69 protein-coding genes (1 of these 69 only partly in view) are annotated in these 56,949 nt (G+C 33.5%); 34 read left to right on the forward strand and 35 right to left on the reverse strand.

What is annotated here, in order from left to right:
* Window positions 1-887, reverse strand: an 887-nt coding sequence (locus ACIQXF_RS01730) for an IS4 family transposase (protein ID WP_402778279.1), incomplete at its 3' end; no start/stop codon positions are given.
* A gap of 386 nt (window positions 888-1,273) precedes the next feature.
* Window positions 1,274-1,588: a hypothetical protein gene (locus ACIQXF_RS01735; protein WP_402778282.1), complete on the reverse strand. Its 315-nt coding sequence runs from the start codon at window positions 1,586-1,588 to the stop codon at window positions 1,274-1,276.
* Between the two features lie 444 nt (window positions 1,589-2,032).
* On the opposite strand from ACIQXF_RS01735, the gene ACIQXF_RS01740 reads away from it, so the two are divergent.
* The 6 genes from ACIQXF_RS01740 (at window position 2,033) to ACIQXF_RS01765 (ending at window position 6,999) form a co-directional block, all read left to right on the forward strand.
* Window positions 2,033-2,203, forward strand: coding sequence for a hypothetical protein (locus tag ACIQXF_RS01740; protein WP_402778285.1), 171 nt, complete (start codon window positions 2,033-2,035; stop codon window positions 2,201-2,203).
* A 225-nt stretch (window positions 2,204-2,428) separates the two neighbouring features.
* Window positions 2,429-2,608, forward strand: coding sequence for a sporulation protein Cse60 (locus tag ACIQXF_RS01745; protein WP_402778288.1), 180 nt, complete (start codon window positions 2,429-2,431; stop codon window positions 2,606-2,608).
* Window positions 2,609-3,168: 560 nt separating this feature from the next.
* A complete protein-coding gene (locus ACIQXF_RS01750; protein WP_402778291.1) occupies window positions 3,169-4,308 on the forward strand; it encodes an IS110 family RNA-guided transposase in 1,140 nt (379 codons plus the stop codon).
* A 777-nt stretch (window positions 4,309-5,085) separates the two neighbouring features.
* Entirely contained in the window at window positions 5,086-5,364 is a 279-nt protein-coding gene (locus ACIQXF_RS01755; protein ID WP_402778294.1) for a hypothetical protein, read from the forward strand.
* A gap of 109 nt (window positions 5,365-5,473) precedes the next feature.
* Entirely contained in the window at window positions 5,474-5,848 is a 375-nt protein-coding gene (locus ACIQXF_RS01760; protein ID WP_402778297.1) for a hypothetical protein, read from the forward strand.
* A gap of 455 nt (window positions 5,849-6,303) precedes the next feature.
* Complete coding sequence (locus tag ACIQXF_RS01765) at window positions 6,304-6,999, forward strand: hypothetical protein (RefSeq protein ID WP_402778300.1); 696 nt, start codon at window positions 6,304-6,306, stop codon at window positions 6,997-6,999.
* A gap of 568 nt (window positions 7,000-7,567) precedes the next feature.
* On the opposite strand, the gene ACIQXF_RS01770 is transcribed toward ACIQXF_RS01765, so the two are convergent.
* Complete coding sequence (locus tag ACIQXF_RS01770; RefSeq protein ID WP_402778303.1) at window positions 7,568-8,206, reverse strand: NAD(P)-dependent oxidoreductase; 639 nt, start codon at window positions 8,204-8,206, stop codon at window positions 7,568-7,570.
* 263 nt (window positions 8,207-8,469) lie between these two features.
* Here ACIQXF_RS01770 and ACIQXF_RS01775 point away from each other — a divergent pair, with 263 nt between their 5' ends.
* Both ACIQXF_RS01775 and ACIQXF_RS01780 read left to right on the forward strand, forming a co-directional pair.
* Window positions 8,470-8,703: a hypothetical protein gene (locus ACIQXF_RS01775; RefSeq protein WP_402778306.1), complete on the forward strand. Its 234-nt coding sequence runs from the start codon at window positions 8,470-8,472 to the stop codon at window positions 8,701-8,703.
* A gap of 204 nt (window positions 8,704-8,907) precedes the next feature.
* Complete coding sequence (locus ACIQXF_RS01780) at window positions 8,908-9,405, forward strand: GNAT family N-acetyltransferase (RefSeq protein WP_402778309.1); 498 nt, start codon at window positions 8,908-8,910, stop codon at window positions 9,403-9,405.
* Window positions 9,406-9,785: 380 nt separating this feature from the next.
* On the opposite strand, the gene ACIQXF_RS01785 is transcribed toward ACIQXF_RS01780, so the two are convergent.
* The 6 genes from ACIQXF_RS01785 to ACIQXF_RS01810 form a co-directional block, all read right to left on the reverse strand.
* Window positions 9,786-9,947, reverse strand: a complete 162-nt coding sequence (locus ACIQXF_RS01785) for a hypothetical protein (RefSeq protein ID WP_402778311.1) — start codon at window positions 9,945-9,947, stop codon at window positions 9,786-9,788.
* 211 nt (window positions 9,948-10,158) lie between these two features.
* Complete coding sequence (locus tag ACIQXF_RS01790) at window positions 10,159-10,443, reverse strand: hypothetical protein (protein WP_402778314.1); 285 nt, start codon at window positions 10,441-10,443, stop codon at window positions 10,159-10,161.
* Window positions 10,444-10,593: 150 nt separating this feature from the next.
* A complete protein-coding gene (locus ACIQXF_RS01795) occupies window positions 10,594-10,764 on the reverse strand; it encodes a hypothetical protein (RefSeq protein ID WP_402778317.1) in 171 nt (56 codons plus the stop codon).
* A gap of 271 nt (window positions 10,765-11,035) precedes the next feature.
* Window positions 11,036-11,236 carry a hypothetical protein gene (locus ACIQXF_RS01800; RefSeq protein WP_402778319.1) on the reverse strand — a complete coding sequence of 67 codons (201 nt, stop codon included), beginning with the start codon at window positions 11,234-11,236 and terminating at the stop codon, window positions 11,036-11,038.
* 89 nt (window positions 11,237-11,325) lie between these two features.
* Window positions 11,326-12,096, reverse strand: coding sequence for a hypothetical protein (locus tag ACIQXF_RS01805; RefSeq protein WP_402778321.1), 771 nt, complete (start codon window positions 12,094-12,096; stop codon window positions 11,326-11,328).
* Between the two features lie 429 nt (window positions 12,097-12,525).
* Window positions 12,526-12,786 carry a hypothetical protein gene (locus ACIQXF_RS01810; protein WP_402778324.1) on the reverse strand — a complete coding sequence of 87 codons (261 nt, stop codon included), beginning with the start codon at window positions 12,784-12,786 and terminating at the stop codon, window positions 12,526-12,528.
* An 853-nt stretch (window positions 12,787-13,639) separates the two neighbouring features.
* Here ACIQXF_RS01810 and ACIQXF_RS01815 point away from each other — a divergent pair.
* Window positions 13,640-13,810: a hypothetical protein gene (locus tag ACIQXF_RS01815; protein WP_402778327.1), complete on the forward strand. Its 171-nt coding sequence runs from the start codon at window positions 13,640-13,642 to the stop codon at window positions 13,808-13,810.
* A gap of 271 nt (window positions 13,811-14,081) precedes the next feature.
* On the opposite strand, the gene ACIQXF_RS01820 is transcribed toward ACIQXF_RS01815, so the two are convergent.
* Both ACIQXF_RS01820 and ACIQXF_RS01825 read right to left on the reverse strand, forming a co-directional pair.
* Window positions 14,082-14,267 (reverse strand): YjcZ family sporulation protein, encoded by a 186-nt coding sequence (locus tag ACIQXF_RS01820; protein WP_402778330.1) that lies wholly within the window; start codon window positions 14,265-14,267, stop codon window positions 14,082-14,084.
* A gap of 200 nt (window positions 14,268-14,467) precedes the next feature.
* Entirely contained in the window at window positions 14,468-14,914 is a 447-nt protein-coding gene (locus tag ACIQXF_RS01825) for a DinB family protein (protein WP_402778333.1), read from the reverse strand.
* Between the two features lie 360 nt (window positions 14,915-15,274).
* On the opposite strand from ACIQXF_RS01825, the gene ACIQXF_RS01830 reads away from it, so the two are divergent.
* From ACIQXF_RS01830 to ACIQXF_RS01845, 4 genes are all read left to right on the forward strand, one after another.
* Window positions 15,275-15,739: a GNAT family N-acetyltransferase gene (locus ACIQXF_RS01830; RefSeq protein WP_402778336.1), complete on the forward strand. Its 465-nt coding sequence runs from the start codon at window positions 15,275-15,277 to the stop codon at window positions 15,737-15,739.
* 594 nt (window positions 15,740-16,333) lie between these two features.
* Complete coding sequence (locus ACIQXF_RS01835; RefSeq protein WP_402778339.1) at window positions 16,334-17,773, forward strand: MDR family MFS transporter; 1,440 nt, start codon at window positions 16,334-16,336, stop codon at window positions 17,771-17,773.
* 287 nt (window positions 17,774-18,060) lie between these two features.
* Window positions 18,061-18,198, forward strand: coding sequence for a glutaredoxin domain-containing protein (locus tag ACIQXF_RS01840; protein WP_402779059.1), 138 nt, complete (start codon window positions 18,061-18,063; stop codon window positions 18,196-18,198).
* 512 nt (window positions 18,199-18,710) lie between these two features.
* Entirely contained in the window at window positions 18,711-19,928 is a 1,218-nt protein-coding gene (locus ACIQXF_RS01845) for a TsoY family (seleno)protein (RefSeq protein ID WP_402778342.1), read from the forward strand.
* 76 nt (window positions 19,929-20,004) lie between these two features.
* Here the strand turns inward: ACIQXF_RS01845 and ACIQXF_RS01850 are convergent, their stop codons facing one another.
* Both ACIQXF_RS01850 and ACIQXF_RS01855 read right to left on the reverse strand, forming a co-directional pair.
* Window positions 20,005-20,310 carry a hypothetical protein gene (locus tag ACIQXF_RS01850; RefSeq protein WP_402778344.1) on the reverse strand — a complete coding sequence of 102 codons (306 nt, stop codon included), beginning with the start codon at window positions 20,308-20,310 and terminating at the stop codon, window positions 20,005-20,007.
* Between the two features lie 303 nt (window positions 20,311-20,613).
* On the reverse strand, window positions 20,614-20,976 hold the full coding sequence (locus tag ACIQXF_RS01855; protein WP_402778347.1) for a YhfM domain-containing protein: 363 nt from the start codon (window positions 20,974-20,976) through the stop codon (window positions 20,614-20,616).
* A gap of 507 nt (window positions 20,977-21,483) precedes the next feature.
* Between ACIQXF_RS01855 and ACIQXF_RS01860 the strand changes: the two genes are divergently transcribed.
* The 3 genes from ACIQXF_RS01860 (at window position 21,484) to ACIQXF_RS01870 (ending at window position 23,130) form a co-directional block, all read left to right on the forward strand.
* A complete protein-coding gene (locus tag ACIQXF_RS01860) occupies window positions 21,484-22,005 on the forward strand; it encodes a general stress protein (RefSeq protein ID WP_402779062.1) in 522 nt (173 codons plus the stop codon).
* 117 nt (window positions 22,006-22,122) lie between these two features.
* Window positions 22,123-22,530, forward strand: coding sequence for a hypothetical protein (locus ACIQXF_RS01865; protein WP_402778350.1), 408 nt, complete (start codon window positions 22,123-22,125; stop codon window positions 22,528-22,530).
* Window positions 22,531-22,659: 129 nt separating this feature from the next.
* The gene (locus ACIQXF_RS01870) at window positions 22,660-23,130 is read left to right on the forward strand and encodes a GNAT family N-acetyltransferase (RefSeq protein ID WP_402778353.1); all 471 of its coding nucleotides are present in this window, start codon (window positions 22,660-22,662) and stop codon (window positions 23,128-23,130) included.
* 103 nt (window positions 23,131-23,233) lie between these two features.
* Here ACIQXF_RS01870 and ACIQXF_RS01875 read toward each other — a convergent pair whose 3' ends face one another.
* From ACIQXF_RS01875 to ACIQXF_RS01900, 6 genes are all read right to left on the reverse strand, one after another.
* Window positions 23,234-24,100, reverse strand: a complete 867-nt coding sequence (locus tag ACIQXF_RS01875) for a stalk domain-containing protein (RefSeq protein WP_402778356.1) — start codon at window positions 24,098-24,100, stop codon at window positions 23,234-23,236.
* 157 nt (window positions 24,101-24,257) lie between these two features.
* Complete coding sequence (locus ACIQXF_RS01880) at window positions 24,258-24,875, reverse strand: class I SAM-dependent methyltransferase (protein WP_402778359.1); 618 nt, start codon at window positions 24,873-24,875, stop codon at window positions 24,258-24,260.
* A 127-nt stretch (window positions 24,876-25,002) separates the two neighbouring features.
* A complete protein-coding gene (locus ACIQXF_RS01885) occupies window positions 25,003-25,572 on the reverse strand; it encodes a histidine phosphatase family protein (RefSeq protein ID WP_402778361.1) in 570 nt (189 codons plus the stop codon).
* Window positions 25,573-25,725: 153 nt separating this feature from the next.
* Window positions 25,726-26,205 (reverse strand): hypothetical protein, encoded by a 480-nt coding sequence (locus ACIQXF_RS01890; protein ID WP_402778363.1) that lies wholly within the window; start codon window positions 26,203-26,205, stop codon window positions 25,726-25,728.
* A gap of 85 nt (window positions 26,206-26,290) precedes the next feature.
* Entirely contained in the window at window positions 26,291-26,692 is a 402-nt protein-coding gene (locus tag ACIQXF_RS01895; protein ID WP_402778365.1) for an NUDIX hydrolase, read from the reverse strand.
* An 86-nt stretch (window positions 26,693-26,778) separates the two neighbouring features.
* Complete coding sequence (locus tag ACIQXF_RS01900) at window positions 26,779-27,012, reverse strand: hypothetical protein (protein ID WP_402778367.1); 234 nt, start codon at window positions 27,010-27,012, stop codon at window positions 26,779-26,781.
* 205 nt (window positions 27,013-27,217) lie between these two features.
* Here ACIQXF_RS01900 and ACIQXF_RS01905 point away from each other — a divergent pair, with 205 nt between their 5' ends.
* Window positions 27,218-27,871: a hypothetical protein gene (locus ACIQXF_RS01905; protein ID WP_402778369.1), complete on the forward strand. Its 654-nt coding sequence runs from the start codon at window positions 27,218-27,220 to the stop codon at window positions 27,869-27,871.
* 274 nt (window positions 27,872-28,145) lie between these two features.
* On the opposite strand, the gene ACIQXF_RS01910 is transcribed toward ACIQXF_RS01905, so the two are convergent.
* On the reverse strand, window positions 28,146-29,273 hold the full coding sequence (locus tag ACIQXF_RS01910; RefSeq protein WP_402778371.1) for an IS4 family transposase: 1,128 nt from the start codon (window positions 29,271-29,273) through the stop codon (window positions 28,146-28,148).
* A 102-nt stretch (window positions 29,274-29,375) separates the two neighbouring features.
* Here ACIQXF_RS01910 and ACIQXF_RS01915 point away from each other — a divergent pair, with 102 nt between their 5' ends.
* Complete coding sequence (locus ACIQXF_RS01915; protein ID WP_402778374.1) at window positions 29,376-30,167, forward strand: aminoglycoside phosphotransferase family protein; 792 nt, start codon at window positions 29,376-29,378, stop codon at window positions 30,165-30,167.
* A gap of 343 nt (window positions 30,168-30,510) precedes the next feature.
* Here the strand turns inward: ACIQXF_RS01915 and ACIQXF_RS01920 are convergent, their stop codons facing one another.
* Window positions 30,511-30,939, reverse strand: a complete 429-nt coding sequence (locus tag ACIQXF_RS01920; protein WP_402778377.1) for a DUF3888 domain-containing protein — start codon at window positions 30,937-30,939, stop codon at window positions 30,511-30,513.
* Window positions 30,940-31,454: 515 nt separating this feature from the next.
* Between ACIQXF_RS01920 and ACIQXF_RS01925 the strand changes: the two genes are divergently transcribed.
* From ACIQXF_RS01925 to ACIQXF_RS01945, 5 genes are all read left to right on the forward strand, one after another.
* Window positions 31,455-31,712 (forward strand): DUF1871 family protein, encoded by a 258-nt coding sequence (locus ACIQXF_RS01925; RefSeq protein ID WP_402778380.1) that lies wholly within the window; start codon window positions 31,455-31,457, stop codon window positions 31,710-31,712.
* Window positions 31,713-31,826: 114 nt separating this feature from the next.
* Window positions 31,827-32,375, forward strand: coding sequence for a GNAT family N-acetyltransferase (locus ACIQXF_RS01930; RefSeq protein ID WP_402778382.1), 549 nt, complete (start codon window positions 31,827-31,829; stop codon window positions 32,373-32,375).
* Window positions 32,376-32,722: 347 nt separating this feature from the next.
* Window positions 32,723-33,304: a helix-turn-helix domain-containing protein gene (locus ACIQXF_RS01935; RefSeq protein WP_402778385.1), complete on the forward strand. Its 582-nt coding sequence runs from the start codon at window positions 32,723-32,725 to the stop codon at window positions 33,302-33,304.
* Window positions 33,305-33,323: 19 nt separating this feature from the next.
* On the forward strand, window positions 33,324-34,445 hold the full coding sequence (eutH, locus tag ACIQXF_RS01940; RefSeq protein ID WP_402778387.1) for an ethanolamine utilization protein EutH: 1,122 nt from the start codon (window positions 33,324-33,326) through the stop codon (window positions 34,443-34,445).
* Window positions 34,429-36,207, forward strand: coding sequence for an aminopeptidase P family protein (locus ACIQXF_RS01945; RefSeq protein ID WP_402778390.1), 1,779 nt, complete (start codon window positions 34,429-34,431; stop codon window positions 36,205-36,207). The genes eutH and ACIQXF_RS01945 overlap by 17 nt, the downstream gene beginning before the upstream one ends.
* 188 nt (window positions 36,208-36,395) lie before the next feature.
* Here ACIQXF_RS01945 and ACIQXF_RS01950 read toward each other — a convergent pair whose 3' ends face one another.
* Window positions 36,396-37,184 carry a lipid II flippase Amj family protein gene (locus ACIQXF_RS01950; RefSeq protein ID WP_402779065.1) on the reverse strand — a complete coding sequence of 263 codons (789 nt, stop codon included), beginning with the start codon at window positions 37,182-37,184 and terminating at the stop codon, window positions 36,396-36,398.
* 349 nt (window positions 37,185-37,533) lie between these two features.
* On the reverse strand, window positions 37,534-38,157 hold the full coding sequence (locus tag ACIQXF_RS01955; protein ID WP_402778393.1) for a THO complex subunit 5: 624 nt from the start codon (window positions 38,155-38,157) through the stop codon (window positions 37,534-37,536).
* 424 nt (window positions 38,158-38,581) lie between these two features.
* Here ACIQXF_RS01955 and ACIQXF_RS01960 point away from each other — a divergent pair, with 424 nt between their 5' ends.
* Entirely contained in the window at window positions 38,582-39,136 is a 555-nt protein-coding gene (locus ACIQXF_RS01960) for a hypothetical protein (protein ID WP_402778396.1), read from the forward strand.
* A 294-nt stretch (window positions 39,137-39,430) separates the two neighbouring features.
* Here ACIQXF_RS01960 and ACIQXF_RS01965 read toward each other — a convergent pair whose 3' ends face one another.
* A complete protein-coding gene (locus tag ACIQXF_RS01965; protein WP_402778399.1) occupies window positions 39,431-39,814 on the reverse strand; it encodes a RidA family protein in 384 nt (127 codons plus the stop codon).
* Window positions 39,815-39,920: 106 nt separating this feature from the next.
* Between ACIQXF_RS01965 and ACIQXF_RS01970 the strand changes: the two genes are divergently transcribed.
* From ACIQXF_RS01970 to ACIQXF_RS01990, 5 genes are all read left to right on the forward strand, one after another.
* Complete coding sequence (locus tag ACIQXF_RS01970; RefSeq protein ID WP_402779068.1) at window positions 39,921-40,259, forward strand: winged helix-turn-helix transcriptional regulator; 339 nt, start codon at window positions 39,921-39,923, stop codon at window positions 40,257-40,259.
* Window positions 40,260-40,706: 447 nt separating this feature from the next.
* A complete protein-coding gene (locus tag ACIQXF_RS01975; RefSeq protein ID WP_402778401.1) occupies window positions 40,707-41,066 on the forward strand; it encodes a VOC family protein in 360 nt (119 codons plus the stop codon).
* Window positions 41,067-41,090: 24 nt separating this feature from the next.
* Window positions 41,091-41,624 carry an NUDIX hydrolase gene (locus ACIQXF_RS01980; protein WP_402778404.1) on the forward strand — a complete coding sequence of 178 codons (534 nt, stop codon included), beginning with the start codon at window positions 41,091-41,093 and terminating at the stop codon, window positions 41,622-41,624.
* Window positions 41,625-41,650: 26 nt separating this feature from the next.
* On the forward strand, window positions 41,651-42,133 hold the full coding sequence (locus ACIQXF_RS01985) for an NUDIX hydrolase (protein WP_402778407.1): 483 nt from the start codon (window positions 41,651-41,653) through the stop codon (window positions 42,131-42,133).
* A gap of 106 nt (window positions 42,134-42,239) precedes the next feature.
* On the forward strand, window positions 42,240-42,878 hold the full coding sequence (locus ACIQXF_RS01990; RefSeq protein WP_402778410.1) for a LysE family translocator: 639 nt from the start codon (window positions 42,240-42,242) through the stop codon (window positions 42,876-42,878).
* Between the two features lie 109 nt (window positions 42,879-42,987).
* Here ACIQXF_RS01990 and ACIQXF_RS01995 read toward each other — a convergent pair whose 3' ends face one another.
* The 4 genes from ACIQXF_RS01995 to ACIQXF_RS02010 all read right to left on the reverse strand — a co-directional run bounded on the left by ACIQXF_RS01995 (window position 42,988) and on the right by ACIQXF_RS02010 (window position 46,045).
* Window positions 42,988-43,116 (reverse strand): YjcZ family sporulation protein, encoded by a 129-nt coding sequence (locus tag ACIQXF_RS01995; RefSeq protein ID WP_402778413.1) that lies wholly within the window; start codon window positions 43,114-43,116, stop codon window positions 42,988-42,990.
* A gap of 298 nt (window positions 43,117-43,414) precedes the next feature.
* A complete protein-coding gene (locus ACIQXF_RS02000) occupies window positions 43,415-44,041 on the reverse strand; it encodes an exosporium glycoprotein BclB-related protein (protein ID WP_402778416.1) in 627 nt (208 codons plus the stop codon).
* Between the two features lie 252 nt (window positions 44,042-44,293).
* Window positions 44,294-44,770, reverse strand: coding sequence for a GNAT family N-acetyltransferase (locus ACIQXF_RS02005; protein WP_402778419.1), 477 nt, complete (start codon window positions 44,768-44,770; stop codon window positions 44,294-44,296).
* A 114-nt stretch (window positions 44,771-44,884) separates the two neighbouring features.
* A complete protein-coding gene (locus ACIQXF_RS02010) occupies window positions 44,885-46,045 on the reverse strand; it encodes a YhgE/Pip domain-containing protein (protein WP_402778421.1) in 1,161 nt (386 codons plus the stop codon).
* Window positions 46,046-46,171: 126 nt separating this feature from the next.
* On the opposite strand from ACIQXF_RS02010, the gene ACIQXF_RS02015 reads away from it, so the two are divergent.
* Both ACIQXF_RS02015 and ACIQXF_RS02020 read left to right on the forward strand, forming a co-directional pair.
* A complete protein-coding gene (locus tag ACIQXF_RS02015) occupies window positions 46,172-46,828 on the forward strand; it encodes a TetR/AcrR family transcriptional regulator (protein WP_402778424.1) in 657 nt (218 codons plus the stop codon).
* A gap of 219 nt (window positions 46,829-47,047) precedes the next feature.
* Entirely contained in the window at window positions 47,048-47,485 is a 438-nt protein-coding gene (locus ACIQXF_RS02020) for a DUF4362 domain-containing protein (RefSeq protein WP_402778427.1), read from the forward strand.
* A 290-nt stretch (window positions 47,486-47,775) separates the two neighbouring features.
* Here the strand turns inward: ACIQXF_RS02020 and ACIQXF_RS02025 are convergent, their stop codons facing one another.
* The 5 genes from ACIQXF_RS02025 to ACIQXF_RS02045 form a co-directional block, all read right to left on the reverse strand.
* Window positions 47,776-48,444 (reverse strand): hypothetical protein, encoded by a 669-nt coding sequence (locus ACIQXF_RS02025; RefSeq protein WP_402778430.1) that lies wholly within the window; start codon window positions 48,442-48,444, stop codon window positions 47,776-47,778.
* Window positions 48,445-48,627: 183 nt separating this feature from the next.
* Window positions 48,628-48,723, reverse strand: a complete 96-nt coding sequence (locus ACIQXF_RS02030; RefSeq protein ID WP_402778433.1) for a YjcZ family sporulation protein — start codon at window positions 48,721-48,723, stop codon at window positions 48,628-48,630.
* A gap of 339 nt (window positions 48,724-49,062) precedes the next feature.
* Window positions 49,063-49,206, reverse strand: a complete 144-nt coding sequence (locus tag ACIQXF_RS02035) for a YjcZ family sporulation protein (RefSeq protein WP_402778436.1) — start codon at window positions 49,204-49,206, stop codon at window positions 49,063-49,065.
* A 480-nt stretch (window positions 49,207-49,686) separates the two neighbouring features.
* Window positions 49,687-49,932 carry a YkuS family protein gene (locus ACIQXF_RS02040; RefSeq protein ID WP_402778438.1) on the reverse strand — a complete coding sequence of 82 codons (246 nt, stop codon included), beginning with the start codon at window positions 49,930-49,932 and terminating at the stop codon, window positions 49,687-49,689.
* A 504-nt stretch (window positions 49,933-50,436) separates the two neighbouring features.
* Window positions 50,437-50,901: a DUF4429 domain-containing protein gene (locus ACIQXF_RS02045; protein ID WP_402778441.1), complete on the reverse strand. Its 465-nt coding sequence runs from the start codon at window positions 50,899-50,901 to the stop codon at window positions 50,437-50,439.
* Between the two features lie 433 nt (window positions 50,902-51,334).
* Between ACIQXF_RS02045 and ACIQXF_RS02050 the strand changes: the two genes are divergently transcribed.
* The gene (locus ACIQXF_RS02050; RefSeq protein WP_402778444.1) at window positions 51,335-54,418 is read left to right on the forward strand and encodes a hybrid sensor histidine kinase/response regulator; all 3,084 of its coding nucleotides are present in this window, start codon (window positions 51,335-51,337) and stop codon (window positions 54,416-54,418) included.
* Between the two features lie 756 nt (window positions 54,419-55,174).
* Here the strand turns inward: ACIQXF_RS02050 and ACIQXF_RS02055 are convergent.
* On the reverse strand, window positions 55,175-55,357 hold the full coding sequence (locus ACIQXF_RS02055; protein WP_402778447.1) for a hypothetical protein: 183 nt from the start codon (window positions 55,355-55,357) through the stop codon (window positions 55,175-55,177).
* Between the two features lie 145 nt (window positions 55,358-55,502).
* Here ACIQXF_RS02055 and ACIQXF_RS02060 point away from each other — a divergent pair, with 145 nt between their 5' ends.
* Window positions 55,503-55,979, forward strand: coding sequence for a DUF4871 domain-containing protein (locus ACIQXF_RS02060; protein WP_402778449.1), 477 nt, complete (start codon window positions 55,503-55,505; stop codon window positions 55,977-55,979).
* Window positions 55,980-56,223: 244 nt separating this feature from the next.
* Here the strand turns inward: ACIQXF_RS02060 and ACIQXF_RS02065 are convergent, their stop codons facing one another.
* On the reverse strand, window positions 56,224-56,685 hold the full coding sequence (locus ACIQXF_RS02065) for a GNAT family N-acetyltransferase (protein WP_402778452.1): 462 nt from the start codon (window positions 56,683-56,685) through the stop codon (window positions 56,224-56,226).
* Between the two features lie 132 nt (window positions 56,686-56,817).
* Between ACIQXF_RS02065 and ACIQXF_RS02070 the strand changes: the two genes are divergently transcribed.
* Window positions 56,818-56,949 carry the 5' portion of a hypothetical protein gene (locus ACIQXF_RS02070; RefSeq protein WP_402778455.1) on the forward strand. The gene runs 45 nt beyond the window's last position, so the window shows 132 of its 177 coding nt (coding positions 1-132); it begins with the start codon at window positions 56,818-56,820; its stop codon lies off the right edge, out of view.

The raw sequence follows: 56,949 nt of genomic DNA on the forward strand, positions 1-56,949 counted from the left end.
ACGTTCAAGTTTTGTTTAATCCAACGAAAAAAACTTTCAATCGCCCAACGAGACTTATACATGTTGGCAATTTCTTCTGCAGTGATATCCATTAAACTTGTCACGACATGTATTTCTTTCCCCTCATGATCCATGAATTGAACGACACGATGGCGCTTTTTCGTTTGTTTTTGTGGTGTCCCAAGTGTGCAAGTAAAATCAGCTGTCACATTGGAATCGTTGGTACGACTACCTTGGAGAGATCTTTTGCGATTTAATTGCACATTGTCTTTTAAGCGCAACACAAAATGTTGATGTTCGTTTAGGTAACGATCGACTTTATCAATAGAAAAGTAGGCACGGTCACAAACAAGGATAAACCTTTTATCTTCCAGGATTTCTCCAATGGGACCATCATGTTTTAAACCGGTTGTTTCTACGACTTTTAAGGGCATCGTGGTTTCATTAGTAAAACTAACATGTAATTTGATTCCTGAACGTTCGCCGTGATAGACAGCCCAAGGTAAACGTGTTTTGCCTACTGTAATTGTAGTTGAATCAATAGCCAACAGTGTTTTCGGCATGTTCAATTGACGACGAGCTGCACGATTGAGCTTCCCTACAATCACTTCAAAAATACGTTTGATGATACCATAATCAAGTACTTTTAAATGTTTAGAAAGCGATGAATGATTCACCGAAACAAGACCATTACTTGGACCCACATCCGCTGCGTGGCGTAAACTTTTCCACTCGTTCGTTGCAGCACCAATTAAATACGAAATGAGCGTGGGAACCGTACATTTTCGTGCTGTTTCTACATAATCGAATTCGTTTAGGATGGATTGCCATTCTGCCTCTGAAAGAAAGTTTTGAATGAGCGTAAAAATCGTGTTATTCTGGTTCAAGAGAGATTCCTCATTTCGTAATTGTTTGTGTGGTAACTAACAATTTTACATGAGAATCTCTCTTTTTATTTAATTTTTATTGGGAGAAACTAGATAATCAACACGTGTGACAATTTAAGATGTAATTTAAAAAGTGTAAAACGTTGATAAATCAATGTTGTTGAAGTATCTTGTTATTAAAAAAAGTGCAAGTAATTCAACGACATGATGGTTGTAGCGTTAGAGGCAGCTATTCTAGGAATGTTTGTAGAGAGCCTAAAATATTGAGAATAAGCGAACATTTTAAGGATAGGACGAAAATGGAAAGGAAAATTAGATTCTTTCACACAAAAGACCAGGTTCATAAAAATATGCCTGGTCTAACGTGAAAATATTAGATATATTTATTATTCTTTATTGTTAATAAATTTGTATTCATCTATTAGTTTTCTACTAGTTGCTCTATGCGACGACTCTATAGTGTCTTGCAAATGTAATGCGATTTTTATTAATACAAATGCTATAAAAAAAGCAGCAAACAATACAAAGTATGCAGTCGCTTGAGTACCGTTAATTATGTAATTATAAGCATCTCCGCCAACCCAGGCATTGCGTGATTCAAGTATCCTGGATTCAGGGTTCGAATAGAAAAATAATCTATAAAATCCCATGAAGAAAAAAATAATACTAAGTATAAGTGATGTAGTTGAGAGACCTTTCATTACAACATCTCCTTTCTATATATGTAATTAATATATCAATAATACCTATTGTTGTCACTAAAGAATAAATTTGTATGTCATTGATATTTAAAGTGAACTTATTGGATTTTAATAAAAATACTGAGTGATAAATAATAAAAATCCACATTTAAAAACACTCAGCATTACTGATGGTGAGCCAATGATGAGTAAAAAGTTTGTCCAAAATTAAGAAACAAGGTAAGTGCTGCGTATGCCTACGTTACCCCATATTGATTTACAAATAATCGAAAGGTATTGGATGCAATTTGATGATTATAAGAAGACATTGCAGATTGATTGTATGTGTCGCGCAATAAAGTGCAACGCAAACGCAATGTATTAATTGATAAAACAGCCAAGCGGTTAGCATGGGCTTTGTGTAGGAAGAATATATTAATGTAAAAGTAAAGGATAGAAAAGGAGATGTGGATTATTGGATTATTAAATATTATTATGAATGCTTTTGGGATTGGCATGATAACATTGTTTATTTATCTTTGGTTAAATGATGAAGACAAATGGAGTTTAAAGGGTATATCTTCTTACGCAGTACCTACAGCATTAGTTTATTTTGTTGTTTTTGTGCTTGTGTAGAAGATCGAAATTTCTAGTATTCAATATATTGAACTTCCTAACACAGCGAAGTTCATAAAGATCTGTAGTAAATTGATCTTGTGAAGTAATAACAAAAGTGCACGAAATGCTTAAACAAAATTTCCTTACAAAAAAAGTATGAGAGGCTACTAAATTGGTAGTCTCCTTTTGTAATGACAGTATATTACATTTGCGTTATGATATAGCTAGATAGGGGGGATTAAAGTGGCAGAAATAAGAACTAAAATTCTTGAAGCCAAGGATTCAGCTGATATAGAAGACAAAGTAAATACATACTTAGATTATTTACAAGAAGGAACATTCATTGATATAAAGTTTTCTACTGTTGTATATAGTAACAACACTAAAACATATACAGCACTTATTGTTTATAAAACTAATTAAGGCCACATCTAACAAGGTGTGGCTTTTAATTATCATTCATATTTCTTATGATGATTCCCGTGAAATAGGGAGGCGGCTGTTCAGATATTTAAATAAAACAAAAATGAAAGTTTACAGACAATAAAATACAGTATCATACACACAAGCCCTTAGATTGATGATAAGGGCCTATTGTTTTGATAGTAGTTCCCTTATTGCTTCCCGAATTTTGCTATTTTTTTAAGATAAAACGTGCCGCCTAATAAAATCAAACATCCAATAACTTTAAAACTTAGCGTTTTGAAAGTTTCATTATCGACAGTAATACACACAATCATGAGCTTCTTCTCCCAACCCTGGCATGAAAATAAGTTCCTCCTGTCCATAATGGTAGTGACACAAACAGGATGTAAGACGCGGCTTTTTTTGGTGGCTTAGACCCTGGGCATAAAACTGTTTGAGTGAATTTGGTGTTCAACCCTTTGTTAGCTCCACTTGATAGTAGGATGACTACGTACAGAAAAATGCTTATTTTCAAATTCACTCACTGTTTGTGATCTTTTTTGTTTGGAGTGATTTTTATGGAGGTATTTATTAAGAATTGTGCAGGCTTAGATGTGCATTCTGAGACAATTGTTGCTTGCGTTTTAAAAGGGAGACACGAAAACGAAGTATATCAAGAAACAGAAACTTTCCCTACGCTCACGAAAGATTTGTTTCGTCTATTGAAATGGTTAGAAAGCCATGAAGTTACACATATTGCGATGGAGAGTACGGGTGTGTATTGGAAACCTGTATTTAATATTTTGGAGGACTTTTTTGATATTACACTTGCGAATGCCCAACGAATCAAAAACGTTCCTGGCAGAAAAACAGACGTTTCAGATGCAGAATGGATTGCGAAGTTATTACGTCATGGCTTGATTGAAAAGAGTTTTGTTCCACCCGTGGAGATTCGAGAGCTCAGAGATTTAACAAGACTTCGGAAAAAGTGGATTGGCCATTTAACTTCTGAAAAGAATCGCATTCAAAAAGTATTAGAAAGTTCAAATGTCAAACTAAGTACTGTGATTTCAGATGTATTTGGCGTATCAGGGCGTAAATTACTAAATCGATTAATTGAACAAGGTTACGTAGATGAAGCCGATGTCGAAAAGAATATTCATGGAAGGTTAGCCCCTAAAAAACAATTGATTACCGATTCTTTATTTGGAACACTCAATGAACATCAAATATTTCTTATTCGCCAATCTTGGCGACACATTGAATATTTGGAGTCATTGATTTTAGAAATGGAAGAACGGATTGATCAACTATTACAAAATTATCATGAAGAACTTCAATTATTAATTACAATTCCAGGTATAAAAAAAGATACTGCTGCAGTTATCATTGCAGAAATTGGTGTAAACATGGATCAGTTTCCCACATCACAACACCTTGCTTCATGGGCAGGCGTATCTCCTGGTAATCATGAGAGTGCAGGAAAAAGAAAAAGTACGCGTTCTATTAAGGGAAATCCACACATTAAATCGGCCATGTGTGAGGCAGCTTGGGCAGTTTCAAGAAGTCGAAATCGTTGGTTAGCGAACAAATATTGGTCACTCGCAGCACGAAGAGGCAAGAAAAAAGCACTCGTTGCGATTTCGCATCGAATGCTTCGAATTATTTACTCCATGCTACTGAACAAGGAGCCATATAAAGAACCACAATTGGTTTAGTTTAACCAAAAACCAAAAGTTATAAACCAAGATACCTTCCGACAGGTACCTTTGCTTTCTCATTGGCTTTTTTCGTTATTTATAGAATGACCTAGTCCACTTAATAATATTCAAAAAACAAAGGCATTATTTATTTTCACAGAAAAAAGCTACCAACAATAATAACGATAATTCCTATAATTGAGTTAATTATCTTCATAATCATACGCACTCTCTGAACAGCCCTTCCTTTTGATGACTGAAAATTCTATTTATAAAGAATTGTAACATAGCAGAGTAATGATTGGTATAAAAATGGAAAATTGGCAACGGATGAGATTGGCAGTTACAATAACAGAGTAGAAAACTCTTAGAACGAAATTTTATTAAGAAAAATTAATTATTATAATCTAACTCAAATATTTCATTTATGATTGTTTAATCATTCTGCATTGTTAGTTGAAAAGCAACAATCTTTTGGAAAATTTTCAGTGGCAATATAACAGGGCTGTAGAACGTTCTAAAGTGAAGTTATGTATAGAAGAAACAACTAATAGGTAGCGTCCAGTACCTTTGGGTAAACGAGCGTGATATTCTTCCACAATCAATTGTGCATGGTGAACCATCGTTAGATAATTGGTTGGAATGGTAAATGGATATAGATTTCCAAATGAAAGTGGTATGAGGTATTATAAAACTGTAGGTGTAGCAGTTGAAAATTCTAACATTTTTTATTGCTATTAACTTCTAGTGTTAAAAGGAGATAAGAGATAATTAAGTGAAGGAGGTTTTATAGTCTTGAATAAAAGAAAAGTAGGGAACGTTTTAGGTATTACATCTATAGTACTTATAATAATAAGTATCATTTTTTTCTATATAGAAAGAGGACCAAGTGCTGATATATATTTTATTATCAATATTTATGGCATTTTATCTATTTTAGGTATTTTATTTGCTATATTCTCTTGGTTAATGTCTAAACGACTTATTCTTCCAATCATTGGCCTTATTGGAAATGTGGTTATCTTGGCAGTTGCTTATCTATTACTATTAGCAATGGGGATTAGTGAACCGTAAATCTTTTTTTACAGAGCCTTACTAAAACAAATAATGACAAGACTACTCCTTGATGGGTGGTCTTAATTATTGTTAATTAAAAAAGAGGCGACTTAAGGCGACCAAATAGTTGAAAGGGGTGCGAGCAATTTTAAATTCAGAGAAAGTTATAGAAAAATTTATATCTAAAAATCGTCATCGAGTAGTTGAAACTGTGAATATGTGGATACAAGAAATCGATCCTTCTCGAATCATTGGTATTACTTATCCGTATAGTTTTCCAGAAATCTTAGAAGATTTTAAGATGCAAAGACTTAAGCAAAACATAGATTTGTTTGGTGGTTGGGATATGTGTCCGATTAAGGCGTCTACATTAGATATTTTAAAGTTTCCGAATGGCGATTTAGTAGTAAATGGTTCGGGTAATCATCGAGCGGTTTTAGCAAAAGAACTAGGTTTGAAAAGTATTTCGGCAAATGTTCAAGAGGTTAGATATTTGGATTAATTGAATTAATTTAATAAATTCAATTAATCTTTCAAACAAGGTTAGTTTTTAAATACTCTTGATTTTAAAAGGATACGTAATTGCGTGTTCTTTTTATATTGCAATAAGAAAGTGGAGAAATGGATAGCTGGAGTAATTGGAATTATTGGCACGCTCATTTCTTATTCTGTGGATGGCCTAGACATAGCAGTTTTGGATTTAACGGCTTCATAGGAAAATTTATTACCTAATGTGTATTAACTGTCGTTTGTTATTCCAAGTATTGAGTACGCAGGTGATGGAGCTGCCATTTCTTTCTGTGTACTCGAATTTATAGCAATAACAGAAAACGATACTAAAAGAATAAAATCTTTTTGCATCCCTATATTTCCAAATCATAACTACTACTTTACAATGAAAGATAAAGTATATACAGAATATTATTGGAAGATTTGATTGTAATGGGGAGAAATGTAATGAAGAAGTTATTAATTTTTTTAAGTCTATTAGTTCTTCTATGTATAGGTATTTGGACGTTAGTGTATTTCCAATATAAGGAATACAGTGAAAATAATGAACGAAACCATCAGGGAAGTAAGAATGAAATTCCATCAAAGGAAGGTAACTTTGAAACGTTTATTGATGGTGAATACGTAAAGATACCAAATAAAGAGGAAGTTGTGGGACAGGAATTATATGATTATTTACATGATTTTTTATTTGAGGTAATAGATGCCAACTTTAGCACCCATGTGGGGAAAAGTATTGATGCAAGAATGTTTTATAATGAAGGGAAAATCGATTTAAATGAAGCTATTATGACACAGGATAATGCATATACAGAAGTGGGAGAAGCAATACAGAACTTTCAGGTACCTAAATTTGAAAATTCATCTCCTTTTGAAATGTCATCTTTGCAAACTATAAATAGAGAAATACAAGGGATACAGGATGCTTACGAAAGACAAATTTCTGGGCAAAAACTCTTGACGTTTGTAATTGCTAAAGAAAAAGGGGAAGATTTAATCGATCCAAATGGATATGCTTCGCTAGAAGAAGAAAGAGAAATTGCACAAAAATTAGTGGATGAATCATTAGATGAAATATTAGAGTTTGAAAAAAAGGTAGATGAGTTATGTTATGAAATTATCTATAGAATGGAAAGAAAATGATACGAAGCAAGGGTTCTATTAGAAGCGATACTTTCCACTCTAATCCATTTGTTCAATCTAAAGCAGGGCACTATAAAAATATTGTGATGAATAAAATATATAGACACCCTAATCGACCACGTGTGATTTATTCATGTGGTCGTCTTTTATTTTGCAAGACTAAACGCTCTGATTACTATCTTCTATCTTTAGATATGGAAAACTTAAATAAACCATTCATTAACATAAGCCATTAACCCGATAAATGCTCCAATTCCTGAACTTATGAATCCGATAATTACCAAAGATTCTTTTTCTGTCGATACTTTTTTCTCCAAACATAGCACCTCCTGTTGCACTTTTTAATTGACCTAAATTTCTATCTATGAAGAAAGCATAACATAACAGATTGTGAGTTGGTAGGAAAATGGTAAATGTACTTAGGATCGTTTAACAAGCCTATTGGTACTACAAAACAATGCAATCGCGGAGCATAACAAATGGACTTGCAGATATGAGGGATAATCATAAACACAAGTCCTATTCTTATTGAAATAATGCCCCGGTTAGTTGAAGTGGAAACTTTATATTAATTTGAGATAAATGGTGCTTTTTGTACATACTTTAGATTTTCAATTTGGTTAATGATAAAAGTCGCTATGTCTTGATTAGTTATTTTTGTACCTGGCATATCTGTTAAATTTTCTTTTATGCTTCCTATTTCTGTGCCATCAACTATAAATGGTAGCCTAATTAAAGTCCATTTAATTCGTTTATTATTGTTTAGAATAAGCCATTCCTTCTTCTTATCTATCATCATATTAGAGTAGATGATTTCAAACAACTTTGCCCCAACTCTATTTAAAATGCTCTTTTTATCCCCATTAATAGTTAGAGATCCACCCGTAACACTAATATAACGATCAATTTGTAAATCAGTCATTACTTCAAGTATATTTTCAGTTACACTGCTATAAATCTGTTTTTCTTTGATAGGTTGACCAAAAGTATTTATAACTATTTGACAATCTTTTAGTAGCTTTCGAATATCTTCTGAATTTTGTACATTGCCTTCTACTATCTCAACCCTGCTGTCTCTGAACGTTAACTTTTCAGGGTTTCTAACCAACATACGGACTTGATATCCTTTTTCTAACGCTCTAGCAGCAATATGACGTCCCACTTTCCCTGTCCCACCAATAATAGCAATCTTGTAAGAATTAACCATAAATGCCTCCAAATAAACATACTAATATGTATACGGTTAAAATCTTTTTTGGTTTCAATTATTTGGTTATTCGACTAATAGTGATCTAATAGAACGTGCTGTCGATCCAGGAGATGGGATGCATTACTGTCAACAAACCTCTTAAATCCAACGATATAGTATATTTTCATTTTAGATCAACATCCGAATTAAGTGTTTCCGAGGTCACTGCTGTTGAGTTAAAATGTAGAGTAAAATAAATATTTCAATATGGAGATAAACAGATGGCTATTAGATGGAAAAGTGAGGATATCATATTCGATAGCATTAACGAAGCTGATGTATGGGCCGATTCATTAGGAAACGAAATTTATGCAAGATTGTATGATGGCTATGATACACCGGATTATAAAATAGCTTATTCTTTAGCTTTTAGACTTGCTAGTATGAAAGATTTCAGAGTATATGCAGAGAACGACGGAGACAGATATAAAGTTTGGGTAAATTTTGATAATTAAAGCTGCCTAAATCCATCTCGATTGTTAGAAGGCTAACGATTGGGATGGGTTGTTTGTTTTATTCTATTTTCATAACGAAAACAAATTACTATGCTTGATATTTTAAAACAACTGATTTCATCAATGTTTATTTTTTTCTATAAAAATTGAATGAATAAATGATTAATGTTATAAATATACATATTTCATTTAGGGGGGATTAAGATGCTAAAGGATGATATAACAGAATGGATGAATGATGATGGATTTACAATCAGCACCAATAAGAGTTTTTTGGATACGGCATTAATACATAACTTCCTTTATAACGATTCTTACTGGGTAAAAGGAATTGCTAAAGAATTAGTAGAAGCATCCATTGAAAATTCTATTCTTTGTTATGGAGTTTACGAAGGTAATCCTAATGAGAGTGCTGCTAAACAGATTGGTTTTGCAAGGGTTGTGTCCGACCTTGTTAGATTTTCTTGGATAGGTGATGTTTTTATACTTCCTGAATATAGAGGGCAAGGACTGAGCAAATGGTTAATGAGTATCGTAACAGAGCATCCTAAATTAAAAGGCACAAATTTTCAACTAGCTACAAAAGATGCTCATTCTCTTTACGCACAATATGGATTTAAACCATTAGGACAAATTGAAAACAGAATGAGTAGGCCACTTGATTGGCAATTGGTATATGAGGGTTATAAATTACACAAATAACAAACGACACTTTATTCAACCATCGGAGGGGAGTGGGGGTTGTCTTAGACGTATGTGAACTTAATTTTTTGGCATAGTTAAATAAGTAATGACCGGATGGTAATTGCTATCCGGTCATTTTCAATCTGATTATTATCCTGTACGCGGTAGCAGACGATATCAACCTCAATACAATTGCCGTTGTCAGTGGGTCATTTTCTACGGTTCAATCAGATGGTTATTAGGCACTTGCAGAAAAAGAAAGACGAAATCTGTTCTATTGATCTAATCTATCATTTTTCGTAGTTGGACAATTCTCATTTTATGGTTTATATCGTTTCGCCTTGATGACAAGCATGCTCAAGTGTTTGGAGCACAGATAATGTTTGAGTAATAAACAATCATTTCTCCGAACTTTTCTTACTAAATAATAATACCGAGGAAAAAACGATGATAAAAACACCAAATGCAGTAACTATTTGATTATTTGTTACGCTAACAAGAATCGTAACTAAAATCATTGCTAAAAGAGACGAAAATAAAATTCTAGTTGTACTATTCATAGGATTTATCCTCCTTTTTCTATTTTATAAGATTTGTATCTTAAACAGTTAGTTGAAAAACCATATTAGTTAATGACAAAAGATAACGAGCTTGTGAGGACATAAGGGAAGGACTTGGGTACATGAAAATATACACGCAAGCCCTGTATTGATGGATATGTCAAAATTCATTATCGTTTCGAGAGTAGAATTATTGAAAATGGTACCCTTACTAATTCTGATTAATATGTTTTACAACTTCCCAGTTTGCTGTTCCGTCATCGTCGTCGAGTTTTTTCCATATTTGGCCATTAGTTTTGTCGTATAAATAAAGCCAACCACCATTCACGACTAATTCGTAATTTTCATTAATAACATCCCCTGAATTATTTATTGAACTAGATATATTTAAACCAGAACTATCAATAGCATCTGATATTTTAAAAGAGCCAAATACAAAACAGCCCCCAAATATAATACTTGATAGAATAATTACCATACCCTTATTTTTATCCATATAATTCCCTCTCTTCAATAACTTATTGGCAGTTCACAAATCGAGTCGATCGCGTCTAAACCGCTACTAATAGCAATCAATAATACAAGCCCTAAGATTGAGGTGTAATGGCTATTGTTTTGATTACTGAAAAGGGGATAGTAGCCATTGTTATTGTTTTAAACTTTCTTTGATTTCTTCTAATAATTTTGTTTGCATTTTTAATTGCTTAGTTGTACTAATAGCAAACCAAATTATAAAAATAATTGGAGCTATGTAAAATAACAATCCAAAAATCGAGACAAAGCTAAATAAAATATCTCCACTATTAAAACTATTCATAACACAAATCCTCCTGTCTTTTCTTAACTAAATTAAATGTTATTCATAAAGAAATCATAACATAGTAGAGTTTGAGTTGGTGGAGAAATGGAAAATATGCAAAAAGATAGATTGATCGTTTCTGCAGAGCAGAGGAATCATTTACACGGGTTGTCTGAAAAAGGCTTGTGTATATAGTACATACATGCCCTTAAATTGATATGTGATAAACAATTGTTTTGAGTGTTGAAAAGGGGATAATAGCCCTGTTAACTCAAAATAGTGTTTCTTCTCAATCCTTGCCCATTTCTATTACAATACTGTAGGAAATATTGAGTCTATCACAAACCCAAGACTCAAAAATTTTATCGATTTCCTTTTTTACTTCTTCAGTGTGCATATTCTCATCAAAACCTAATTCTTCAAAAGTAAAGGTTTCTCGTATTCTATCTTCATATTTAGTATCAACCATAAAAGTAATAGTTTTATTCATAAAAGTATCCTCCGATTCTTTAAGTAGTTGGATTTATTATTGTGAGTGCAAAACAAAAGGACTTGCCTATAGTACAAGTCCTTTTTAAATCAGTTAGTAGGAAGCGTTGGAACTTCAAATAAAAATTCATCATAAAATCCGAATTGTATATAGTGATTATTTAATTTGTATGTATAGCTTGTCAATAAACCACTATTTGGTGAGTGCATAAAGCCTGTATATTCTCCTTCTCCTAATAAAGAAATAACTTCTGAAAGTGACATGCCTTTAACAAGTTGGCTATAACCATCTAATGAAAGGTCAGGGGTGGCTATTAAACCTGCTTGGCTTGTATTTGCTAGTTTACCGTCAAAGAACATTAATGAAGGACTTGAATAGCCTACTCCATCGTATTTATAAGATTCAATTCCTTCAGATGGAGATGACATTAGGGGGTCAAGAGTTCCCTCTAGATTTGTTAAAGAAGTAACTTCTTCATATGTCATATTTGGCTGTAGTAACTTAAATAACTCCATCGTCATTTCGGAAGAATGTTCAGTAGTAGCTTTGAATTTTGTTCCATCCTTTCTTCTTGTAGCTTCTTCCATGTAGAGTTGATTAGCTGTTTCATAATCAATGTCAAAATAGTGGGCAGTTTTCTGTATTACTAATTCATCGTGTTTTTCAGTAATATAGTTGTCACCAGAGTTTGTCAGACTATCAAACTCACTTTGAGCATAGTCATATACTTCTTTACTTGTTGGGAAATCGTTCTTATTAGTGGCTTCTGCATTAGTTGGATGATCAGTTGTTTTCTCTCCATCATTATTACTACAAGCTACTAAAAATATTGATAAGAGTAGAATAAGGCTTAATCTCATGCTTTGTTCCTCCGATTTGGTTTGTTAAATTGAATAAATTGTAATTACAAACCTTATAATACAATGTATTCAAAAATTTAGTAAGTATCTACTTTTTATCGTGTTCTTTATTAAGTCTCGTAGAACAACGCTCAGACGATTCGAGAATCAGAAAGACGTACACTTGATGGCAATGGATTGCTCTCAGGTCGGTTCTCAGTTCTAAAGTATTTGCTCTAGAACTTTTTTCACAAATCATTTAACTAAAGCACATATCTATATAACAAATCCTGAATTGTAACAAATAATGAAAATAAAAAGATGACAGTTGGGTTCCTGTGAAATATAAGAGCATAACAAAAGGACTTGCAGATATGGAAAATCATACACGCAAGCCCTACTCTTATTAAACTAAAGCACTCGATAATTTTTATCTATTTCCCAATCTTCTTATATAAATTGAAACGCAAACTTTAAGCCAATAGGGATAGTTAACCAAAGCAGAGTGTTGCTCAATATAATTTTGGGATAAGAAGTATTTTCTAATTTGTTTTTAGAAACGAATCGCCACATCAATAGTACACCAATAGCCCATATTGGTAAGATTAGAAAAAATTCTGGTGTAAAAGTATTAGATTCACCTAATGCTCCTTCTGCATAAAACCAAGAAATAAATAATGCAACAACACCACTAAATGTAATATTACCCATAACTAAAATTGATTTTATGTTGAATCCCTCCCTTCTCTTTGTTTATATAAAAGACTTTATCTTCATTCAGTAGGCAAACACCTACTGAAATAGAGGAACTCATTCTTACTAACCTATCCTGAACCGTTAATTGAATAATCAGTTGTTTAGAAAAGTGTAACATATTTCCAAATGTTGATGTAAGATGAAAGTGATGACTAACAAGAAAGATTGACGGTACAGGAGGAGAAGCAATATTTTCTATTCAGATTCAACTTTGATTTAGCTTACAACAACAATCGTAACAAGGCTCATTGAAGTATTTAGCGAGTCTGTTGGCTTTGATAGTGGAGCAGAGGAATCAATTACACAGGCTGCTTGATTGGAGCTGCGTAGCCATGTGTAGGGCGACAGTTGCATTATGCACTTGATTCTATTAAATTACTTGTTTTTCTAATTTCTTAATCTTCATGTCATTAAGATGACTAAAGTTCTTGTGGCAAGGGTAGTAGCTGCGAATAAACTCATACTAACCAAATTATAACAAAAGGAGCCGCAACGTTTATAACGTTAAAGCTTTAAATAAATTTTCAAACAAGGTAGGTGCTACATATGTAAGAATGGTCGCAAGATTACCAAAGATTAGAGGATGAAATCAAATATATTGAGCATAATTTGCTTCTTTCTAAAAATGAATTGAAACGGTGATTTAGCTAAATATAAATTAATAGCTGAAAGTGGAGGAGCCATGTTTGAGGATGTATTGAAGTAATCGAATTTGAGTTAGCTCATAAGATGAACAATTTATTTAATATCAAGAAAATCATTCAAAAATGGAATGAAGTTGGGGAGGATAAGATTCAAAGATCGACGTTTGAAATATGAAGAATGGTTTCCAGAAATCAATTCAGATGTATTTAAAGACCTTAGGGAAAAAATTCTAATTCCCAACAGTAATTTTGTGCAGGACTGTCACCCAATAAAATACTTATTAAGAGAAGTTGGGATTGAACCATTTTTCTTCTCAGACTTTTTTGAGGAATAATTCTCACAATGAATTCTGATTTTAGAGGAAAGGTAGGCGTTTGTACATATAAAAAAGGGGATAACTGTGATTAGTTATCTGATCTAAATCTTTCTGCCATCTTCTTTGACTATTGTGAACATGTGCTATGGGATTCCTATTGTTCAGGCGAATACACAATCCATTTTACACGTTAGATCGAAATGGTTATAACATCAAAAGGGTCACAAAGTTAGGAGCGACCCTTTGTCATAAAAGATGTGCAAAAGGCTGATAAATTTGTATTTATTTGCTAACAGTCTTCTCTATTTATGAAGGTTGCGCCAATAATAATTAGAAGAATAAATAGAACAACGAGTAGGGCGAATGCTGAACCAGAGCCACGGTTATAGCCATCATAATAGCCACCGCAACAACCACCGTAATAACCATAGGAATAACAATTGTTAAAGTTACCCATGTTTCCATAGTATCCCATAAATAAGTCCCTCCTTTCTACATTGTATAATATGTTAGCTGTAGAGAAGGGGTGGGATATTCAACCATTCAGTTAAAGGCATAAAAAATTTATCCAATTACATTTTGTGGAATAAGACAATAAAGCTGCCGCCTGCAAAGTACAGATAGCAGCTTCAACGAGTTGTCTAGCATTTTTAATGTCCTTTAAAACTACGTCGGTCAATGATACTGGCCAGTTATATTTTCATCAATATCTATCATTAATTTTGAGAGTAGTACAATTTGCCCTGCGTGATAACCGTAATGTGCCCCGACCTGAATAAGCAGGCGGCTAATTACACTTACATCATAGGTTTCATCTTCCGAGGCGTTAACGCGATGCATCCTATTCCAATCATTAAGATCATATCGTATTATTACTTCCCTTTGTAAATCATCTTTTGACAAGTTTGATAATATAAAAGTTGATTCAGCACGTGTCATTAAAAGTAGATTTATCAATTCATCTTTGGTCATACCACCTTCAGTATTAAATTCCCCTTGAGAGCGGTTTCTAATAAAGGGTTTATTACCGATTGCACTTGCGAAATTTTGATATTCGTTTCCTGCTAGAAATGTAAGCAAAGATTGCCGACACTGTTTGTAGATATCTTCAATTTTTTCCAAATCATTTCATCATCAAGATGATTCAAACTTTTAATGATGCGTTGGAGTTGCTTATCCATGTCTTCTAGCACGTTACTTATTAGTTCCAGTATAACTTTACACCTCTTTTCTCTATATTTACTACTATTTAAAAAATATCTTATTGAACTAATCTGATCCTTCAGTTCAATAAGATATTAAACAATTTTAAAGGACTTTATTTTTAATGTTACTAAAAACCATTTCTGACAAGTTTAGTAGACTATATATTATAATACAGCAACGACGAAATAAATAAAGGACAAGGACCATTTTTAGGCACTATTGTTAGGAGTTTTGAAAAAATGTTAAGATTGGAAAATAGAATAGGAGGGAAATAAATTGATTACATTAAAACCTATGACCCAAGAGGAGTTCAAACAATATATCAGTTATGCAATTGAAGACTATGCAAACGACAAGATAGCTTCGGGAAATTGGAGTGAAGATGAAGCGCTTGACTTATCGAAGAAATCATTTGATCGACTGCTACCAGAAGATGAGAAGACGGAGAATAATCATTTATTCTCCATCTTTCACAACGATATCTTAGTTGGCATGATTTGGATTGCACAAAAAGCCCCTACAAATTCTAATGAAGGTTTTATTTATGATTTTGTGATTTTTGAACAATATCAAGGGCAGGGGTATGGTAAGAAAGCAATGAAAGAAGCTGAAGTTATTGCTAAAGAATTAGGTATGAATAAAATGGGTCTACACGTGTTTGGTCATAACAAAATTGCACGTAGCTTATATGAAAAAATGGGTTATGAAATTACCAATATAACAATGGCTAAAAAAATTTGATCATGTAACATCAAAGTCCAGGTACTCCAAGTTTTTTGGGGAGGCCAATTCATGTTGCGAAAGCATAATGGATATACTTCGAATACCGATATGATTAAATGATCGTATAGATGAAACTACTACAGTAAAAGAAGAATATTGCTCATATTAATTGTTGAGTTACAATAAAATGTATACTCGACAAACTCGACAAAAGAATTGTATACTGAATAATTAAACCGTATCTATGAAGGAACTTTAAAAAAGAACGTTCCTTTTAAAAATTAATAAGTAAATTCAAACTAGATTTGATTATAATTAATCCTGTCACAATGTATAACTTTATTTATCATAAACCTTGGTACAGTGTAGTCGTAGCTGTACCAGGGTTTGTGTTTTTTAATTACATAGAGGACGTAACAATCTAGATTTAATTTTCCGAAAGCTTTAGATTTACATAATGGAAAAACTATCAAAAATGTAGGTGGTAGGATTACCGATGCTTCGGAAGGATCATGCGAAGTGTTGTAACGGCTGTATATGGAATTAAAGGCAGAAGAAATTTAGATTACTAGACAATGTTTTTTTAATTGGATGGAAGTAAAGGGGAAAAATATGAGAAAAAAAGTTATTTTATCATTAATGTTAATGACATTTCTTTCTGCTGTAGAAGGAACCATTATTAGTACAGCAATCCCTCGTATAACGAGTGATTTGTCAGGCGTCGAACTTGTTAGTTGGGTATATGCAATTTATATGCTTGCCACAGCTGTTTCGACTCCAATATACGGGAAACTGGCTGATTTATTCGGTCGTAAAAAAGTTTTACTTATCGGAGCTACAATATTCTTAATCGGCTCTGCACTTTGCGGTGTCGTTACATCGATGGAACAGCTCATTGTCTTTCGTGCCCTTCAAGGTCTAGGTGCTGGCGCTATTATGCCAATAACAATGACAATCATTGGTGACTTATATAGCGAAGTGAAAGATCGTGCAAAAGCACAGGGGTGGATTAGTGCTGTTTGGGGCGTCTCAGGTGTTATCGGACCATTAGTTGGCGGATTTTTAGTTGATTCTCTTTCTTGGCGCTACATCTTCTTCTTAAACGTTCCATTTGGCATTATCGCTTGCTTAATGATTGTAATTTATTATAAAGAATCTATTAAGCCTGCTAAGCACCATATCGATTATCTTGGTGCTACAGTATTCTCATTAAGTACAATTGCTCTACTATACGCGTTATTAACAGGTAGCAGTAAGCAAAACTGGGGGGACATTACAATTATTGGTCTCTTAATCTTTGCAGCTGTTGCATTCATTATTTTCATATTTATTGAGAAAAAATCTCTGGAACCATTAATTCCGCTTTCGCTTTTCTCTAACCGTACATTATCTACTATAAACATACTGACTCTTATTTCTGGTGCAATGCTTATTAGTATTACAATGTATCTTCCAATTTGGAGCCAAGGTGTATTAGGAAAAAATGCGACAGAAGCGGGACTCATTTTAATGCCACTTCCTGTTATGTGGACATTTGGCACTATTTTTTCTGGTAAGTTAGTTGATAACTTAAATACGAAACAAATCATTCTACTTGGCGCTAGCATTCTTTCAGTTGCTGCCTTTTCACTATTTACATTGTCAACAGATTCACCAGCATTCCTAATTTATGTTGCAGTTGGATTATTCGGCTTAGGAATGGGGCTTATTACACCTATATACATGGTAACAATTCAAGCAGCTGTTTCATCTCATACACGCGGGACAGCAATTGGCTTAAACACATTTATTAATACGTTTAGTCAAACATTAGGTGCTGCAGTTTTTGGGGCGATTTTCAACACGATGATTCATGCACGCGGTATTAAAAACCTTGATCTTGTATCTTCTGGTGGACATGAAGCAGCAACAGTAAATATAGTAACCGAATCGCAAGAGGCATTAGCTTCAAGTGTACATTTCATTTATATGAGTACATTTATATTAGCACTTCTAACTTTAGGAATCGTTTGGTTCTTATTAAAGCCATCCACACAAACTAGTGAACAATAAAAAATAATGAATATAAAAATAAGCTGTAAAGAGATTTTTCTTTATAGCTTATTTTTATTTAAACATGAATACAGGAGAGCTATGCACTAAAAATCTATTTTAACTCCATATACAACCTTAACAAAAGTGTTTAATCCGTATAAATTTCCCTCTACCAACACGAAAAATCTCATAAAAATCTTGAAACTTTAAACCACTATGAATAATTCGGATGAAAATTAATTTATTGACATTTTTTAAATCGCTCATATAATATACGGTATGGGGTATATGGAAGTTGCGGAGAGATAGTTAAGAAATCAGTAACGGTATATACAACATTGTACTGCTTGTATTGTGTGGTATTGGAAAATTTCTTAGTGCAAAACAATGTACCTTTTAAAGGGGGAGACGTAGGGGCAAATCCGGAAATAATGGGTAGATAACAGTAAAACGGGTAAAGAATACTGTTCATTTTTTATTCAAAGGTTAACGACAGTTGTCGCCAATGAGATTAAAAAAACAAAAAGTAGGGAGTTTGGTAAAGGTGGTTAATTTGAATTGATGGCCATTTTTTAAATTGCTCACACAGTATACGGTATAGGGTATGGTGTGTGAGCGGAGAGATGCTTAAGAAAACAGTAACAGTATATACAACATTGAGCTGCTCATATTGTATGATGTAGAAAAATTTCTTAGTGTAAAACAATGTACATTTTAAAGAGGTAGATGTAGGTGCACATCCAGGAACGAAGATGCAACTTGGGGTCAATTAGGTGTTCTTCAAACAGAAGTAAAAAATCAGAGGATTCATGATTTCTGAATCCAATTATATGCTAAAAATGAATAGCACTAAGGAAAAAATTTGTAGTGGGTACTATTCGTTTTTTAGTCAAAGGTAAACGACATTTTTCACTAATGAGATTAAAAAAACAAAAAAGTAAGGAGATTGATAAAGATGATTAAGAATCTAAAAGATAAATATAGTCCGTTATACTTTCTAGCTTCTTTAGGTGCTGGTGGGATGGGTGTTTCATTCTTTATGTACTTAATGTTTTTAATTCCTCACCCAGATTTCGGTATGCCTACATTTGAACATATTTATCCGTATATTGTGGGAGATAATTTATTTGTCGCCGGCTTAGTAATTCTTGTATTACTAATAATTGTGTATTTTATTTTTAAGCATTTCCGTCTGTTACTTTGGAATATTAGTGAGTTTTATAAGTTTAAAGAGACAAATTCCTATGTACAATTACGGAATAGTAATGCTGAAGTAACATTAATGGCAATCCCTTTAACATTAGGGATGAGTATTAACGGATTATTCATTTTAGGAATTGTATTTGTTCCGAATTTAAGAAGTGTGATAGAGTATTTATTCCCGTTCGCTATTTTAGCATTCCTTGCAGTTGGTTTACTGGCGCTTAAAATTTTCGTAGGTTATTTTTCTCGTTTCATTATTAAGGGCGATTTTGATTTCATTAAAAATAATAACTTAAGTCAACTAATTGCCATCTTTGCGTTTGCTATGATTGCAGTCGGATTAGCAGCGCCAGCAGCATTGAGTGAAAATATTTATACTTCAAGTATTGCGATGTTCCTGTCCATTTTCTTTGGCATCGTTGCTGTGACATTAATTATGATTAAAACGATATTTGGATTATTTTCGATGTTCCAAAATGGAATTGCGAAAGAAACTGCGCCAAGCTTATGGATTATGATTCCGATCTTAACGCTTTTAGGCATAACGTTTGTTCGATTATTTAATGGAGTTAGTCATAACTTTTTCAGTACAAAGGCAAATCCATTCATTATTTTCTTAGTATTAGCTGCGTTCTTATCACTCCAAATTGTTTTTGGAGTTGTGGGTTATTCGGTTATGAAAAAGATTGGATATTTCAAAGATTATGTATATGGAAATGAAAAAAGTGCTGCAAGCTTCACGCTGATTTGTCCGTTTGTAGCCTTCACTGTATTAGGTATGTTCTTTATTGGTTGGGGGCTTGTACAAACAGGTATTGTTGAAAAGTATTCAATTGCTCACTTCCTCATTATGATTCCATTTATTATTAGTCAATTGAAAGGAATTGAGCTAATGTTCCGTTTAAATAATAAAATGTTTAAACGTGCAAAAGTGGAACAAGGTGTACCACAATATAGTACAGAAAAATAATGATTTAATAGAGTCAGTAGGGGAGTCATTTCCTGCTGACTTTTTTATTTGATATGTACAAGCCCCAATAAAAAAACTATAATCCTTTCTCTTGAGCCTTGTCTTTTAATGAACTTTCATTTAATGAGTTTTGTTTTTGGATTAATAAAATGACAAGCGCTTGGACAGTCATAGCAATTACCAAAAATATAAAATGTGTATTGTGATAAAACATTTTTGAAATGAAATAAAATATCGGTGCTGATGATAAATAAGAAATATATTGGTTTTTAGTTGTAAAGAAAATGATTGTTGAGATACAAGTAGTGACCAATAAAAGCTCAAATAGAATTCGGATTGAACCACTGTCTAAGAAATACTCTAATTCGTTAAAATAGGACATTATAATTTCACCATTCTTTCCTTGATTAGCCAAGATTATGACTTTACAAAAATTGTAACATAACAGCGCGTTATTTGGTAGTTAAATGGTAAATGTGTGTGAATGATACTTGCAATGCTTAATAAGTGAGAAGATCCAGGAAGATAGAGGGAACATAACAAAAACTGTAGAGTAGAGGATCATTCACACAAAGCATCTGTGAGGAAGCGTAACAAAAGGACTTGTGTGTATGTTTTTGTATCTATACCACAAGCCCGATATGTGATGGCTATTGTTTTGTCAGCTAAAGATTCAGAGTGTCTGCTATTTTAGTATTTCTTTAAGCTGTGTAAACGACTCATCTGTTAGTGTATATAATGTATGCGTGTCATTTGTATTCATTATTGATCCTCCTTGATCGTTTAACCAGAGGAAATAAGATTCTTTTTCTAATTCAAATCTATACATTGGGTCAACTACATTTACAATCCCATTAAGTTTGACAGCATTTTTAACTGCATTCCTAAATACGTCAATATCATTTGAATTCAAGGAGATTTCTTCAGTACCTTTTTTTATTGTGGAAAAGTTCTCTAATTCGTGAATCTGAACTTTATCTGCTTTTTCTTCTGAGCAGGCTATTAAAGTCATTACTGTAAAAATCATCAAAACGAGTATCTTTTTCATTGATTCGCCTCCATTACTATTACTTTTGATAAATATTTGTCGTGTAGACGATTCATATAGTTACAAAATTCATTTATCTTTTTAAATGAAAATTCTATTTGGAGAGAATGATATAACACGTAAAACTCCTGTAAATAGATATTTTTTCAACACCCTAACCCCCTCAAAATTTAGTTATGACTTTCTTTATTAAAGTTTTATCTATATAAAAACCATAGCATAGAAATTTTAGAATTGGTAGGTAAATGGTAAATGGTAAATGTATAACAAGCATTGCTTGCCTAATTTCTTACCGAAAACACCTTGTTCAGCTACTAATGTAATTCTAAGCTAATGAGTGCTTTAGTTAATAAATTGTAAAAGATCACTCCATAGCGTAAAGTTTTAATCATACAAAGTCCCAAGTCGTTTTCTCGGTTTTTTTACAGGCCTGGCACAATTCAAAATCAGGACGCATTGTTTATCTGTGCGAAAGCGAAGCGGATCGGATCGAGGGAGGTATAAAAAATTAGTAAGAAGAAATTGGAAAAGAGACTGACTTATTTATACTCAGGAGAATTAACTGCGATTATTCTGTTTATTTTTCTTAGTTATCTCGTTAATCGTGCTTATCCTAATTTGCAATTATATTCGTTGTATTCTTTTTGGGTATCATTTTTTCTTTTAGAAATTCTTTTACTGCAAGGCACTATTTATTGGCATTCAAAATTGAAGAGATTAAGAGTCGAGAATACGTCTATGACACCGATTTGGATAGTTAGACAATTGAAACGCTTAAAAAAAATTAATATTATCTTAGTCGTTGTTTCAATGATTATGTTCGTAATTGATTACGTACGATTTTATTCTTCACTACCAATAGAAGGGTTAGAAATTACGGCATTCATTTTTATTTTTGCAGTTTTAGAATTTATCAACTACTTTTACATTCAACTTTCATATGACAATATCTCTGATATAAAATATTTGTTGAAAACAAAAAAATTAAAGCAATCCTGTATAAGGAAAGATTTTCATAGAATGTTATAGACTATGAAACGTGCATTACTATTTAGATTTTTATTGAATAATCCCCTAAAAGGGAAACTAGAGGTAAGTACTAGCTAAAGCGATAAAGTAAAACATACATTAGGGGTGGGGGAATGAATGATTGATTATTTTGAAAGAATACTAAGATTTAAAGACATGGAAGTATGGGATGTGAGGTTTGGTAAAGACATTTATCGATTATTTTTAATGGATGAAAATCGTACTTCTGAAATAAAAGATCTAAACCTACCTTCCAATGCCAAGTTTTTTGAAGATGATTTACGAGGAAATTTGATTAACGTTAATGTTTATTCTAAACATCCTGTCAAAAAAGAACATATTGAGCCGATAGATCTATTTTCTAAACAACTTACAAACCATCTTGCATTAGCTCACTGTCAAGTAGTTGTTACATTTTATACAGGTATTATTGATGATATTTTTAAGACGGTATTAAGGGAGAAATATGACTTAGACTTTGACAAAATTCCTTTACATAAATTATTACATTTAAATCAAGACTAAAAGAATCATTCATTTTTTGAAAAAGATAAATACTTCATTGATGATTTTAATGCCCTTATGTTGAGTGGTGAAAAGGTAACGAAAATAAGGAAGTTAATTGAATTATACTAAAGCATAGGAGAAATAAATATGTTTACCTTTATTAAAAACGATATAAAATTTTTGGATATAGAAAAGGAAATTATGAATTCGAATAGTGAATATAATTTAATTGCCTATGATAAACAGGTTCTTGACAATGAGGATATTTTAGAAACATTCAAAGAGGCTGATGAATTACAGATTGAGAGATACTTAGTAAAAAAAGATGAAAATTATATAGCAATTTTGGATTACGGAATGTCAAGTCCCCGGCATCAAAAACCTTGGTTAAGTTTACTTGTCATACACAAAAAATATCAAGGTTTAGGGTATGCTAAAAAAATATATTTGGCGTATGAAGAATTAATGAAAAACCAACAAGTAAACTGTATTCAGATAGCGGTGCATTCCACAAATAACAATGCACTAAACTTCTGGACTTCACTTGGTTTTATTAAATTTAATGAAAGAACTTACGAAGGTAAAATAATCTTTAGTTTTGAGAAGAAATTAAATTAGTAATTCTAAAACTGGGCAACCGACCATTCTTTTATAAAATGGTCGGTTGTTTTAATTGCTTCCTGCTATTTCAAAAGCTTCTAAGCGATTTTAAAATAAAAAGTTACTTATTTTTAATACTTGCAAGTTCGGTAATAAATCCACCCCGTGTCACTACTTTGATGAGTCCAACACCTTTTGCAAATGTTAATGTTTGATAATCATAATCGACGACAACACAATTTTTAAATGTTCCTGCCTCAGTTTTAACTATTTCTGATGTTGTGGTGATTTTATTATCATACCAACCATCGTTATTCTTCCACGTGGTGCCTTGTTTGACAGGATACAACAGGTATCTTTCCCAGCCATCACCGATATCTACCCACAAACCATTACTTTCCTCTTTCCAAGTTAAGCCATTAGACCAAGCATATGCGTTACCTTGCTTTCCAACAAACTTAACCGTTGAATAGGAAGAATCGATAATATTTCCAGAAGGATCATATTCAGCGGTTTTATATGTATAAATTTTGTTCGTATCCATCAAATAACTTCTATTATTTTGAGCTAACACTTTGATTTGTTGTCCTTGGTATTTAATCAATGCAAACTGATTCACCTTATCCCAAGAAACCTCCGCACCTAAAGATTCACTCACGAATCGTACCGGAACCATTGTTTTATTGCCTATTAACTTGGCAGGTACATCTAGTGTTTTCGTAACTCCATTTACTTTTACTTTTTTCGAATTCAGAGGTAGTTCGATTTTTGTAGTTCCTTTTTCGGCCACCACCACTTTTGTTTTTGTATTCCAATTTACCGTTGCCCCAAGGCTTTCAAAAATACTTCTCAATGGTAATAACGTTCTACCCTCGACGATTACTGCACCTTCAATCGATTTAGTATTTTCTTCAGCGTGAGAAGGGATCGTTGTTACAAAAACTAATGCAATTAACAATCCAAATACTAGACTAATTATTTTCTTCATAAAGCACCTCCCATAATATTCAGATAATAAATACTAAAATATTTTTATTATCTGCAACCTATTATAATATTATTTGGATAAATAGGGTATATTATCTATATGAGATTTAGGAATTATGAAATAGTTAATTTATTTTAAATTATAAAAATGAAGATCGCTATCTTTTTGAAACTATAATCTTCCGGTACATGCCATTTATCATTATTGATGTATCTTGTTCAACTACGATATTTTTGTTATTCTTGGACAATAAATTTTCGAAGCTGCGTCCAATATCGGTTCCTAAAACACGTATAAAGGGTCTTAAAATCCGTTGTGCTATAGAAGTTTTTTTATTTTTTGGAGTAAATTTATCAAATATAATAAGATTCCCTTGAGGTTTTAAAACTCTTATCATTTCTTGAAATGTTTTATGGTCGTCAGGTACGACGGATAGTACTAAACTTGCGACAACATAATCAAAGGCTTCGTTCTCGAATTCTAAATTTTGGGCATCCATTTCTAAAAATCTAATAGTAGAATTTTTGAACTTTTTCTTTGCCTTGTTGAGCATGGCTGAAGAATAATCAATAGCAGTGATCTCTAAGTTAGAATAATTAATTAGCTCTAAATCAGCACCTGTTCCTATGCCAATAAACAAGATTTTTTGATTACTCTTGAATGATATGGATTGAAATATTTCTTTCCGAGCTTTTAAAAATAGACCGGAATTAAAAAATATATCATAAATTGGAGAACCGATTTTATAGATAAATTTATTCCAAGAATTATTCAAAGTTTTCACCTCTATTTTTTACTTATCATTGTAGAAGCTTTGAGTCATTTCGAATAACTGAATAGTATATCTGTTTTCATAATTAAATATGAGGTTGCTGTGAAATGTGAGGGGATACTTGCTTCCTTCATTCCCATATTCTTTGTACTAATTGTAGTTTTTCTCCTGAAAAAACCAACTTGTATATGTCTGGTTTTGATGTGTTTTTCCAAAAGTCAAAACCAAATTCACTATTAAAATAATTCATAATAATGGTCATAACATTTCCATGAGTGCCAATAATAATAGTCTTAGTCTCATGATTCTTTAGTAGACCTTTTATGACAGGTATAGCTCGGTTTTGGACTGCTCTGACTGATTCACCGCCCGATAAGTTAAAATCAATATCTTCATAAGATCTTTTTATTGCCTGTTGTATTTCTTCTTCTGGTAATTTATAAGCGCCTTTTAATTGTCTTTCCCTTAAATCTTCAAATAGCTTTATTTCTAGACTTTTGGTATTGGCAATTCCTTCGATTGTTTGAATTGCTCTTGTATAAGGACTTGAAACTATCAAATCAATCTTTTTATCATTCATTAAAGTCGTTACTATTTTCGCGTCAATTTCACCTTGAGTGGATAGCTTTCTTGTGCGTTCTTGACCGAAAACAAATGGGGATTCTGCGTGTCTTATCATATAGAGGGTGGTATCCATCATTCAATTCCTCCTAGCTTGCTCTTATTTTAAAATCATAACATAGTGAAATTTAATTTGGTATTTTAATGGAAAACAGAATTTAGATGCGGGAATTAAAGGAAGAGGGGATAATGTAGGCGAAAGGGACTTGTGTGAATTTTAACGCACAAGTCCCTAGATTTTCGGAAACAATTTAATACAACTGTTTTCATTCGCTTTTAACATAACTAAATCTGTCAGTGTGATGTTTTGAGGTCTCATCCTTTTAATTTGGTTGGAGTTGACCTTTTCGCCGTGCCAAATCGACCAAATTTCAACTTTATCCTCTTCTGATACGTGTTCGTGTATGTAAGTAAGCAATTGAGTTAAACAATGTTCACTCATATCTCCATGCATTTGATAAACATAAGGTCTCTGAATTTGACTTCCAACATATTGTGGCACTTTGTGGCATTTAATAATTTCTAATTGACCTATTTTAGAGTTATCTTCTACATAGATAACTGTTTCTTTTTCATGAGGCAATCGAAAATAGAATGATGATTTTGGGAAATCTTTTATTTTTTTAAATTCACACAATGGCACTTGTTGAAAGGCATTAGATCTAACTTCTTCTAGTGGATTTTTCGATGCAAGAAATCTGTATAAAGTCATTAGATATATCCCTCGCTTTTTCTACAAAGTTACTGAGGATATGGATTTATAATTACTATTTTAAGGGCGTTGCAAAGCACAGGCCCTAAGAAATTTGATTTGTCATTTGCATTAGAATTTCTTTATCTTCAGGATAATCATGCTCTATATTCTTAATCTCCTCTATGCTTTTCCAAGCGATTTCTTCAATAATGTCATCAGGGTCATGATATTGAATGGAACCACCGATGATTTCGCATAAAAAATATGCAGTTGTTACTTCATAATCTTTTATAAAGGTTTTCTTTGTATGTAGTGGTTTGTTGATGGTCACTTTATAACCCGTTTCCTCCCACACCTCACGAATACATGCTTCTTCAGGCTTTTCATTGTTTTCAATCTCACCAGAAGGAACTCCCCAGCTATTTGTACCTTTACTTCGGACCATTAAAACTTTATGATCATTAATGACAATCGCAGAAGCGCCATTCCAAATTTTATATTGCATAATGAAATCCTTTCCTTTTTTCAAAGATTCTAGCATAGAAGAGCATTATTTGAAGGACTTGTAGTGAATTTTACGCAAAAGTTCTATTATTGCTTATTTTCATTCGTTATTCTACCAAATCCCCAACCAACAAGCATTCCTGCAAATGCACCCACTACACTATACCGAAGGATAGAGACAATATAATCATACACAGGTACGTACTCTGTTGAATAGAAGCCATCAAAATCAAAAGTTATTTTGTAATCCACAAATAAAATAGATAAAGCTAAGGAAATTAAAAATCCATAAATAACCCATTTTCGAATACTTTTTTCCAAATTCTCACCTTCCCAATAATACACCTTACGTTATTCTTGAATTGTTATTTTCTTGACAAATTATAAAATATATCCATATATATTATAACATAGTAGATTTTATAGTTGATAGAAGAGTGGAAAAATCATAATTCAACAAAAATTTAATTGCAACTGAGCCATTCGTGAAGCTATGGGGAATTGAGATTTAGAGGTGAGAGATAAGATGATAAGAAATAAAGCGGCACTCATTAGTTCAATTGTTATTTTAGGTATATGTATGTATTTATACTTCCCATTTCCTAACAATGTAATGTTAGAAGCGCGTTCTACATTCATGTCGTTTCCAATCAGCGATCAAAATGGATATATTGTGCTTGGTATCATTGGCTCCGTTTTGTTTATAATCGCCATGATTCTACTTGGCAAAGGCATAAAAAAATATCACTTTCGAATAATAGTAATAGTGGTAATAGCATATGCATTTTTACCGATGCTTCTCATTACAACGTACCAAGAAACCCTAGCAAGAGGTATTATGGCGATTTCATACGATGGGAACGGTACTTGCAATTTTGAGAGTGTAAGTGAAGACTTATTAGATGGTGAATGTAACTTTGTATTACATAATCGAAGTAATGAACCTGTATCATTTGAATTAGAATTTTTAGATTCATACTTCACGGAAGAAGAGATGCAATGGGAGTCAATTATGAATTTAGCTGGTCCATATCGTATTACAATAGAAGCAAATCGTAAAAAGTCTATTCATTTAAAGGAATTACTCGATTTATCAGAAATTCCGAAACATATTGTAGGAGGAACATCGTCTTATGTTCATTTTAAATTAATTGATGGGGAGAATACACGAACTTTATAGTAGATGTTTATCTTTACCAAATAAAATCGGTTACAGTTTTTGGATATTATTTCTAAGTTAACGCTCTATTGAAATTTTTATCTAAAATGAGAGGTGTAATTTGTTAAGAAAGGATATTTCGATAGTCGATTAATTAAACAAAGGGCGTCTTTAGAAGGGGGAAGTTTGATGTTAAATCGTGTTATTGAGCAATTTGGATTGCGGGTACTATCAGTTAATGAGGTTGAAGATTCTTATAGTTCAACAGTCTATCACACGTGTTGATTAACCAAAATCATCCAGTATTTACTTGGTTCAACCTCCAATAAAAGGCGAGTATTTCTTTGATACCGATGCGCCATTCGATTGGCAGGGTATCGCAAAGAAGCTGGCGTGTAAAACCAGCGAAAGATAAGCGTTTGCAGTTGTTTTTCTTGTGTCCTTCTGTATGCAGAAATTTTAGTAACACATAGGCAATTAACGCTGAAAAAAGTTGGCTAAATACCGCATTTTTAGTCGTCCCAAATAGCACTGGCACATTTAAATTTTGTTTAATCCAGCGAAAGAATGACTCAATCGCCCAGCGTTCCTTGTACATGTCGGCGATTTCTTCGGCCGTTACATCACGGAGATTTGTGACAACGCGTACAATCGCACCTTCGTAATCGATGAACTCGACAACACGGTGGCGTTCCGTTGTTTGCTTTTGAGCAGTACCGAGTGTACAAGTGTAATCACCAACGATATTTGACCCTTCAACGGCTGCTCTTTTTAACGATTTTTTGCGATTTAATTGAATATTATCCTTTAAACGAATGACGAAATCTTGTTTCGTTGTCGCATAACGATCGACTTTATCAATGGAAAAATAAGCACGGTCCGCTACTAAAATAAATCGCTTATCTTCCAGTTCGACACCAATAGGACCATCGTGCTTTAGGCCTGTTGTTTCAACGATTTGAAGGGGCATTCCTGTTTGATTGGTGAAGCTGACATGTAGTTTAATACCTGAACGTTCACCGTGATACAGCGCCCAAGGTAAACGATTTTTTCCGACAGTAATCGTTGTTGAATCAATCACCAGTAGCTCTTTTTTTAGCTTAAGTGAGCGTCTCGCAGCTCGGTTTAATCGGCTGACAATCAGCTCAAAAATACGTTTGACGATGAGATAATTTAGTTCGCCTAAACGTTTTGAAAATGTGGAATAATCCACTGATTTCAAGCCTTGCGCTGGTGCAACATCCGCAGCGTAACGTAAACTTTTCCATTCAAATGTAGCAGCGCCAACCAAGTAGTTTAAAAGCGTTGGTACATCACATTTACGAGCCGTATCTTCAAACTGAAGCTCAGCTAGAATCCCATTGATTTCTTCCTGTGAAATAAAGTTTTGAAGTAGTGTGAAAATCGTGGTATTCTTAGCCATGAGAGATTCCTCCTCGTAAAAGTTTGTGTGGTAACTTACATTTTACATGGAATCTCTTTTTTTTATTAGATTTTAATGGTAAAAACTAGTTAATCAACAGACGTGACAGTCTATAAATGTAATTTGCTTAAAGGTGAAAATGTTTTTTTGAAAATTCCTTATACAAAATTGAAGTGTCAGCGAGAGTTAGAAGCATATGACATTTTAAAAGGACATGTTGCCATTCCCGAAATGTTGGATTATTGGTCTGGAGATGAGGAGTGTCCTGGTGCTTTTTTATTATCTGAATTAAAAGGAAAACCGTTAACATCTGAGGCTTCACCAACAGTAGCTTTTCAAGTAGGGGTGCTTCATGCCTCGATGCATACAATTCAACCGCCTGTTGAACAAGTGTTATTCGGCATACAAAATGAATTCCCCAACTGGTCTAATTTTGTCGAACAACAATTTTATAGTTTTGCTAAGGATGTCAGAGATGTTTTGGATGAACATTTATATAAACAAGCCATTGAAAATTTTGAAAACATAAAAAAACAGCTCCCTTCCCCAGATGGACCAAGCTTTGTACATATGGATTTTCGTCCAGCAAATATAATTGTTGATAATAATAAAGTTTCAGGCATGATAGATTTTGAATCTGTACGATTTGGTTCAACAGAAATCGATTTTACCAAATTGTATCGTGATTTTTTACGCTTCGATTCAGCCTTGTATCAGGCTTATCAAGAAGGCTATAACAGTATCAGACCATTAATTGATTTAGAAGTTGTTTTGCCTTTTTATCGATTTACAGATGCCTTCAATAGTATCGGGTGGTGTAAACGTCGTGGAATTGAAAAAAATGCTTTATTTCTTGAAGAAAATTTATCGACTTTAAAAAATTTCTTAAAATAAAATCAGCGCATTTATGAACTATTTGCTTTTCGAAAGTAATTGATTTATGATCTCAGCTTAGATTATGTAATGTTGTATGTTAGAAATAATGGATAATTTTAAATATACCAATTATATTTTTCAAGAGTGTGGATATTTTAAGAAAACAAATTAATGCACAATTTTCCTTTCTTTAATAATATTTAAAATGGAGAAATGATTGTGAAATATTGTTCTTATAAGAGCAGTTGCTTTTTGGCTAAAGAAGTAGAATAGTTGAAGATATTGACTAAATGAAGGTTAAGTATTAAAAAAAATCCCCGAAAATGGGGAGTGAATACAAAAAATCAAATCATACAACCATTTACTTTTTCTTTATGAAGTTTTGCAAATGTGGTGGAAGTTCAAAGGTTTCCATGTGTTTAAAATCTTTAAGCTTGATTTCACTTGGAGCAATAGAAAACGTTAGTTGGTCTCTTCCTACTGGGTTATGTGCACCCAAAACTGGAGTGACTTCAAGTGTTACTGAAAACATAAAACTTGTTCCTATTCTTTCTAAATTTAAAATTGTTATTTGATAGGGATACACCAAAGGGCTCTCGGTAAGATAATCTGAATAGTAATTAGAAACCGCCTCTTGGATATTGGGTAATAGTAGTAAATAAAACATGTCCATTACTATTTCTTCTTTAGACTCTTTAGCAGGTTGATAATAATCTGATTCAGCATAAGTTGATGTTGTTGATAGTAGAAATAACAGTAAAAAATAAGGAACTATAATAATTTTTTTCATTTTTGCACCTCCTTTTTGATGTTTATTTTGTTCGTAAAAGATTAATTTATATCAACCAAATATTTCATTTTTTCTAATTAAGCGTACGAAGGCTTTACTTCAATAAGGAGTAGAGCCTTTTTCTATTTAAACTAAAATGGAGTTCAGGTATATTTGTTTAATTAACCCTACTTTTATCCAGCGTGCTAATGAATTGTGCAATCCATACAAAAAATAAGTTATTGAAATGTTATATGTTTTCAATGGAATAGATTATGAGAATTGAAAAGACTTGTATATATTGGTATAATGATACAAAATTTTCGCAATTTGCTTAAACTAATATTTGGAATGTTTTGGCGATTGGAGGCGGAAATCATAAAGACGAAATTATTTTTTATAGGTTTAGTTTTATTATGTTATTTTCTCGCTGCTTGCAACATAAATAAACGAGATGGTACTGCAGAGTCTACAATTCGGGGCAGGATAGTACATTGAATAAATCAATAAAAACAATATATTAAAAGAGGGATAATATGAAACACTTTCAAATTGTAAAAGAAGTAATTGATGATTGGGATCCGAAGCAATTTTTACATCATACACCTGACGATGAATATAACCCAGAAATAAGGCTTATTGTAGATCTATTACCAACAGCAACTTCTGTAGAAGCATTAGCTGTTGTGATACATGAGGTTTTTGTAAAAATGTTTTCGGTTGATGAAGTATATTCGATTAATAATTGTTATCCAAGTGCGTTAAAAATTTGGAACAAAATCAATAACAGTTAATTTATAAAAAATGCATTTATAAGCTAACAGGGCAATTTAGGTTAATGAGAAGATAATTTCCCTATAAAGAATATATTATATAAGAATAGAAATACTTCTAGACGAGGTGTTCGATTGAATAAGATAAGAACTGAAACAGAAAGATTAGTTATTCGATTAATAGAAGAGGGAGATTATTCTACTTGGCTTACCCAATATGAAAATCGTTTACCTTCTCAACATAAGTACGATGAAGGTAAATTAGATATGAGCATCTGTACGAAAGAATGGTTTCGTGATTTAGTTACTAAACATCATCAGATGGCTGAGGATGACAAGGTATATGTATTTGGGGTGTTTAGAAAAGTAGATAATGCTCATATTGGCTTTATAGACTTTTCGACAATTATGAGGGAAGAATTTCAATGGGCCAGGTTCGGATATACAATTCATAACCACTTTTGGAGAAAAGGTTATGGTAAAGAGGCTGTAAAAGCTGCCATTAATCTAGCGTTTGAAAAATTAAATTATCATCGAATAGAAGCTCACATAAACCTTGATAATATAGCATCTATAAAGTTAGCAGAAAGTGTTGGAATGGTTTATGAATGCACGAGAAAAGGATTCATATATGAGGACGACAAATGGACTGATCACCTAGTTTACTTTATAAATGCAAAGTAAGCTTATTAAGTAGACAAGAACGATAATGTATCTGGTACCACTCTATTAAGAATTTCTAATTGTATTTTTGGATAAATATTCTTAAGCTAACGGAGCAGATTAGTCAAATAAGGATTCCATTTTTTTAAACGAATTTAATATTAGTTTCAGTGAACCAGGCGCATAGATCTAATAGATCGAGCGTCTTTTTTTGCGCCAGATTGTGTAATTCTACGGACTGTTCTTGAGCGATTAGTTGATAACGCTAATAAAATGAATTTCATATTCATGAAATTATTTCATAATATGTTGTATATTAATCTGATATATATTATATTATTCACAAAAATGAAATTCGGGGTGAAGTGATGAATATTGGAATCGAAATAAAGAAATTGAGGACTGAAAAAGGAATTACTTTGAAAGAGTTAAGTGAAAAAAGCGAACTATCTGTGGGATTTCTATCTCAATTAGAAAGGGGGCTTACTACTATAGCAGTTGATTCACTTGAAAAACTGGCTGATATTCTGGAAGTACATTTAACACATTTTTTTGATTATCCACTTAAAAGGAAAGATATGGTTTTAAGAAGTTATGAACAAGAAATAATGGATTCAGTAGAAGGTGGTTTTATTAAGTATAGTTTAAGTACAGATTTGGAAAATAAACAACTTGTTCCAAGGCTTATAGAAATTCTTCCTCAAAAGAAAGATGAAGAAATATTATCCTATAAGCATGAGGGAGAAGAGTTCATTTATGTTTTAGAGGGTATATTAACAGTTTACATAAATGATACAAGGCATGAAGTATATCCTGGTGACAGTGTTCATATGGACTCAAATATTGCTCATAATTGGGCTAATTATACAAACAAAAAGGTTAAGCTTATAGCTGTTAATACGCCTAATTATATCTACAATAATAGGCTTTATACTACAGATGCTGATTGAATAGAAAGTGATAATAACAATGGATAAATTTGTATTATATCTGATTGGTTCTTTTTTTGTCATCGGAGCTATTGATTATATTACCGGAAATCATTTGAAACTGGGTGGGAAATTTGAGGAAGGCATAAAGACCATGGGGGCTTTAGGGCTTGCCATGATAGGAATACTTTCTTTAGCACCAATATTTACGAATTTTTTATCCGCTATGATTATTCCAATCTGTGAAGTTTTTCATCTAGATCCTTCTATCGTTCCTGCAGCATTTTTAGCTGTAGATATGGGGGGCTACCAAGTGGCTAATGAGCTAGCATTGACAAAGGAAATGGGACCATTCTCAGGAATTATCATCGCTTCTACTTTAGGAGCCACAATTAGTTTTTCCATACCTGTTGCATTAGGGATGCTTTCTAAAGAGGATGAAACATATTTTTCTAAAGGTGTGTTAGTTGGAATTATTACTATACCAATAGGATGTCTTGCAGCAGGCTTATGGCAAAAAATGAATATCAATATACTAGTATGGAATCTTGTACCTATATTTGTTTTTGCCATTTTTTTAGGGGTAGGATTATTAAAAGCTCCTCATGTTTTTATCAAAGTTTTTAATGTATTTGGAAAACTTATAATGAGTTTGAGTACTATTGGATTACTTTTACAAGGTATAGATGTGATATTTGGTGTAAGGCTTGTCTCAGGATTAGCACCACTATCTGAATCTACTGTTATAGTAGGCAAGATCGCATTTGTTTTAGGTGGAGCATACCCTATGCTGGCACTTATTAATCGAATTTTTAAAAATAGTTTTAAAGAAATAGGGGAGAAATTTGGCATTAATTCAGCGTCAGTAGCGGGCATTCTAGGAAGTTTGGCTAGTAATCTGTTGGTATTTGGAACATTTAAGGAAATGAATCCTAAAGGAAAAGTGGTATGTACTGCCTTTGGAGTAAGTGGAGCATTTGTATTTGGTGGTCAATTTGGCTTTGTGTCAGGAGTAGCCCCTGAAATGTTAGGAGCATTTATCATATCAAAGCTTACGGCCGGAATAATTAGTATAGTACTAGCTGCATGGCTATATGATCGTGAACATAAAGAATTTAGTCTTAAGGAAAATGGAGGTATTAGTAATGGATATCAGGGATAGGGTCGAAAAGCTAAGACAGCTAATGAAAAAAAATCAAATGGATGCTTATATAGTTCCCAGTTTTGATGCACATCAGAGTGAATATGTAGCGGAACATTGGAAATGTAGACAATGGATATCAGGGTTTACAGGCTCTGCAGGTACTGTAGTTATTACATTGGATGATGCTGGGTTATGGACAGATGGTAGATACTATATTCAGGCTGAAAAGCAGCTTGAGGGCTCAGGAATTAGATTATTTAGAATGATGGATCCAGGGGTACCATTTTATACAGAATGGTTAGCAGATGTTCTTAATGAAGGGAGCATTGTGGGCTTTGATGGAAATGTTTTTTCAATTAATATGGTTAAAAAGATGGAAAAAGATCTAAAGGCAAAGAGAATCGTATTACACATGAATCAAGATTTAATTGGTGATCTGTGGGAAGATAGACCGGAGATTCCTAAAGGACCCATTTTTACTCATGATGTAAAATATGCAGGTAAATCGCGAGGAGAAAAATTAAATGAAGTAAGAGAAGAAATGGAAAATAAAGGAGCTAATTATTATATTTTAACTTCCCTTGATGACATTGCATGGCTATTGAATATAAGAGGAGCCGATGTGCCTAACAATCCTATTGCAATAGCTAATGTAATCGTAGCAGAACATAAATGTTATTTATTTATTGATTCTTGCAAGGTTCCCTCTTTGGTTAAATTTGAACTGGAGGCTGAAGGAATCGAGTTAAAAGCGAATCATGACATACAAACATTCTTAGGGAATCTTTCAAGCGGAGATGCCATTATTTTAGATGCGAATAAAACAAATATCAGATTATACAATGCCATTAACAGTAATTCAAAGAAAATTGAAAGTCCTGACATCACGACTAGTTTAAAAGCTATTAAAAATGAAGTGGAGATAAAAAATTTAAAATGGTGTGAAATAAAAGATGGTTTAGCCATGGTGAAATTTATAAAATGGCTAAAAAACTCTGTAGATAAAGAAGAAATTACAGAGATTACTGCAGAAGAAAGTTTAGAAGATTTCAGAAGGGCACAGGAAGGGTATGTTGGACCTAGCTTTGATACGATAGCAGGCTATAAAGAACATGCGGCGATGATGCATTATAAAGCCAATAAAGAAACGCAATATACTCTTAAAAATGAAGGTCTTTTTTTAATTGATTCTGGCGGACAGTATTATGATGGAACAACCGATATTACACGAACGATTGTTTTAGGAAAACTTACTGATGAACAAAAAAGAGATTTTACTTTGGTGTTAAAAGGATTTATTGCATTAAGCTCAGTAAAATATTTATACGGAGCAACAGGCTCTAACTTAGATGTTTTAGCAAGACAACCAATTTGGCAATATGGTTTGGACTATAAATGTGGGACAGGACATGGAGTAGGCTTTTTCTTAAATGTTCATGAAGGACCGCAAAGCATAAGGAATGATAATAATAATATTATATTAGAGGAAGGTATGATTATAACGAATGAACCAGGAATCTACCTTGAAGGTAAATATGGAATTAGAATTGAAAATATGATGTTAGTAGTTGAAGACGAGAAAACAGAGTTTGGTCGATTTATGAAGTTTGAAGCAATCACGTATTGCCCAATTGATTTAGCTGGTATTAATAAAGAAATGTTAACAGAGAGTGAAAAGCAGTGGTTAAATAATTATCATCAAGAGGTATACACAAAACTAGCTCCTTATTTAAATGAAGAAGAGAGAGTATGGCTAAGGGAAGAAACTAGGGAAATATAAGTAGGGTAACAAATACAATCCCAAGAAGTAAAATTACTATTACGGATGTCTATGATTCCTCTTACTGCAGCTTAGAACATGAAAAAGATTGCCACACACTTAGCCAAGAGGGGTTAAGTAGAGGGCAATCTTTTTTTAGTCAAAAAGGCTATAAAATTCGAGGATTAGATTCCGATAAAATAAAACTGTTAAGCAATAAGCTTTGCAAACCAAGCAATATAGTGTGCTCCTGGTATGAATAATAGTTGAGCAAAGATCGTACCTAAAAGTCTTGAAGCCATCATCATGACAGAGGCGCGCTTTAAGTCTAAATAGCTTCCTCGTTGATTGATAACATCATCTGCAAGAATTGAAATTTTAGGGTCAATGAATAAAATTAAAAGAATCGTTGCCACACCATTGATTAATCCAGAGGCCATTACAGCAGTATTCGATTGTTCGGGTACTAATAAAGTTGCGTATAAAGCTGATAAAACCCCAATCGTATAAATCGCGGTAATGAGGATATTGATGATAAATAATTTAACTGGAATATCTCGTAGACCAATGCCTTTTAAATAGCTAAAGCTTGGCTTACGAATATGTTTTATTCCACGTTTAAAATATTCAAAGGTAAATCCTTTTTTCATTAAAGCTGGAATCGAACCTCTTTCCTCCACCAAATGAATAATGGCTCTCGAGAAAATGGCCACAAATGTTGGCAGTAATAATATCCCGATAAGCGTACCGATTGATGCTGCACCAATTATAATTCGATATTGAGATTCTACAAAAGCAAACGCATTGTCAGCAGGTGCTGTATCTACTAAGCTGCCGGTAAAGGGTTGCTGCATCATATTTGCTAACCTGGAAACCATGACCATTACATTGAAAAGAGATAAAGCTGAAGCTAGTAACCTTACACGTGCTCCAGATAAACGCACGGCATAAGCGAGTGTTTCGATTGCATGAATAATTAAAATAAATAAAGCAATCATGATTAATTTGTTCGTTATTAGATCCACTTACATACCTACTCATAGCTTTCTATTAATTTTACATCTAGACGCTCTAAACGCATAATAGTTCCAAATAGTGCTACTACGGGCATGGGAAGGCATAACAAAAGGGAGTATTTCAAAAATCATTTGAGGCACTCCCTTGTAAGTGATTGCTTATTATCTCTTTAATCGTTGTCACTAAATACTGATTTCGTTCTTGTAAAGATTGATTTTGTATTTGTAGTGATTTGATTTCACTTGTCTTTAATTCAACGGCATTACTAGCATAGTAAAGGGGTAATTGGTAAGGATCTGGAAGTAATGTCGGACCATATTATAACCTAAACTAAGTTTCCCAAATGTTTAAGAAAGTTTGAGCTTCTAAATTCAATGCTTTCAACACCTTATCATCTGTTTGTTGATCTGCGTGTAATTTACCTGACTTGATGTTCAAAACACCAAAGACCGTATTAGGTGGATAGGGGGATTTATAAGTTGCTGCCAACATTAAATTCAGAATGGGTTTTATATTGCGTGCGGTCAGTTTAACAGTATCACCTTTAAAAAATAGTTTAATTAAATGGGGGGTGCCATTGATCACGAGCCCTAATTCTGGGGTTCCACGAACAACTAAACCATTGTCTGAAGTCCAAAAGGCTTTGGGGGGATCAAACCATTCTATGTCTTTATTCCGCACAAATTTTTTATAGGCCTTGATGGTGTCCTTATATGAATTGATTTTTCTTTCATGAATTTCATCTAATAATGAATCTAGCGTATCGAGTGATTTATTTTGTTCATAACAAAGCTTAATTCTCTCTCTAAGCTGTTTCCAGTGATCCCTAGCAGGATGATAGTCACCCTGATGTTTAATTTCAGTAACTTTGTTCATTTTAGAAATCATGGTTTGCTTAACGGTAAAGTCAATAAATTGTGTCAATCCAATTGACGGTTTTGTTGAAATCGTCATTAATTACATCACCTTCCAATACATAATTCTTAAACTTTATATCATCCAAAAGTGATTTTTGGCGTGGGGAACGACTGCATTGATGAATAGTACCAATACCTACTATCTAAGTGTAGGGGTTGAGTATTATTTGGTTGGGATTAAAAGCAGTTAGCTGTAGTAAATACATATGATAGTAGGACCAATGATTATGATGTTATGGATTCATTAATAAAATAAAGAGATGATTCTAAGAAGCAGTACAAAATAACAAGGGTTTATAGAATTTCCGTCGAATATCTTAAAGAACATCAGGGAATGTTTGGGAATTTATGATTTTGTTTCGATATACATATCTGCCTAAAATCGAGATGATAGAAAAAAATACTCTTGATTTTGAAAAGGATTTTAAGGATTGAGGTGGTCTAATTTGAAGTTTTCATATGTGGATATTAGAAGTGGTAGTGCAACATGTGTATTTGAAATTAATAAGCAAAAGTTTGAGTTTTATCCTACTTTCCATTCGGATGCTCTTGGAGATTTTGTTTCATATTTAGCATCAATACATCCGTTATGTAAATTAAGTTGGAAAGAAGGTGCTTTTCATAAAATAAACGGAGGTATTAGATGGCATACTGGTCCCGTGTTATTATGTTGGGAATTCAAGCGTGATTTTGATGACCTAGAAATTAGTATTACAGAAATTCAAAATCCGATTGTAGATAGAAAAAAGAATAGTAATCTACCTAGAACAGTTTTAAAAACGAAATGTAACTTTAATGAGTTTGTGTTATGTATAGTAAAAGAGTTAGACCGAGTTATTAAACAACGGGGAGTATTGGGGTATCGCCAAGAGTGGCAAGGATACACATTCCCAATCGACGGATTTTTAGCGCTAAAGTATGCTTGTCTTTATAAAAAACCCTTCGAGATTACAAAAAAACAAAGTGGTACATCCCTTGAAGAAGAGCTTAATTTATTAATTAAAAATATTGATTAAGTGTGGCTTTGAAATAAAGTTACGATGTTTATAAAAAAGATACGAAGTTTAAATAAAGTTGCGACGTTTATAATTTTGCAAAGAGTGTTTATTGCACATCGGGAATTCGTTAGAATTGGGATTTTAGCCTAAAAACACAAAAGCCCCGAATAGGTTCACTTTTTCTAAAAGTGTCTACTATTCGGGGTTCAGTTCAATGTAGTTGATGCCCCTTATAATTTTCTTAACTTACTTCAATAATCATCAAATGAAATGAGATTGACATGATTACTTTGATTTTAAAATGTAGTTTACTTAGTTGGTGTGTGCGATGGCGCTGATTTCAATCAGTTGCTCTGGGAATGCCAAGTAAGTCACGCCGATGAGGCTGCCGGCCGGTCGATGTTGTCCTAGGTATTCCTTGAACAGTTGGAGGACTGGTTCGGAATGTTCTTGCGCATTTGTTAAATAGATCTCCATATAAGCTAGGTTGGACTTCGTGACACCAAGTCCCTCCAGTACTCGATCGAGATTTTCAAGCGTCTGTCGGGTCTGTGCTTCGATATTGCCCTCGCCAATGAACGCACCCTTCATATCGTGGGAAAATTGCCCTGAAATGTAGATAGTGCCGTTGACGCTGTAACCTTGGGTAATACCGTGATCCCAAAGACCGTGATCGTAGGTTTTAACATTTGTCATTATTTTTCTCTCCTTTACTTCAATGTAATGTCAGTATAAAATGAACGCAAACAAAAAAATAGTACGCACTTTTTTGATAGCTACTACCGGAAAGGATAGTGTAAATATGAGTATGGCGGACTATAATGAAAAGGGTAATGTTCAAGAGACACCTTTTGGCTATACAATATCAGTGATTGGTGGTAAATGGAAAATGCTTATTATTTACCTTCTGGCAGAAAACCAACCAGTTCGATTTAATGATTTGAAAAGAAAAATAGGAGCTATTACTTTTAAAACATTGAGTTCACAGCTTAAAGAATTGGAAGCAGATGGGATTGTTAGACGCAAAGAGTATCCTCAAATTCCCCCTAAAGTTGAGTACAGTCTCACACATAAGGCAGAAACTCTATTACCTGTTTTGGAACAGTTATGTGAGTGGGGAGAAAAAAACAGCAATAATTAAGCTCCTTCTGTATAGCCGATTTTAATAGCATCATCCATTCCAAAAACGTGAAAGCTTTTTTACGAGAGCAATTAGAAAACTGTGGATTTAATTCTTTGTTCATGCCGGAGACGTTTGTGGAATAAAGAGATTTAAAACAATCAATCTTTTTTATAAAAACAGTTATTAAAAATAAAAGAAAGCTGTCATTTTGTTCAATCTTTATTCAAAACGACAGCTTTTTATATACAGTAAAATCAAGGATTTTGAGTAATTTATAATTGAACTTTATTCTAAACCAACATTAAGAATTACATATATTAAGCATATTTAATAATTTCGGCGTTTGGAGAATATCCAAGCGTTTTTTGCGTGCTAAGAAGAAAAAATAGGTTTTTGTGGATAAATACTACCTTTTAATCTAAAATTAGCTATATAAAAACAAAGGAAATAAGGGGGGGAAAAGTAATGAGTCAAGTTTGTGTTATCAGCATCTATGTACCTGATATTAAAGAAGCGATTCATTTTTACACAACTGTTTTAGGATTTGAGGTAAACAAACAGTACGGCCCCACAATCGTAACACTTGTTCACGGAGATTTACCGATAGTTTTAGAGGAAACGGAAAATGCGAAAGCTAGTCAAGATAATGATTCTATGGGTGTTGTTCTTGCATTAAAAACAGAGGACATTTATCAAACGCTTAAAAAGTTAAGAGAGCATAATGTTCATTTCGTTTTAGATGAACCTATGGATTGCCCTCCAGGAAAAGTGATTAGTTTTAAAGATCCTTTTGGGAATGTCTTAGAGTATTTACAATTTATTTAATGTAAAGTAGGAGCCACATTTCTTATGAAGTTGTGGCTTTTTATTATGAGAGATGGAATGAATAAACAAGAGGTGTTTGGATTGAGTAAAGAATATTTTGAAGTCCCAATAAGATGTATAGGAGTTGCAACAGTTTTATTAAAAAAGATAGATCATCAATATAAAGTTTTACTCCTTAAAAGAGCTACTACTGTACTACGGGATGTATGGTGTTACATTGGAGGCGCAATTGAAAAAGGTGAAAGTGCTTGGGAAGCTGCTTTAAGAGAAATAAAAGAGGAAACCGGGATAACCAAGGTTGCATTATATACATCAAATCAATTTGATCAACTATACTCACCGAAAGAAAATTATATATATGTTGCACCTGTTTTTGTTGGAATTGTGGAAGATCAACAACAAGTTAAATTAAATGATGAACACAGTGACTATCAGTGGCTATCATTTGAGGAGGCAATAGAGATGGTTTCATTACCTGGAAATGATGAAGTTCTTATGTCTATCGAAAAACATTTTGTCATAAGAAAACCGCCAGAGTTTTTACGAGTTGGAAAGTAAAGTTTTTCATAATAAGGAGGCCATTAATGGAGGTTTGGGATGTTTTCGATCAAGATCGAAATAAAACAAATAAGAGGCATGTACGTGGTGCAAAGTTAGCAGATAATGAATATCATATAGTTGTTCACGTTTGGATAAGGAATCATAAGGGGGAGATCCTTATAACGAAAAGACATGAGCTTAAAGCTTACCCAAATTTATGGGAATGCCCAGGTGGTTCGATATTAGCGGGTGAAAGTAGTCTTGATGGTGCGCTACGAGAAGTGCAAGAAGAGATTGGGATAAAATTACTTAGCTCTAACGGCAAGATTATAAAGAGTGAGCGTAGGGATGCGTACAATGATTTTTACGATGTATGGCTTTTTGACCAAAGTTTTGAACTGACAGAAACTGTTCTACAAGAAGATGAAGTGAGCGACATTAAGTGGGTAACGAAATTGGAGCTTGAAAATATGTATCATGCAAATTGTATTGTGCCAACGCTAGACTATTTTAAAGTATTATTCTAAAAAAGGTAAATGTATAGTGAGAAAGCTCCTTTATCTTATTTAAATACTCCCTGTAGTTAAATATTTATGTATAATAATATAAATAAAAATCATCGGAGTGTTTATTGTGTTAACAAATATTATATTATTTTCCATCACAAGTTTTCTATTAATAATAGTACCAGGACCAGATACAGCAATTATTACAAGGAATACAATTGTTCATAAAAAAGGTGGTGGATTTCGTACCTTAATTGGAACACTGTTTGCTATATCCGTACATACTATTGCAGCTATTGTCGGATTGTCCACAATTATTCTGCAATCAGCATTTATCTTTACAATTTTTAAATATGTAGGGGCAGCCTATCTTATATATTTAGGCATAAAATCTCTTTATTCCATAAAGAAACATAATAATTCATTAAAACACGAAATCGTAGAATTACAAGACAGCGCGCAAAACAACGAAAAATCTCTAATGTTACAAGGTTTCTTGGCAAATATTTCAAATCCTAAAGTAGCCATCTTTTTCTTGACATTCTTTCCACAATTCGTAAATCCCCAAACTGATACAACTATAAGCTTTTTGATTCTTGGGGTAGTTTACTTATTTATTAAGTTTGCTTGGTTTGCTCTTTTTATCTATATTATTGATTCCGTAAGGCTCTGGATGAAAAAAGGGGCTGTTAAAAAAGCAATGGACGGATTGACAGGAGTAGTATTCATTGTATTTGGTCTCCGTTTAGCATTAGAACATAGATGATAAAAAGAAGCCTAAAGAAAGTCAAGTAACACAAGTCATAAAAAGGAGGCAAACAAAGTATCTATTTGTTAGCCCTTTTTTTATGCTGCCATGAAATTGAATAAAAACTTTAAAGGTTATTAGTATAGATTAAAGTTCTTAATAAATACCACAAGCCCACACCCGCAATAACCAAAAGAATGAATAGAACAATCGATAAGGCGAAGTTTGACCCTGTACCTGCACCGTAATATGCCATACTTTTTCCTCCTTTCACTGAAACTGAAACAATTCTCGAGCGCTGAACAAAATCCACCACAGCCTTTATCGATAGAATATCCATTCAGAAAGGATAGGGTGATGGCATTTATCTCAGAAAAATAAACGCTATTTCTCTAAAGTAAATAAACAAGCCATGAAAGAACTACTAAACTCCTTTGTTTAGCAATATGTTGATCGTTCAATAAATAAGCGCATGATTAAATCAACTACTTTTTAAAACATGCGCTTATTTATTGTGTGTCGTTTTCTGATTGTGAGCAAAGCTGTAGAATTATTTATACTATATTAATTCCTGCACTTACGGTACCTAGAATAGAGAAGTTAAGTGCAGGAGGATTTATGGATGATGAAATATAAACGACCATTACTAAACGGTCCCCAGCTACTACTGGTAAAGGCTCGATATTTGCTGTTCCGAAAGTAAGCGTTGCAGATGGACCAGTAATTGGTGGAGCTAAATCAACACGTGCATTCGTTGGAGTAAAGATATTAGTTCCTGCTTCAGCACGAAAAATTTGAGCCGTGATTATCTGAGTGCCACCTCGATTAGGATTAAAAAATGCATCAAATGTCGCAGAAATAGACGTAATATTACCATTGCGAGGAACTGAAAAGGCTTCGCTTAAAGTGCTAGTTAGGTTAATTGTATTGTCATCTAAAATAGACACACCATTTACTGCAGTACCGAAACCTATGAGACTAGCAACCCTTGTAGTGCCACTTGCAATAGCAACTATAGATGTTGTAATGCCAGATGCAAAGGGAATGATGGAACCGCTGTCATTTTCTGCGCCGTTCTCAATTTCTAAATTTATGCAGTTTATATCAATTGCTACAAATGGTCCGAAATTTTCACATTCTTTTCTAGTTGGAAAATTACTTTGACAACTACATTTACTCATACACAATTTCACCTCCTTATTTCTTTATACTATGTTGGAAAAAGTAAAAAAGTCAGGGCCAATAACCTTATGTTTGGGTAATAACCCTGAAAAATAAAAAATACAGAGGAATTAAGAAGTTTCTGTAATGAATAACATAAATTGAGTGTATTTGGGTACACCACACTATCAAATTTAAGTTTAGAAAAATAAAAGGACTTGCATAACTAACATACAAGCCCTGGATTGCTATTTTGTTGTTGATTGTTGTTTTCATTCAATTTGTAATACCATTTTTCTGCTTGCTGTTGTCATATCCAATTGTTCATAAAAATCGATTGCTTTTGCATTAAATTCCCATACATTTAACTCAATGGATGGAGCTTCTCTTTCCTTTGCCCAAGCAACACAAGCTTCGAATAATAACTTGCCAATGCCTTTTCTTTGGTGAGCGTTTTTCACACCAAAATCATGGATATAGGCGAATTTTCTTTGAACAAGTGAATGGAAAGGTGGGGCAGCTTCAATACTTATGACCGCAAAGCCGACTACCATATCATCTTCTTTTGCAATGAGAATCTCACTAGTATCACTTTCAATGAGTTCTTTGTAGTAGGATATGGGCATGACCGCTTCAACGCTTTTAAAAATAGACGGTTCTGCTTCGACATGCTCTTCATGTCCTTCTTTAACAATGTCATTCACGTCCCGATAATTTTCTTCCGTTGCTACCAAAATAGTAATTGCCATATTCAGCCTCCTACCATAATTCATTTACATAAATGATAACATAATTGGTGGGAGAAAAATGGTGAATAACGGATGACCAGGGCTCATTAACGAGCACCTGGTTGTTTTGTGTTTTTACTTACCTTCTAAAACAGGTGATATTTCTTCTGCTGAATCGTTAGTATAAGATTTACGATTGATTACATATAGAAGTATCACTAAAATACTCGTAACAGCAATCCAGCATAATGTCATGGCTGCAGCATTCCAAAGTTCGCCACTAAAGAATAGAATTTCTTTTAAACCTTCAAACATGAAGCGGAAGGGTAACCATGGATAGATCCAATCAACGTAAAAAGTAGGTAACATTTCTGGTGCGATTTGCAGAAGTGGTAAGCCAAAGAACATTAACAAAATGAAAATTGGTAGACCTGCAAATTGAATCCAGGTAGTGACAGCTAATATTAATAAAATAAATGTTGCACATGTAAGAGATAAGAATAAGGCAACATGACTGAAATGAGCAAACTCATAATCAAGCATCCAAGTTGAATACCAAGTTAATAAATATCCTCCAAATAAACCAAGCATAATGGCAACTAAAGCTTGGAACCCTCGGAATTTTAGTTGCTCAGCTACAGAATTGAACTTGCGATGCCTTCCAGCAAACCATAAAAGGAGTGCGCTAATTAAACTGCTAATCCAGATGGGCTGGAAGAATGAAAGAGGTGCATTGCCTAATTTACCGGTTTCATGGACATTGACGATTTCACTTTGAATAGGTGTTAAATAAGTGCGTACTTGATCGACATTTAATGGAATATTATTTTTTTCAACAACAGCTAACAGTTGATTACTTACATTGTCGTTCATTTTTCCAATCATGGTGGACAAAGCTTGTGTCACCATAGTTGCAACATTTGTATTTTTCCCTTGGTTAATATAAATTTTTAGCACTGCTGATGTAGGTGTCGGTGTTTGAAATGAAGCGTATTTTTCAGAAAAATCTTTAGGGATATAAAGTGCCCCGTATAATTCTTGATTGGCTAACATTTCATTCATGTCTTGTTCGTTTTTAATAATGACCCATTTAAAGGGGTTTTCTTTTGCAGATTGTGAATTTTTTTGAATCATCTCGACAAAAGTTTGGCCCATTTGCCCTTCATCCTCTAGAACAAGGCCGATTGGTAGATTTTTGGGGGATGAATGAGTCGCAGGAATTTGGGTTGCTACAAAAATGAATGATATGAACAGTACCGCTAAAAAAGCTATACCAAAAAATTTATTTTCTTTCATAAACATTCTCCTTTCAGATAATATACAACGTGTTGATTATTTCTCAGCTTGATTATATACTCTAAAAAAACCACTTCCTATCATCAATAGTGGCAGAAGTGTTCAATACTCAACATATTCAAAATTATGTTCATTAAAAGGAGTGGAATAAAAGAGATGTCCAAAACGGATCGACGAATTATCCGAACGAAAAGTGAAATTAAACAAGCATTTTTCTCTTTGCTTTCCGAAAAGAACTTTGAGGCGATTACTGTTCGAGATATTACGGAACGTGCAAATATAAATCGTGGCACTTTTTATCTACACTACGTGGATAAATACAATTTATTAGAACAGTACGAGAACGAAATGTTAGAAAAATTCAATGTCATTTTTGATGAAGCTAACAAATTAGAATTGAATGCCCATCAGTTTAAAAATGAACGATTACCTATCATGATCCAAATTTTACAGGTGTTTTATGAAGAAGCTGATTTCCTAAGATTAATATTAGGGCCAAATGGCGATCCATTTTTCCAAGAAAAAATAAGACAGTTCTTCGTAAAATATTTCAAGAATTATCTATTGAATCACATAAATGAAAGTCAGTTGAAAATCCCAATAGAATTGATAATTGCCTTTAATTCAAATGCTCTTTTAGGCGTTATTACATACTGGTTACAACATGATATGCAACAATCACCAGAAGAGATTGCGAACATGTTGGTGGAAATAATATTAAAGGGACCTTTTGAAGCAAGTGGACTTCGGTCAATCTTCGAAAATAAAGAGCGTTGGACCTAGGTGTAAAATACACCTCCTAATTTTGGTCATGATAGAAACGAATATGTAGGGCTGTTTTTGAATTTTATTGATATATATAGTCCAGAGATATTATTGGGAGTAATGTTACAGTTTTATGGGGGTTAAGAGCTGGTAAAGTGGTTACTTTAAAAATTAAAAATATACTATTCAGAGAAACATTATTTATTACTAAAATCGACTAAATGGAGGTGTATTGTCATGAAAAAAATATATGTTTTATTCTTTATTTTGATAATTTATGGATGTGATGTTCCTAATAAATCACATGATATTAAAATGGATCCCGATATATTTCCTTACCCAAAGCTACTAGAAGATATAACTGACAAACAAGGTGAAATAGAGAATAAAGAGCGATTTGAAAAGTTTTATAATAATGTTCAGCAAAATAAAACAGATAATATAAGATTAGTTAGATATACACCTGAAGGTAATCTGGTGTTTTATTATCTGGAATACCAAAATGAAATGATCTATTTAACAATTGATACTAAAAGCAATATCAATGAGCAAAAAAGTCTTATTCAAACAACCTGTATTTCACTTAAAAAAGTACAAACGAACATTAGTGAAAAATACTTACTCGAAGGCTGTGATAAGACTATTGACAACAATATTTTAATTATTAAGAAATAGCTGGTCTTTTATTTGAAACTATTCACTGTAAAAATATCCGATTTTAACCATATATAACTCAGTCTATTTTTTTGCTAAAACCTACCATACTTACTTTAAAAATTACCATCGCCTTTTGCGAATTATATCAAACACAAGAGATATTACCATCTAAAATTTTAGGTTAACTCATATAACGTGTCTGAATGCTTTGGAGATTTGGGAGTGGAATGAAAATCGCACAACCTGACTCATTTAAAATAATGAATAAGCTTATTAACATAGTTGAGATTGATGCACGCATCGGTGTGCTAATATGGTTGGAAAGAAACGGATTTTGCTTGATACATTTTGTCACGATATTCATAAACAATGACAACTTCGCCAATAAAACTGGCAGGGGATACTTGTGCACTAACTCGCGCTATTAGTTGCTTATCTTTTACTTCGTATCGAATAATTTCTCCAAAGGCTATATCATCAAATAAGTTTGTACGTTGGATGTTTAAAGGGGGAATATCAATGTGAAATACTTTGCCGTACAAGCTGATTTCGGCTTTCTCGGTCGTTAGCTTAGTTTTTATGTTTTTATAGATGATCGCCATAGGGTTATCGACAAGTATGTTCATCAAACCATTCTTATTTCTAAAAACATGAACCTCTTCATCTAAAACCCCAGTACCATAACCCTTCGTCAAGATAACGATTAACTCTTTCTTTCCATCTTTGTTAATGTCCTCATAATATATTTGTGGGGCATAGGTGGGGTTCGTATCATTCACCCAAAAAGGTCTGTAGAAAGTGGCTCCTTTGAAATCAATTTTAAAATCTCTATAAAGGCTACCTATTTTCTTAGCAGACAAGGTTATATCTTCCTTGCTCAATGTTGAAACAATTTCATATTCTTCATTTTTGGCTTCTGCAATGTTCAGAGCAACCACAAGATAAATAATGAGCAGTACAATAATGTATCTTTTCAAAAGCAACACCTCATCTTAGTGTTCCTTCATTTAATCTTATATATGTACTTAATAGGAAGAAAAAATGAAAAGGGTCACTCGGAGGAAAGTAACCCTTAGTATTTTTGTATATGAAAGGCTAAGTTAGTATCACCCTTCTATTATTATGAGCAACGGGTATTTTACGGGATACTATTGTGATTTTTAGTACAAGAAGGCAGTGCCGACAATTATCAAAAGAATGAATAGAACAACAATTAAGGCGAAGTTTGAACCGTTACCATAACCTGAGTATGACATAATTATTTCCCTCCCTTCTACAAACTATTGTATGTATAGTTGGTGCAAGGAAAAGTGGTATTTAACTAATCATTTCATTAGCTTAAAAAATAAATAATCATGCTGTGTACTTTGAGATATATCGTAAGGGATATCATATGGATTTATAACTTAGACACTTATGACGAGAGAAAAGTTTAGCTAATTTTACTATTAAGTAAAACTAGATTTCTTAAAATGCAGAAGGCACATAAAAAGGGCCACTTTCGTAAAAGTGACCCTAATGAGGAGGTGAAAGGCTAATTTAGCTATACATAATTATTTATTATACTGTGATAGTTGCAACAGAATTTTTGAAGATTAATACATGAAAGTAGCGCCGACAATAATTAAAAGAATGAATAGCACGACAATTAGAACGAATGCTGAGCCATTATTGCCACCACTATAGCCACCGTAGCAGCAACTGTTAAAATTGCCTAAATTTCCGCCGTAGTATCCCATAAAACATTCCTCCTTTCATCCTTATAATATGTAAAGGTGTAGAAAATGAAGGGGGTATTCATCCAATTAGAAGTGCTTTAGTAGTAGAAGTTAAACGAATTCAGTTGAGTATATGGAGGAAAAAGACATTAAAAGAGCCACTTGTATGAAAGTGACCCTCAGTAACAAGTCAAGGCGTTGCAAGCTATATTTAGCTTACTATACTAATATGACGAGTAAGCTTCTTATGTATAGTGATTTGTCTAAAAGAAAAAACAAATGTAAAAATAAGCAAATGCCCTAAAGAAGTCATTTTCATCAATTGCTGCATTACTAGGGAAATGAACATTAGGAATGGCTACTTTAACAAAGTAAATATTTTGGTTAAGCATCAACTTTCCATGGAACACTATAAATAGGAATCGAGCAATACGCATGATAAAAACAAAAGTGCTACCATGGAAATCAAAAGACTCCGTTGATAGCACCGAGAAAAATAATTTAGTGAAAATATTTTTCTACGCGTTGAAGTACTTCGTCAGCAGAAAGACCATTCGCATCAATGACAGGTCCTGCTAAAACAGGATCACTAATACCCATGACATCCCTGTCTTGCCCAGTGATTACGCAGGCATCACACTTTTTTGCATCTTCTTCGTTTCGAAGCTGAATAACTTCATATCCTTTTGCTTTTAAAGCATCTTCTACGTTTGATAATGATTGCTCAACACCGATTATTCTAGACATTATTCTTCCACCTCCTATATGTAATGTGTCATATAGGATTGCTTATTATTCACAGAATTCACTTTTTTGTTCTTAAGCAATGGATTATGAACAATCATGTTACTATCAGAGCAGCTTATTGATGTGAGACAGTAACGCTGGTAACGAAAATTTAATATTTATAATTTAAATGAGGGATTTCCGTTCAGGCTACTCGCTTTGTTGCTGCCGCTCCGCTTTCGCACAGACAAAGCCCTTTTGCTATAAAACAACACGATACATGCTATGTTAATTAGTTGATTGGAGTGGAGACTGGGCGACACCATGAAGTTAAAGGATTCACACACAGTTTTGTGTATGAATCCTTTTTCGCTCTTTGGCAGGTGGATATCGATAAAATTCAAAAGTTGTGTGATAAAACGTGAAAGTTAATCGATAAAGTTCAAAAATTGGGCGATAAAACAGAAAAGTGCTCCGATAAAACTCAATAGTTGGATGACATTTAGTCTATGAATAAATTCTAGATTAAATACCTAATAATTGCTTTTTCTTAGCTTCAAATTCATCTTTGGTTAAGATACCCGCATCTAAAAGCTCCTTCATTTTCAAAATTTCATCAGCTGTACTTAATGTTGCAGCTTGGGCAAGGGATGTACGAGCATGTCGTTTCGTTTCGATTAATGCTATTAACGCTTTAGCTTGTTGTAGCTCTCTTTTTACAAACGTGATGGAGTTTTCATCTTTGACGGCTGCCAATGTTCCGCCCTTTGTTTCACTTGACCCAGAATAGGCAAACTGGATATACCCAGTAGTCAGCCCAGGTTTTTTAAATTGGATAGCTGTGATTGAGTTAATGGGAATGGATTTTTCTCCTTTTGTACCACCTTTGTTAATAAAGTTTGAGAACCCTCTTGGTTGGATTTTTATCGTATAGTCATCCACAGTTACAGTAAATTTTCCATTTGATCTAAACTCAAAAACTTGTGGCATTCCATTTCCTCCCTTAAATAAAATCTTTCATGAAAACGTTGATCACCATAAAGTAGGGGTTGATTTCCGTTCCAAATGGGCACTTCCCTGGAAAGCCATTCTACACTTCATTCAACTTTGTGTGCAGTGGTGATGAACCTATTTAAAAAGAGACTTATCGGATTATAAAGGATTTGCATTAGTAAAATGGTCTAGCCCTTTGTTCTTTTTGTTCTTTATTTATGAATATGTTTAAATCCAAGCGAAAATTTCATAGGATGCAGGATTTTTCAAATATATGTTCGTCAAAATCAACGATTTCATTGCATTCAGGTTAGGATTAGATTTAAAAGTAACGCTAACCGTGTTAGGATATTATTGCGGAGGAGGTGTTATTTGCCAAAGGGGGCTTGTGTTCATAACAGAAAACACAAACTTTTGACAATTATGTTTCATGAAAAAGAAAAAAATTGTGCTCATTATTAGCTTGTTTATAGTATTTTTAACAGGCTCACGAATTCTATGGTTTCAGTTATTTAGTAATACACATCAACCACATGTTGTAAAAGGAGAATTAGATTTACGAAAGTGGAATTTTAATGACGGTCATTTAGTGACGCTTGATGGAGAGTGGGAATTTTATCCTTATACTTGGTTGATGGATAAAGAAAGGTCTTTAGAAGCCTCTAAGGATAATCCTACATACATACAGGTTCCAGATGGATGGGGCTCTTCTTTGCAAGAGGGCGAATTTACACCTTATGGTTACGGTTCTTATCGCCTAAGAATTCTCGTCAATCCAAAAGACAATATTACCTACAGTATACGAGTTGCCAGTGTTCGAAGCGCCTCAGAAATATATGCGAATGGTCGACTGTTGGCTAAATCAGGTGAGATTGGGGAGAATGGGGAACATACAGTGGCCTATAATATTCCTTATACAGCTTCCTTTGAAGCTAACAGTCAAAACGAAATCGACATCATTGTTCAGGCTGCTAATTTTAAGGACCCTCGTAACGGTGGAATTGTTCGCTCCATTAAATTAGGAAAGGAAGATGTACTAGCCCGAGAAACGCAATTTTCAATAACGATGCAGCAAATGGTGGCTGTGGTTTCTCTAATTCATGCTATCTATGCTTTTGTCTTATATTTGGTTGGAAATAGAGATAAACGATTACTTTACTTTTCTCTATTAGCATTTAGCACCATGAGCTTTTATCTTTTAGGAAGTGATGAGAAATTATTATCTTATTGGTTTCCTATCAATTATGAATGGGGATTTAGATTAGTTCACCTTTCGATGATTGGCATAGGCTACTCACTGTTCCAATGTATCAAACAATGGCTGCCAAAAAGTTTACTTAAGATAACGCCTTGGCTCATGATTCTGTTTGCAATAGCAGCACTGTTGTCAATAGTACTGCCTGCTCACAACGTTATTATCATTCAACCTATTTATTCTACTCTTATAGGAATTCCAATGTTTATCGCAGTGATAACGATGATTCACAAATCCATTAAAGACATTAATAATAATATTTTATTACTGTTAGCAATGTTTGCGTTTACCAATAATATTGCTTGGTATGGAATTTCTCTCATTACTGGAATAAAGGTTATTCATTATCCTTTTGATTTAATCATTACGATGGCTTGTTTAGCTATTTTATGGTTTAAGGATTATGCTAAAGTTTATTCGGAAACCAAAGAACTTGCTATGAAGCTACAAAAGACTGATAAGTTAAAGGATGAATTCCTTGCAAATACTTCGCATGAGTTACGAAATCCACTGCATGGAATCTTAAACATTTCTAAAGCTGTTTTGGATAGAGAAGAGAGCTCGCTTAGTGAAAAAAGTGTTAAGGATTTAGAAACAGTACTTTCTGTTGGTCGTCGTATGTCACTCATGTTAAATGATTTACTCGATGTTATGAGCTTAAAAGAAAATACGCCCAAGCTACAGCTTAGAACTTTTTCGATTCATACGATTGTATCAGGTGTTTTAGATATGCTTTATGTGATGCAGGAAGGAAAATCAATTCAGCTCATTAATCAAATCCCTGAAGATTTTCCCAAAGTAATGGCTGATGAAAATAGGGTTATCCAGATTGTTTTCAATTTACTTCATAATGCCGTTAAATTCACAAACGAAGGTGAAGTGACAATATCAGGTCATGTGAAAAATGATAGGTTGGAAATTGTCGTCGCGGATACTGGTATTGGTATCGATGAAGAAACACTTCAGCATATATTTGAACCTTATGAGCAAGGCACCTTGAGTAAGACAATGATAGAAGGGGGCTTTGGACTAGGACTCAGTATTAGTAAACAATTAGTTGAACTTCACGGTGGGACTTTACAGGCAAAATCAGTTTTGGGTAAAGGTTCAGAATTTACGTTCACTTTACCGATATCTGCTATCACTGATGAAGAGGATACAGCAAAAGATGAGCAACTGCCAGAATGCCCTAAGGAAGAGGGTACAGTAGTGAATTCGCCCAATCCGTTCGACGATACAAAAAAACATCCTGTTATTAAAACAAACCGACCAAGAGTATTAGTTGTCGATGATGATCCAGTTAACTTAAGAGTCATCGAAACAATACTTACTACAGAAAAATACGACTTAGTAACGGTTACAAGCGGTAGTAAGGCTCTAGAAATTTTACTAACTCAAAAGTGGGATTTGGTTATTTCAGACGTTATGATGCCAAATATGTCAGGATACGAATTGGTCCGTACGATTCGACAGCAATTTTCTATAGCTGAACTTCCGGTTTTACTGCTTACAGCACGGAGTCAGCCTCAAGATATTGAGAATGGATTTTTATCTGGTGCTAATGATTATGTAACAAAACCTGTGGATGCATTGGTGTTACGATCAAGGGTGAAGGCATTAACTGATGTTAAACAATCTGTACAAGAACGACTTCGAATGGAAGCGGCTTGGCTTCAGGCACAAATACATCCTCATTTCCTATTCAATACACTCAATGCCATTATCACTTTAAGTGAAATTGATCTTGAGCGTTCTAACAAGCTAATCGAAGCACTCAGTGATTTTTTAAGGGGATCGTTTAAGTTTCAAAATATTGATGAGCTTATTCCGCTAGAGGAAGAGTTAAATCTTGTACAATCTTATTTATATATTCAACAGGAACGTTTTGGGGAGCGGGTACAAGTTACGTGGGAATTGGAAGTATCTACGGAGATAATGATTCCATCCCTCTCCATCCAACCATTGATTGAAAATTCGTTGAAACACGGTATATTGAAACGTGTAAGCGGAGGAAATCTGCATATCCGCATTTTAGATTACGACACGTACATTGAAATCACTGTAGCAGATGATGGTATGGGAATGGATGAAGAAACGATGGAAGGTTTACTTCAAAGAAAAGCGAAAAGTCTAACTGGCATTGGGTTGCTAAATACAGACCTTCGATTAAAGCAATACTACGGTGAGGGACTTCGAATTGAAAGTAAACTAAATCAAGGGACATCCATATCGTTTATTGTTTTTAAAGAGGAACAATAATCAAAAGAGAATCCGTGATATAAGTAAATACAAACATCTCTATATGAACTGCATCTGCCATTGTTAGTTATATGCCCTAACAATGGCGATGCAGTTCGTTTTATCTTCATTCAGTGCGTGTCCAAACACCTACTGAATGAAGAGTGACGGATAGAAATGACAAATAGACGGATAGGACCCGAATGGATAGAAAAGCGAAAGCCGAGACGGATAGCTGAGCCGAAGAGAAGGATAGAAAGGTTGAAGAGACGGATAGGAATGCCAAAGCGATGGATAGGACGAATAAAGAAGTCGAATGGATAGAAAAGTGAAAGCCGAGACGGATAGCTGAGCCGAAGCGACGGATAGAATTGTTGAAGAGAAGGATAGAACCATCAAAGTGACGGATAGGACGAATAAAGAAGCTGTATTAATAGAAATACGAAGATCGAGACGGATAGCTGCGCCGAAGAGAAGGATAGAAAGGTTGAAGTGACCGATAGAAATGCCAAAGAGACGGATAGAACCATCAAAGCGACGAGCTTTTTTTAAAAATGACCAGTACTCACGTTTTATTTGAGTACCTGGTCATTTTTGTCTTTATTACTGCGCGAACTCGATCATTCTTCTTAGCAATACCAAAAAATTTTAAACATATATGTTTCAATTCTCATTTAATTCACATCCTTAAGTAAAGAATTTCGAGGTTACTTCTATAAGTAAATACAAGAAAGAACAGATAACCACCATAATTTGTTATCTGTTCACCATAGGGATTCAATTATTATGAGACGGTACCACCATTTCATCTAGAGCATTTTTTTCGAGATTCTCTTTTGTCTCGGCATTAACAGTTTTTTCTTTTGCTTCTGCCTGCTCACTAGCTGGAGCTTCATCATGTGAAGAACAGGCAGTGAGTAAAAATGTTGCCATGGCACCTATATACAATAATTTTTTCATTTCACTAACCTCCATTTTGTTAATTGGTTACGTTTTAGATTGCGCACATTACACCTAGAATATAACGGAAATTGCACTGATAAAATTTGGTTATGTAACAAAATTAGCATGGCGATCGTTAAACAAATAAAAGGAGATTAATGGTATGAAAAAGATCTTAGGTGTTGTAATTTGTGGGCTAATAATAGTGGGGTGTTCACATAAAGAATCAAAAGATATCATTGAACAGGATAGCCAGATACTCGCTATAGCTAAAGAGGTTGCATGGGAAGAAAGCTCACATTTTACATCTGAGAATTTAAGCTTGATTGGTAAACCGCAATTATTAGGATTTACGCATAATGAAGGAGAGAATATAGTTGCGAACAAAACAGGAAAGTATGGCTGGCACTTTTGGGGAGATAGCGTCAAAACAGGTGACTTTCTAATTGTAAAGGGTACTCACCAATTGACGCATATAGAAATGGAATTGGTTACGAATGCTAAGTTAATTGGACCGAACGGTGGGGCAGATAACCACGCCCCAACCAATATGACTTTCCCACAAGGAGGCATGTGGAAGCTAGATGCTTATATTGATGGAAGGTTAGTTGATAGTGTTTATGTAAAAGTACAAACCTAAAATAACAGGCAGTAAGTTATTTTGATTATTTACTAATACAATCGATAATTTGTAGTTAGTACGCTTATTAATTGACTAAAAATTGGTCTAAACCTTGTTTAACGGAAATCTAAATTTAGAAGATGGCGTCCTTTTCCTCTAATTTTATAACAATAAACTGTGTATAAAGAAATGACAGAACCTGAGTGCCGATTGATACGTAGCCTACTTTATATTCTATTAAAGCAGGCTACACCCAAATTAATTAAAATTCTAAGCGCATGGTATGGCTCTTTTCTTCGTAACCATGCTTTTTGTACAAGGCAATAGCACCTCTATTTTCTGCTAAAACATTTAACTCCAAGTAATCTAACTGGCGATTAAGTGCCCATTTTTTAGCCTCTTCTAGCAAGACAGAGCCAATGCCTTTGCTTTGATATTGATTTCCTACAATGACATCGGTTACGTAAGCATATTGATGCGTTACAATGCAAGAATAGGGAAGAGTAGTTAGTTCTTGTATAAGTAAAAAGCCAACTATACAGTTGTCGATTTCGGCAATTAAAATATCTGATGTATCCTCAATGATTGTTTTTTTCAGAAACCCAACATCCTGTTTTGCAGGAGCTATGTACATTGGTTGTAGTTTTGACATTTCTAAAAAAAGTTCTTCATATAAAATTTCAATTTGCTGGATATCATTTAAAGTTGCAAATTTTATATCCATAAAATACCTCCGTTTATTTAAATTGTAAGATACATTATACTATATTCCTGAAATTTTCACATAACCTATGTCAGTATAATGCGCATGTAAATTCCAATACTAAAGCTATGTTTGAGAGAGGAGGTATTTTTAGTGAGATTACTTACTTGGGGAGTAATTGGTGTTGCCATTTTTGGCGCTCTGAAACGTTTAGGGAAATTTAATTTTCAAAATGAACAACAGCTGGCTCCATCTATTCAGAAAACAACTACACCCGTACAAATC

Source organism: Lysinibacillus sp. NPDC097231, assembly GCF_044761885.1.
In the GTDB taxonomy this organism is placed as follows: domain Bacteria; phylum Bacillota; class Bacilli; order Bacillales_A; family Planococcaceae; genus Lysinibacillus.

Coding starts and splice junctions, on each gene's coding strand:
- ACIQXF_RS01770 (WP_402778303.1), bottom strand. CDS start 8,206: ATGGTTAATTCTTACAAGATTGCTATTATTGGTGGGACAGGGAAAGTG.
- ACIQXF_RS01895 (WP_402778365.1), bottom strand. CDS start 26,692: ATGCAATATAAAATTTGGAATGGCGCTTCTGCGATTGTCATTAATGAT.
- ACIQXF_RS01845 (WP_402778342.1), top strand. CDS start 18,711: ATGATTAAGAATCTAAAAGATAAATATAGTCCGTTATACTTTCTAGCT.
- ACIQXF_RS02035 (WP_402778436.1), bottom strand. CDS start 49,206: ATGGGATACTACGGCGGAAATTTAGGCAATTTTAACAGTTGCTGCTAC.
- ACIQXF_RS01890 (WP_402778363.1), bottom strand. CDS start 26,205: ATGACTTTATACAGATTTCTTGCATCGAAAAATCCACTAGAAGAAGTT.
- ACIQXF_RS01945 (WP_402778390.1), top strand. CDS start 34,429: ATGGATATCAGGGATAGGGTCGAAAAGCTAAGACAGCTAATGAAAAAA.
- ACIQXF_RS01775 (WP_402778306.1), top strand. CDS start 8,470: ATGGCTATTAGATGGAAAAGTGAGGATATCATATTCGATAGCATTAAC.
- ACIQXF_RS01935 (WP_402778385.1), top strand. CDS start 32,723: ATGAATATTGGAATCGAAATAAAGAAATTGAGGACTGAAAAAGGAATT.
- ACIQXF_RS02065 (WP_402778452.1), bottom strand. CDS start 56,685: ATGGATATAAAATTTGCAACTTTAAATGATATCCAGCAAATTGAAATT.
- ACIQXF_RS02010 (WP_402778421.1), bottom strand. CDS start 46,045: ATGAAAGAAAATAAATTTTTTGGTATAGCTTTTTTAGCGGTACTGTTC.
- ACIQXF_RS01780 (WP_402778309.1), top strand. CDS start 8,908: ATGCTAAAGGATGATATAACAGAATGGATGAATGATGATGGATTTACA.
- ACIQXF_RS01865 (WP_402778350.1), top strand. CDS start 22,123: ATGATTGATTATTTTGAAAGAATACTAAGATTTAAAGACATGGAAGTA.
- eutH (WP_402778387.1), top strand. CDS start 33,324: ATGGATAAATTTGTATTATATCTGATTGGTTCTTTTTTTGTCATCGGA.
- ACIQXF_RS01955 (WP_402778393.1), bottom strand. CDS start 38,157: ATGACGATTTCAACAAAACCGTCAATTGGATTGACACAATTTATTGAC.
- ACIQXF_RS02030 (WP_402778433.1), bottom strand. CDS start 48,723: ATGTCATACTCAGGTTATGGTAACGGTTCAAACTTCGCCTTAATTGTT.
- ACIQXF_RS01925 (WP_402778380.1), top strand. CDS start 31,455: ATGAAACACTTTCAAATTGTAAAAGAAGTAATTGATGATTGGGATCCG.
- ACIQXF_RS01850 (WP_402778344.1), bottom strand. CDS start 20,310: ATGTCCTATTTTAACGAATTAGAGTATTTCTTAGACAGTGGTTCAATC.
- ACIQXF_RS01910 (WP_402778371.1), bottom strand. CDS start 29,273: ATGGCTAAGAATACCACGATTTTCACACTACTTCAAAACTTTATTTCA.
- ACIQXF_RS01920 (WP_402778377.1), bottom strand. CDS start 30,939: ATGAAAAAAATTATTATAGTTCCTTATTTTTTACTGTTATTTCTACTA.
- ACIQXF_RS02040 (WP_402778438.1), bottom strand. CDS start 49,932: ATGTCTAGAATAATCGGTGTTGAGCAATCATTATCAAACGTAGAAGAT.
- ACIQXF_RS01870 (WP_402778353.1), top strand. CDS start 22,660: ATGTTTACCTTTATTAAAAACGATATAAAATTTTTGGATATAGAAAAG.
- ACIQXF_RS01735 (WP_402778282.1), bottom strand. CDS start 1,588: ATGAAAGGTCTCTCAACTACATCACTTATACTTAGTATTATTTTTTTC.
- ACIQXF_RS01835 (WP_402778339.1), top strand. CDS start 16,334: ATGAGAAAAAAAGTTATTTTATCATTAATGTTAATGACATTTCTTTCT.
- ACIQXF_RS01795 (WP_402778317.1), bottom strand. CDS start 10,764: ATGAATAGTTTTAATAGTGGAGATATTTTATTTAGCTTTGTCTCGATT.
- ACIQXF_RS02050 (WP_402778444.1), top strand. CDS start 51,335: ATGAAAAAGAAAAAAATTGTGCTCATTATTAGCTTGTTTATAGTATTT.
- ACIQXF_RS01800 (WP_402778319.1), bottom strand. CDS start 11,236: ATGAATAAAACTATTACTTTTATGGTTGATACTAAATATGAAGATAGA.
- ACIQXF_RS01980 (WP_402778404.1), top strand. CDS start 41,091: ATGAAGTTGTGGCTTTTTATTATGAGAGATGGAATGAATAAACAAGAG.
- ACIQXF_RS01985 (WP_402778407.1), top strand. CDS start 41,651: ATGGAGGTTTGGGATGTTTTCGATCAAGATCGAAATAAAACAAATAAG.
- ACIQXF_RS02005 (WP_402778419.1), bottom strand. CDS start 44,770: ATGGCAATTACTATTTTGGTAGCAACGGAAGAAAATTATCGGGACGTG.
- ACIQXF_RS01810 (WP_402778324.1), bottom strand. CDS start 12,786: ATGGGTAATATTACATTTAGTGGTGTTGTTGCATTATTTATTTCTTGG.
- ACIQXF_RS01820 (WP_402778330.1), bottom strand. CDS start 14,267: ATGGGATACTATGGAAACATGGGTAACTTTAACAATTGTTATTCCTAT.
- ACIQXF_RS01740 (WP_402778285.1), top strand. CDS start 2,033: ATGTGGATTATTGGATTATTAAATATTATTATGAATGCTTTTGGGATT.
- ACIQXF_RS01805 (WP_402778321.1), bottom strand. CDS start 12,096: ATGAGATTAAGCCTTATTCTACTCTTATCAATATTTTTAGTAGCTTGT.
- ACIQXF_RS01750 (WP_402778291.1), top strand. CDS start 3,169: ATGGAGGTATTTATTAAGAATTGTGCAGGCTTAGATGTGCATTCTGAG.
- ACIQXF_RS02060 (WP_402778449.1), top strand. CDS start 55,503: ATGAAAAAGATCTTAGGTGTTGTAATTTGTGGGCTAATAATAGTGGGG.
- ACIQXF_RS01875 (WP_402778356.1), bottom strand. CDS start 24,100: ATGAAGAAAATAATTAGTCTAGTATTTGGATTGTTAATTGCATTAGTT.
- ACIQXF_RS01975 (WP_402778401.1), top strand. CDS start 40,707: ATGAGTCAAGTTTGTGTTATCAGCATCTATGTACCTGATATTAAAGAA.
- ACIQXF_RS02055 (WP_402778447.1), bottom strand. CDS start 55,357: ATGAAAAAATTATTGTATATAGGTGCCATGGCAACATTTTTACTCACT.
- ACIQXF_RS01995 (WP_402778413.1), bottom strand. CDS start 43,116: ATGGCATATTACGGTGCAGGTACAGGGTCAAACTTCGCCTTATCGATT.
- ACIQXF_RS01785 (WP_402778311.1), bottom strand. CDS start 9,947: ATGAATAGTACAACTAGAATTTTATTTTCGTCTCTTTTAGCAATGATT.
- ACIQXF_RS01885 (WP_402778361.1), bottom strand. CDS start 25,572: ATGATGGATACCACCCTCTATATGATAAGACACGCAGAATCCCCATTT.
- ACIQXF_RS01790 (WP_402778314.1), bottom strand. CDS start 10,443: ATGGATAAAAATAAGGGTATGGTAATTATTCTATCAAGTATTATATTT.
- ACIQXF_RS01905 (WP_402778369.1), top strand. CDS start 27,218: ATGATAAGAAATAAAGCGGCACTCATTAGTTCAATTGTTATTTTAGGT.
- ACIQXF_RS02020 (WP_402778427.1), top strand. CDS start 47,048: ATGAAAAAAATATATGTTTTATTCTTTATTTTGATAATTTATGGATGT.
- ACIQXF_RS02015 (WP_402778424.1), top strand. CDS start 46,172: ATGTTCATTAAAAGGAGTGGAATAAAAGAGATGTCCAAAACGGATCGA.
- ACIQXF_RS01970 (WP_402779068.1), top strand. CDS start 39,921: ATGAGTATGGCGGACTATAATGAAAAGGGTAATGTTCAAGAGACACCT.
- ACIQXF_RS01765 (WP_402778300.1), top strand. CDS start 6,304: ATGAAGAAGTTATTAATTTTTTTAAGTCTATTAGTTCTTCTATGTATA.
- ACIQXF_RS01965 (WP_402778399.1), bottom strand. CDS start 39,814: ATGACAAATGTTAAAACCTACGATCACGGTCTTTGGGATCACGGTATT.
- ACIQXF_RS01855 (WP_402778347.1), bottom strand. CDS start 20,976: ATGAAAAAGATACTCGTTTTGATGATTTTTACAGTAATGACTTTAATA.
- ACIQXF_RS02045 (WP_402778441.1), bottom strand. CDS start 50,901: ATGCCACAAGTTTTTGAGTTTAGATCAAATGGAAAATTTACTGTAACT.
- ACIQXF_RS01950 (WP_402779065.1), bottom strand. CDS start 37,184: ATGATTGCTTTATTTATTTTAATTATTCATGCAATCGAAACACTCGCT.
- ACIQXF_RS02000 (WP_402778416.1), bottom strand. CDS start 44,041: ATGAGTAAATGTAGTTGTCAAAGTAATTTTCCAACTAGAAAAGAATGT.